This window comes from Flavobacterium sp. Root935 (assembly GCF_001429295.1).
Taxonomy (GTDB): domain Bacteria; phylum Bacteroidota; class Bacteroidia; order Flavobacteriales; family Flavobacteriaceae; genus Flavobacterium.
In genome coordinates this window covers 205,587-263,257 of the sequence record NZ_LMJL01000008.1, presented here as the reverse complement: position 1 = coordinate 263,257, position 57,671 = coordinate 205,587, and the positions used below count along the sequence as shown (strand labels likewise).

Genomic DNA, 57,671 nt, shown 5'->3' with positions numbered 1-57,671 from the left:
AGCAATGTATTTTTGCAGTCTGCGATCAGCCTTTTGTAACGACTTCAATATTTGAAAACCTTATAAACGAACATGATAAAACAGGAAAAGCAATTGTTGCTTCTGCCTATTCCAAAACTTTAGGAACGCCAGTCTTATTCCATAAAAAATACTTTCCTGAATTATTGGAATTGAAAGGACAGGAAGGCGCAAAAAAAATCATTAAAAAGCATGTTGAAGATACGTCTTCCATTATCTTCGAAAAAGGAAATATTGATATTGATACCGAAGAAGATTACGATAAGTTGATTCGGTGATTTAGTTGCAGAGGCTCAAAGGTGCAAAGGTGCAAAGTTTTTTATGGATTGAATAAAAGATTAAAATCTGCTTAATCTGCAAGATCTGCGAGACAAAAAAAATACTTTCTTATGTTTTCGAGTAAAGTTCACGAACCAAAAAAAGCACACGATCAATAACAATATCAATTTCTTCTTCGGTAGTAAATCTTCCCAAACTAAACCGAATCGAACTCAAAGCTTCTTCATCCGATAATCCCATTGCTTTTAAAACATGAGAAGGCTCAGAAGTTACTGCCGAACAAGATGCTCCGTTTGAAACCGAAATAGTACCTAAAGCCATAATCAGTTGTTCTGAATTGACACCTGGAAAACATAAATTTGAAGTATTACAAATGCGATTTTGAGTATTTCCATTTACAAAAGAACCTTCAAATTGAAGTAATCCTGATTCTAATTTATTACGTAATAATTCAATTCTATATTGATCTTCTTCTAATTCATTTACAGCTATTTCACACGCTTTACCTAAACCAATAATTCCAGGGACATTTAGCGTTCCACTTCGTAATTTACGCTGCTGGCCGCCGCCAAGTATCTGTGAAGTTAATTTTAGTTTGGCTTTCGCCGAAATATACAACGCACCAACTCCTTTTGGACCATAAAACTTATGCGCCGATAGTGCTAAAAGATCAATTCCCAAAGATTTAACATCAATCTGGATTTTCCCGATGGCCTGAGTAGCATCACAAAAAAACAGCACATTTTTAGCTTTCAGAATCTTAGAAATTTCAGCAATGTTTTGAATAACACCTGTTTCATTATTAGAAAACATTCCAATGAAAACCAGTGTTTTATCGGTTAGTATTTCTTCTAAAAGTTTAATATCTAGAATGCCGTCAGAACTAGTTTGTAAATACGTTACTGTAAAACCTATATTTTCCCTAAAAGCACAAGTTTCAAGTACGGCTTTGTGTTCAGTAGCAATTGTAACAATGTGTTTTCGATCCTGATCGGCTAGACCTTTTATCGCTAAATTAATTGCTTCTGTTGCTCCAGAAGTAAAAATGATTTCTTCTGCATCTGCATTAATTAAATCAGCAGTCTGCCAGGCAGCATTTTCCACGACTTCTTTAACGGTTAATCCCGCAATATGCTGACTAGTCGAGTTGGCATATAAATCTGTAAAATAAGGAAGCATAGCTTTTAGAACTCGTTCATCAACTCGAGTTGTAGCATTATTATCCAGATAAATATTTTGGTTTTGAAACATAATTTTGACTTAGTGTCGTAAAAATACAATTTTGAAAATTCCTAAAATTAAAAAAATGTATAAATCTATTTTTCTGTTTTTTTAACGCAAAGTTCGCAAAGGTTTAATAAGTAGAGAGGTTTATAAAATACAAAGTTCACAAAGCAGGAATCCATGAAGCTTTGCGGACTTAGCGTTTTTTTAAAACAATCTATATCAAAAAAACTTAGCGTTCTTTGCGGTTAATTTTTATAAGAAACTGTAATTATTCTAAATAAGCTCAATGTTTGAATTTTGTAACTTTTTGTGAATTAAGATTGTTAAATTTGTTAGAATACCTAAAGTGATTTTGCTAATTTAAAGATAGACTGAATGGCTTCAAAAAAAACAAATCCGAATAAAGTAAGTGTGGAAGACTCCAATTCCCGCCGAGACTTTATAAAAAAATCAGGACTTTTTACCGCTCTCGCCTTGACACCGCCTTCATTGGTAATGGCATCCGAGAATAAATGGGACGAAAAAATAGCGGAATATTTGGAGACAGTACCGCTTTCTATCGAAGTAAATGGCAAAAAACACAATCTTAATATCGAACCAAGAACCACTTTGCTAGATTTGTTAAGAGAACAATTGCAGCTTACCGGAACTAAAAAAGGATGCGATCACGGACAATGCGGTGCATGTACGGTTCACGTAAACGGAACCCGAATTTTGTCGTGTTTATCTTTGGCTTCGATGCAGCAAAATGCACAGGTTACTACAATCGAAGGTCTTTCAAACGGAAAAAAACTACATCCGATGCAGGAAGCTTTCATCAAAAATGATGGTTTTCAATGCGGTTACTGTACGCCAGGACAAATTATGTCTGGAATTGCCTGCATCAAAGAAGGCCATGCTAACAGCAGGGAGGAAATCAGAGAATATATGAGTGGTAATATCTGCAGATGCGGTGCTTACCACAATATTGTTGATGCTATAACTGAAGTGAAGGAAGGAGGAAAGGAGATATGAAAAATTTTCAGATCATAAGAGCATTGTCAGCAGCATCTGCTGTTTCAAATATCAAGAAAGAAAAAGAGGCGATGTTTATTGCCGGCGGTACAAACTTGGTTGATTTAATGAAAAAGAATGTAGTGGCTCCAGATAAACTGGTAGATATTACAGCTTTAGATTTAAAACAGATTGAATTTTTAAAAGGAAAAGTTTCCATAGGAGCATTAGCCAAAAACAGTCAGGTTGCGGAAGATGCATCCATTAAAGAAAAACATCCTTTGTTGGCTCAGGCTTTGGCAGCAGGAGCTTCACAACAAATAAGACATATGGCAACAGTAGGCGGTAATATGTTACAGCGTACTCGCTGTTCGTATTTTTACAATACGGATATGCCTTGTAACAAACGTGTTCCTAAAAGCGGCTGCGGCGCTATCGGTGGTGTAAATAGAATGCACGCAATTTTTGGAGCTTCAGAAAGCTGCATTGCCGTTCATCCAAGCGATATGTGCGTGGCGTTGGCAGCATTAGACGCTAATGTTTTGGTAGAAGGTCCAAAAGGGAAAAGACAAATTAAATTCACAGATTTTCATCGTCTGCCGGGAAATACGCCAGAAAAAGACAATACTTTGGAAGATAAAGAATTGATTACTTCAATCGAAATTCCGGATAATAATTTCACTAAAAATGTACATTATCTAAAAGTACGTGACCGAAGCAGTTATGCATTTGCATTAGTTTCTGTTGCTGTGGCTTTAGATCTTAAAAATGATAAAATTAATGATGTCAGACTTGCTATGGGCGGTGTGGCACATAAACCGTGGCGATTAACTGAGGCAGAAGAATTTCTGAAAGGGAAAACAATTTCAGAAGGGATTTTTAAACAGGCAGCAGATTTAGCAATGAGAGGCGCCAGAGGTTACGGCGATAATGATTTTAAATTAACACTCGGAGCCAATGCCATAACAGAAGCACTTACAATAGCAGCATCAAAATAATTAGATTATGAGCAAGACAAGTAATATTAATAGAGTTGACGGATTTGCTAAAGTAACAGGTTCTGCAACATATTCTGCCGAATATAAAACGCCTGGTGTTGTATATGCGTGTTTGGTTGGAAGTACGATCGCAAAAGGAAGAATCAAAAGCATTGATACTAAAAAAGCAGAATGGGCTCCTGGAGTTTTGGCTGTCATTACACATTTAAATGTGGATAAACCTGTTGGATATCAAAAAGCAAAAGACAAACATAATTTCGGTCAGCCGCTTCAGATTTTTAAAGATGATTCGGTTTTGTACTACGATCAGCCGATTGCATTGGTTATTGCCGATACTTTCGAGCGTATGCAGTATGCAGCAAGTTTAATTAAAGCAGATTATCTCAAAGAAGAACATTCGACCGAACTTAAAAAAGCTGCCGACAAAGAGAAAAAAGTTGAAACTGATAAAGGAAATGACTATCATCGCGGTGAGCATGACGGATATAAAAATGGAGAGGTTGTTTTAGAAGCAGAATATACCATCCCAACCGAAGTTCATAACCCGATGGAACTTGCCAATATTATCGCAAAATGGGATGGAAATAAACCTATTTTATATACTAAAAGTCAAGGTGTTGAAGGAACTCGTAAAAGTGTTGCCGGAGTTTTTGGAGTACCAATTGAAGATGTTGAGGTGCATTCTGAATATCTTGGAGGTGCATTTGGAATGGGATTACACACTTGGCCATATGAAATCGCAGCTTTAATTGGAGCAAAAAAACTAAATCGTCCAGTAAAATTAGTTCTGCACCGTGAGCAGATGTTTACCAATGTTGGATTCAGGCCTTATACCATCCAGAAAATGGGCTTAGGCGCAACCAAAGAAGGCAAACTGACTGGCTTAACACACGAAGCCGTTGCAATGACTTCCAGCTATGAGGATTTTATGGAAGGAACCGTAAACATGTCCCGATTTATTTATGATTGTGCGAGTGTTTCTACGCGTTATCGAATTGTGCCTTTGGATACTTGTACACCAATTTGGATGCGAGGTCCAGGCGAGGCAACGGGTTCTTTTGCATTAGAATCTGCTATGGATGAAATGGCGCATAAATTAAATCTGGATCCAATTGAGTTTCGAAAACTGAATTATGCCGAAAAAGATCTGGAACAAAATAAACCGTGGAGCAGTAAATATCTTTTAGAATGTTACGAAGGCGGTATGGAACGTATTGGCTGGAAAAACCGTAAAAACAAACCCGGATCTGTGAAAGAAGGTGAGTGGCTTGTGGGCTACGGAATGGGAACTGGAACTTTTGGAAGTTACAGAAACCCAACAGCTGTAAAAGCTAAATTTTTAGCAGACGGAAATTTGGTGCTTCAATGCAGTGTCAATGATATGGGACCAGGAACGGCAACGATGATGACTGCAATTGGTGCTGAAATTACCGGAGTACCGGCAGAAAATGTTATTATTGAAATGGGAAAAAGCGGACTGCCAAAAGGCCCCACACAGGGAGGTTCTGCAACAACTTCATCTGTAGGTTCTGCAGTTCATGATTCTTGTAATTTATTAATAAGTAAAGTACTTGGATTGGCAAGTGAAAATCCATCTTTAAAAGGAATTCCGATCACAGATTTGACTTTTTCAAATGGTGTGATTTCTTCTAAAAAAGATAGTTCCAAAAAAGTTGATTTAACTTCCTTACTTGCTGCTAATAAATTAGAAGGAATAGAAGTTGAAAACCAGTCGAAAGGTACAGAGGAAGCTAAGAAATACTCTATTTACTCATTTTCAGTGCATTTTGTAAAAGTACTAGTGAATCCGAATTTGGGTAAAATACGATTGGCGCATGTTGTTTCCTGTGCCGATATTGGAACGGTTATCAACCAAAAAACATCGGCTGGGCAAATGTACGGCGGTGCGGTAGGAGGAATCGGAATGGGATTAATGGAAGCTCTCGAAATCGATCATCGTTTCGGAAGGCCAATCAATAATAATTTCGCTGATTATCATGTTCCAGTAAATGCTGATATTGAAAAACAGGAAGTTTTCTTCGTCAATAAAAAAGACCCAATCAGTAATCCAATGGGAACAAAAGGTCTTGGAGAAACCGCTTTGGTAGGAATGGCGCCTGCAATTGCAAATGCTGTTTTTAACGCCACTGGAAAGCGAGTAAGAGATTTACCAATAACGCTCGATAAAATTATAGAAACTGCAAAGGTTTAAAACAAAAAAAGAGACATTGAAAAATGTCTCTTTTTTTTAATATTTATTATTTTTAGATTTTGATGGAAAATCTAAGCTTAAAGTGTTAGTTTTAAAACTTTTCAAGGATTTAATATTATTCTGTGAAATATATTTTTGCAATAAATTTAAGAGAAATTTTTTATGGCAAATTTAGCTGAAGACATCAATGAATATGCTGCTTGGGTAGTGAATGCCTTTAAAGCTGATAATTACAATTTAGATTATTCTATTAATAGTTTAATTGAAATTGATAGATTTTTTCAAAATAATCTTATTAGCAATAAACCAAAACCTAACGGGAGACTAAGTGAAAATTTGGGAAGTATTATTTTTGCTGTCTCCAGTTATGTAGCAAAAACTTTAATACGGAATGTTCCAAATTCTATATTGATTACAGATGACACTGATCCTAAAGGAGAAATAAATTTCTCAGTTAAACTTCCAAATCAAACGGTTTGTTTTCCTGCGCAAAAAACTATGAAGAGAGTAGAAAATGGTTTAGAAGATGGTATTTATCCCTATGGATATTCACTAACAAAAGAGTTTGTTAATGAACCTTTTAATGAATTGTTTTGGCAGATAGGCAATTAGCTAATGTAAAAAAAGAGACATCGTAAAATGTCTCTTTTTTTTATATCTAATAAACGATTAATTATTTAATCGTAATTGGCAATTCAACCGTTGTTTTATCCCATCCTATAACTAAGTTGGCAACAGAACCCTGTGTAGTAAAAGCGATTGATAAAGCTTCGATTACATCAGATACTGGTTTAACAGGAACTGAAACTCTTACAACATCTTTACTTTGGTCATAAGCATAAGCGCCCCATAAATCCAATTCTTTGTTGATAATGATAGTCCATTTATCTTTTTCAGGAATAGCAAATAAGCTGTAAGTTCCTGCTGGAATATTTTTACCGCCAATTGTTACTGCTTTGTAGAATTTTACCTCTGTATTTTCATTAGCACCAACTCTCCAAATCTCTCCAAATTTCACAATATCTCCAAAAATTGTACGTCCTTTTACAGAAGGTCTAGCGTAAATAACTTTGACAACTGGATTTGGATTATCTGTTTTTTTGAATTTTACTGCTTTGTTTGGGAAATAAGAAATGTCAACCGGACTCGCATCAAGTGGAGCAAACTTTACTATGTCTTGAGCTTGAACTGTGAAGGCAGCAAATAAAGTAACTGCCAGTAAACTTAATTTTTTCATAGGATTACAATTTTTAGAATAACTACAAAGTAAGTTAATAATGAAGAAAAATCATATAATTACAGTTTGTTTTTTGTTAATGAATTGATAACAGTTTTTATTTCTGATTGAAATGATATGAATAGTTTTTTCTTATTCGTTTTTCTTTTTGGCGTACCAGTCCTTCATAATGTAAAAAGCTTTCTTTTTATTACCATCGTTTGAAATTAATCCTTTACGATTGTATCCATCCTGAATACCGGGAAGAAGACGTTTTGGAGATCTAAAATCAACTAAAATCCATGGACTTAATCCGCTTAAGTGGGGAATTTTTTCGATCATTTTTAAGTTCTGAATGTATAAATATTCCTGATATTCTTCTGTCCAGCGTTCGTTCTTTTCTCCGTGAAAACCTTGCTTGGCATCTCCTCCAAATTCAGAAACAATAATAGGCTTATTATATTTCGATTTCCATGTTATTTTTTCAGCATCTTCAAGATTACCGCCGTACCAGCCTAAATATTGATTAAAAGCCACAACATCCAATATTTCTCCAATTGGGTCATCAATTGTTTCTTTTTTAGTTAATAAAGCCGCGCTGATTAATCTCGTATTATCTAGTACTCTTGTATGTGCGGCCAAATTTGTGATAAATGTATTTCTCGCATCTGAGATTGGTGTTTCATTCGCCATTGACCAAATTACAATACTTGCTCTGTTTTTATCTCTTGTAATTGCAGCCGTTAACTGATCTTGGGCATTTTGATACGTATTTTTATTAGTAAATTCCACAGTCCAGTAAACCGGAATTTCTTCCCAAACCATTAGACCCATTTTATCAGCTTCTCTGACCATGTTTTCGTTATGCGGATAATGTGCCAGACGAACATAATTACAGCCTAGTTCTTTTGCCCAATTCAATAAACGTAAAGCATCTTCTTCAGAATTAGCACGTCCGCCTTTTGCATTTTCTTCATGAATAGAAATTCCTCTTAAAAAGACTGGTTTTCCATTTAATAAGATTTTGTCTCCTTGGGTTTCAATTGTTCTAAAACCAATTTGATCGTTTAATTTTTTTCCATTAAAGTCAATGGTAACATCATATAATTTCGGATTTTCAGGTGACCAATAAGAGATTTTTTTGGCTGGGATTTCAAAGTTTAAAATTCCGCTGTTATCCGCTTTTCCTTTGTAACTGATTTTTAATTCAGGAATAGAAATCGAAATCTGATTTTTTGACGCATCTAAATTGTTGATCTTGATAAACCCCGAAATAACATTTGCATTCCCTTTTTTCAGCTGAATGTTATAATCTTCTACAAATGAAGATTCTTCTTCAATTAAAGTGACATCGCGAGTAATTCCGCCATAATTCCACCAATCGGTATTTACAGTTGGAACATCTTCTTTATGGCGCGTATTATCCACTTTTATAACTAAATAATTGTCTTTTGGCTGAACAATCGAAGTCACTTCGTAATTAAACGGCGTAAAACCGCCTTCGTGAGTTCCTAGTTTCTTTCCGTTTAAATAAACATCAGCTTTGTAGTTGATGGCGCCCAAATATAAAAACAGACGTTTGTTAGCTGCTAAATTGTAATCGAAAGACTTTTTAAACCAAACATTTCCTTCATAATATTTCAGTTCCGTAACCTGCGAATTCCAATCGCCAGGAATAGTAATAGTTGGCGATTTATCAAAATCATATTCTACCAGCTCCTGTTTGTTTTGAGCATGGTAATTAGTGAAAAATGCGCCTTTTGCTGGTTTTTCCTGTTTGTCGTACTGATCAAGGTGAAAGCTGTAAAATCCCGTTTGATAAGGATCTATAATGTAATTCCAAACGCCGTTTAAAGAAGTCGTATTTCGGTTTGGAACGTTTGAGATTAAATTTTGTGCAAATCCCAGAAAGGAATAGGTAAGGAGTAATGTGGTTAATAGTCTTTTCATTGTATTATAATTTGTTTTGTAATTGTGTTTTGCCACGAAGACGCTAAGGCACGAAGTTTTTTTACTATTTTTTTGTCAGGATGACAACTAGACTAAAAAAAACTTAGAATCTTAGTGCCTTAGCATCTCAGAATCTTTTTACTCAACAGAAATCTTTAAATATTCCCCTTTAAAACTCTGATTCAATGCCGTCATTTCAATCGGATTGCCTGAACCGTCTGGAACAACTTCAATAGAAGCCTTTCCGTTTGCCATTCTTATAGATTCACTTCCCGTTGGCGTTCCTTGATTTTTTAACGTTTTACCGCCTTTCATACATTGAAAATAAACACTTGCTTCATAATCCAGACAGCGTAAATTGTTATTGTCAATTGCAATTGCTGTTACTAAATAATTACCGTTTTTCAGTTTTTCTGAAGATAATTGCAAAGAAGAAGCCGTATCATTTTTATTGAAACGATAATTAACTTTTATGGTATCAGAAACCGTTTTGCCATCTTTATTTTTACCAATAGCAATTAGGATATTTTCTCCTTTTTTAAAATTGACATCCCAAGTTAAACCATTTGCTGGATATAGCGAAAGATTTCTTTGTTTTTCGCCAAGAGATTTTCCGTTATGAAGTAAAGTCACTTTCTCGCAGTTACTAAAAACACTGATCGTTCTCGGAGTATTTTCTGGACCTTGTCTTTCTGTCCACGTATGCGATTCTATGTAAGCAAAAGGTTCTTTTGCCCAATAGCTTTTAAAAACATAATACGCATCTTTTGGAATTCCGTTTCGGTCAGTTAATCCTTTTTGGTTCATGTACGGAATATCATCTTCTGGACGCAATGGCGTTGCAAAATCCTTAAATGCCCATTGAACATTTCCCACAAACGCTGGATCATTCTCGGATATATGCAAATGCCAGTCAAACAAATCAACTATATAATTCTCGCTCCAATCTCCAATTTGCGCAATGTTAGCGATTTTAGTCTGTACAATGGCTTCTTCCCATCCTTCAGCTTTTATTACATTTTCGCCTGTAATTGGATTTTCGCTATGACGGCCAACATGACTGTCTCCGCCATATTCAGCGTGAATGAAATGTTTGTATTCTTTTTTGTAAACATCAATTGCTTTTTGGTAGCTTTTATAACTTCCAGAATACCAGCCCGACCAAATCGAAGGTGAGAAAACATCCACAATATGCGATCCTTCGTAATATTTTCTAATTGCCGTTTTTCTAGTTGGATCCAGTTTATGAGCAATTTCGTTTAGTTCATTTAAAAAAACGTTGGTTTTATCTGCATTATCTCCATCAGGGAAGTCTGGAAGCCAATTGATTTCGTTTCCAAGAGACCAGATAATAATGCTCGGATGATTATAGTTTTGAGTAATGATTTCCTCAAGCATGTTTTTGGTAGTCGTTTTCCAGACATCGTTACCAATTCCGCCACGGCACCAAGGCAGTTCATCCCAAACCAAAAGGCCAAGTTCATCACAAGCTTTATATATTTCAGGATCTTGCGGATAATGTGCTAAGCGAACAAAATTAGCACCCATTTCTTTGATTGATTTCATATCGGCCCAATGCTGTTCGTTGCTCATAGCAGCGCCAACTCCAGCTTGCTCTTCATGACGATGTGTACCGCGAATTAGCAAACGTTTTCCGTTAAGGTAAAACGGACCATGATCTTTAAATTCAAACCATCTAAAACCTACTTTTTCAGGAACACTGTCCTTAATTTGATTTTTTTCTGATAAAACAGCACTTAGTTTATATAAATTAGGTTTTTCGGTATCCCAAAGTTCTGGATTTTTGATATTTTCGAAAGTGACTGTCGAAGTTTTATCGGTAACAGGAATTGTTTTACTTGCCACTTTTTTTCCTTTCGGATTTTTGAGTGTTATGGTTAATGATAAATCTTTTGAATTATCTGGATTTACAAAAGTAGAAACGATTTGCACCGAAGCTTTTTTGGTAGAAACTTCAGGAGTTGTAATTTTTATATTTTCGATATGATTTTTGTATTTCGAAACCAGCCATACATCGCGCGTGATTCCGCCATAAATAAAGAAATCACTCTTTTGAGACGGGATAATTTCGATGTCGTAACTATTATCAACTCGAACAAAAATATCGTTGTTTCCTTCTTTAATAAAGTTGGTAATGTCAATTGAAAAGCCAATATATCCGCCAATGTGCGAACCAGCTTCTTTTCCGTTTACATATACTTTTGTGGTAACATTTGAACCTTCAAAATATAAGGAATAAACACGGTTGTTATCGATTTGCGGAATGTCTAGTTTCTTCTGATACCAGCTGGCATCGCGTCTGTAACCCGGATATAAATCGGTTGCATCTTCGGCGTTCCAGGTATGTGGTAAATTAAGAGAAATCCAGTTTGAAGCTTTTTCGGCTTCGCTGAGGTTTGTTGTATGATTTTCTAAATAAAGCCAGTTGTCATTAATGTTTCTTTTTGTCTGAGCAAAACTGCTCAGACAAATTTGAAACAAAACAAAAAGCGCAAAAATTGAAAAAGTTTTATTCGGTTTATTCATAGTTACAAAGGTTCATAGTTACAAAGGTTTAAAGCTTTTCTGGCTCAAAGATTCAAAGATTCAAAACCTTTGTTACTTTGAACCTTTGAGCCTTTGTACCTTTATTAATGCTTCTAGAAAATAATAATCGGCGTAGATTATTGGTTCATCAATTTCATCGTGTTTAGGCCAGTTTCCTGTACTGTGGTCAAAAAGAAAAGGCGCTTTAATTGTGGTGTCTAAAATGTATTTATCGGTTTGTACCGAAGCCATCATTTTATCAGCGAAAGCCAAATAAGTATCATTTTTAGTATAACCATACAGCTCATATAATGCTGATGCCATTACCATTGCTGCAGAAACATCACGAGCTGCATTTGGAATACTCGGATCTTTAAAATCCCAATACGGAATTCCATCTTCTGGCAGGTTTTTATTTGTCATAAAAAACTTTGCTGTCGCTTCAGCTTGTTTTAAATAGGCAGGATCTTTTGTATATCGATAGGACATCGTAAATCCGTATACTGCCCAAGCTTGCCCACGTGCCCAAACCGAATCGTCATTATAACCTTGAAGCGTAGTTTTCTTTCTCACTTCGCCTGTATTTGGATTATAATCGATAACGTGATAACAAGAGTTATCTGCTCTAAACTGGTTTTTTAAGGTTGTATTGGCATGTTTGATAGCGACATCACGGTATTTATTGTTTCCAGATAATTTTGAAGCTTCAAAAAGCAATTCCAGATTCATCATATTGTCGATGATTACAGGATAATCCCAAATTTCCTTGTTGAAATCCCAAGAACGAATCGAACCCACTTTTGGATTGAACCTTGTACACAAAGTTTCAGCGCCTTTAATAATTACCTCTTCGTATTCTTTTTTGTTTTCCACTTTTAGAGCTTCTCCAAAACTGCAAAACACTTTAAAACCTACGTCATGCGAATTACTGTTGACACTTTCTTTTTTGCTGAAACGAGTCCATTTTTGAGCTTGTTCTTTATATTTTGAATCGCCTGTAAGTCGGTACAATTGCCAAAGATTTCCAGCAAAAAAACCGCTTGTCCAATCTCTCGACGGCACTTTGCGAATTTCAAGAGATTTTACATTCATACTTCTCGGCATCGACATAGAATCTACTGGATAATCGAGCAGCATTTTGTATCGCGTTTCCAATTTTTGTGTACTTGTTGAGGTTGTTTTTGCTTGAGGATTAATTCCGGGCTTGCACGCTGTTACCAACGATGCAAACCCAAGAATTAAAGAAATGAAACTGACATTCTTCATATTAAATATTTTGTAATCGTAATTTTTAGACGCGGATTTGACAGATTCGCTATCGCGAAAACGCGGATTTATACGGATTTTTTTATTACGCCACGAATAATTGTTTCCGCAGATTTTACAGATTGAGCAAATTAAATTAAAAAGCAATTTAATCTGCGTGAAGTAAAAATCAGCCAAATCTGTGAGATCTGCGAGAGAAAAAATCCGTGCAAAATCAGCGTTTTTGCGATAGCAAATCCGTTTCATCTGCGTTTAATTAATACCCAGGATTATTTGGTTTTAAATTCGGATTGATTGCCAATTCTGTTCCAGGCAATGGCCATAAATAATCTCTGTTTGGATCAAAATTTGGATGAGGTTCAAGACCATTCGGACCAAATACTTCAGGACCATTTTTTAGTCTCTTAATATCGTACCATCTAATGTATTCGAATGCCAATTCTAATCTTCTTTCATCAATAACCATTTTTCTGAAATCTGTCTGAGACAATCCAGGTGTTACGTTTGCAGGAAAAGAAACCAGTTTTCCAGCTTTGTTTCTCGCTCTTGCACGAACACGGTTTACATAGCCGTCAGCTTCTGTTGTTCCGGGATTGATTTCGTTTAAAGCTTCAGCAGCCGTTAGTAGAACTTCTGCAAAACGCATTGTAATGTAATTGTGCTGCGAAGTTCTTCCGTTAGCACCTGCTTTTCCTGGAAAGCGGAAATATTTAGCAATGTGCGGACGAGGCGCTTTCTCATTATCGCTTGAAGGATAAACTTGCAGTGAACCGCCTGGACCAGTTTTCTTTCTGATAATCGTATCAAAGCTTACTGCTCTTCTATAATCTCTTTGATCCCAAGTTTGAAATACTTTTAAAGATGGAACGGCAACAGAAAACCCTTGTCCGTAGCTGTAACTGTCATCTTTTAAAGATCCTGTAAAAAATGCTGTATAATCCTGACCGTAGTTTCCAGATGTTAAGTTGTTAAAATCAACTGTAAATAATGGTTCTTTAAGTGAAGCTGTTTTTGTGGCATTGAATAAATCTTGAAAATCAGCATCTAAACCTAAACCAAATTTGGCTTCGTTTGTAATTACATATTTGGCTTCATCATAGGCTTTTTGGTAATTGCCTAAAGTCAGATAAACAGATGCTAAATAACCGGCTGCTGTACCTTTTCCTGGCACTGCTTTTACTTTTGGTTTATCATCCAGCCATTGTTTTGCAAATTCTAAATCGGCAATTATTTTTGGGTAAACATCTGCTTCTTTGGTTTTACTTAAAGAGTTTACCTGCGCCACATCATTTACAACAAAATCAACATACGGAATATCTCCAAAAAGGCGAACCAAATGATAGTACGTAAAAGCTCTTGCAAAATAAGCCTGAGCCACAATTGCATTTACTTTTGCAGGATCGCCAGGTGTTTTCTTAGCGCCTTCAATAGCTTGATTGGCTGCGGTAATTATTACGTACGACTGCGGCCAAAAGTTTGCAACAAGCGCATTAGTATCGTTCATACTCATATCATTTACATCGATACGCGCGGCCTGAGTAGTTCTGTCGCCAATATCTGCCATATCATCGCGAAGCATTAAGGCAATTGTAAATTCTCTTCCCCAATAGTTATTGTGGGCAATATTGGCAAAAGCACCGTTTACAGCGGCTTGTAAATCGTCTGTATTGTTAAAAAAGTTATCTGGACGAATAATTCCTACTGGTTTTTCTTCCAGATCAGAACAACTGAAGAAATTCATTGTTCCTAAGCAAAGAAGAGCTATATATTTTTTCATAGTGGTTTTAGATTAAAATTTCACATTAAATCCTGCTGTAAATGTTCTCACGTTCGGATATCCTCCATAATCCAATCCTAAATTGGTATTACTTCTTGAATTGGTGTCGTTTAAGTAATTTGTTTCAGGATCTGAACCAGGATAATCTGTAATCGTCCAAAGGTTTTGTGCACTGATGTAAAAACGAACTTTACTTAATCCCATTTTCGAAACAATTTTTTCATCTAAACTATATCCTAAAGAGATGTTTTTCAAACGAATGTAACTTCCATCATACACAAATCTAGAAGTGATTCTTTTGGTTCTGGCAGCATTTGCAGGAACATTTGTATTTGTATTTGTTGGTGTCCAAGCATCTAAAACCTCCGTTGTAGCATTGTTATTTCCAGAAGCCAGTTCCATCAAAGTATAGTTTAAGATTTGATTGCCTTGTGAACCTTGAAAGAAAATATTCAAATCCAGATTTTTATAAGTGAAATCATTGTTGAATCCAAAGATGAAATCTGGATTTGGATTTCCGATGATTGTTTTATCTTGAGAATCTAATTTACCGTCGCCATTTACATCTCTGAATTTTTCTCCACCTGCGATAGTTTCAAAATTCCCAGGTAAAACTGGTTCTCCCTGCTGAATTACACCATCATAAATAAATCCGAAGAACGAACCAACAGGCTGGCCAACTCGCAATATTTGAGACTCTGTTGCCAAAAAGTGACCTGGAGCAGAGTTGATCAAAAGATCTTTATTATCAGCTAGTTTTAGTACTTTATTTTTGTTGGAAGAAATATTAAAGTTTGTTGACCAAGTAAAATCGGCACCAATGAAGTTTTTGGTATTAATTCCTAATTCCCATCCTTTATTTTCTAACTCCCCAACGTTTTGCAGCTGCGAAGCAATTCCTGAAATCCCAGGTAATGGTCTGTTAAACAATAGATCTTTAGTAATTGTTTTATAATAATCTGCCGTAATACTGATTCGGTTATCAAATAAACCTAAATCAATTCCGTAATCCTGCTGATAAGAAGTTTCCCATTTCAAATTCGGATTATCCAAAGAAGTTAATTGCACCGCATTTACGATTACGTCACCGCTCACGTCATAAATTTCAGAGAATCGCGATAAAGTAGAGTAGGCGCCAATTGAAGGGTTTCCTGTTGCTCCATAACTCGCTCTTAATTTTAGATTTGAGACCGTTTTGCTATCTTTTAGGAAATTCTCTTTCCCTATGTTCCATCCAATTGCACCCGAAGGGAAGGTTCCGTATTTGTAGTTTTTACTAAAGCTTGAAGAACCGTCTCGTCTGGCTGTAAAAGTTAGTAAATACTTATCGTCATAATCAAAATTCAACCTTCCGAAAGCAGAAATCAATTCCGTTTCAGATAAATTAGAATCTGGTTTTAAAAATACAGTTCCAGCGCCTAAATTTCTATACGAATTGGTATTGGTTAAAAATCCTCTTGAAGCAGCATATGAACTTTCATTTTTATTTTTTTGGTATGAATAGCCGCCAAGAACAGTTAAAATTCCCTTTTCAATAATTTCACGTTTGAAAGTCAGGTAGTTTTCTGTTAAAAAAGAAGAAAATCTGGTGTTGTTTACAGAAGCTTCTCCTTTAATATTTTTTCCAGCAATTAAAGTTGATGGAATAAATCTTCCCGTCTGCGAATTATTATCGGTTAAACCTAAAGTGGTTTTAAAATCAAGATCTTTTGTAATTTGATACTGGGCAAAGAAATTGCTTCTGTTTACAATAGAAACTGTTTCCAGAATATTTTCCATTGCCGTAGCGTACGGATTGTCAATATCATCCCCAATTGGAGCTGTTGTGGTATAAGTTCCGTCAGCATTGTAAATTCCTTTGTCGGGCATAAATCTGTACGCAGCTGCAATTACACCTGCAGCGCCAGTTCCTCCAGCTCCTGTCTGGCTGATAATTCCTTCTTTGTTTTGTTTACTTGTAAAAGTATTTAAGCCAACTTTGAATTTTGGAGATAAATCAGCTTCAAGATTTCCTACGATCGTGTATTTATCAATTCCTGAATTAATTACAACTCCATCTTGGTTGAAATACGTTCCAGACACATAATATCTCACATTGTCAGATCCGCCAGAAAAAGACAATTGTGTATTCGAAATCATTCCATCTCGGTAAATAACATCCTGCCAGTCTGTATTCGCAGGACCTTGTGTGTGCGTTGTAAAACTTTGTCTGTATGCTGCAAACTGATCAGCATTTAATAAATGTAATTTGTTATTTACTGATTGTATCGAAGTAGAATTACTAAATTCAATAACAGGTTTTCCTGGTTTTCCTTTTTTAGTCGTTACCATAATAACCCCGTTTGAACCTCGAGATCCGTAAATTGCAGTAGCCGAAGCATCTTTTAAAACCTCAATAGAAGCAATATCCTGAGGTGCCGGCATCGAAACTCCTGCAAAACCATCAACGACAATAAGTGCATCACCGCTGGCATTAATCGAAGTTCCGCCACGCACCCTGATTTTTACGGGAGCACCAGGTTCACCACCATTATTAGTCATTACAGAAACACCCGCAGCACGGCCTTGCAAAGCTTGTTCTGCATTTAAAAGTGGAAACGCGGTTAATTCTTTTGCAGTTACAGAAGATACAGAACCAGTGATGTCGCTCTTTTTACGCGTTCCGTAACCTACTACGATTACTTCGTCAAGGGCTTTTGTATCCGGTTTTAAACTTACGTTGATTACGGTTTTGTTTCCAACTGGAATTTCTACAGTTTGAAATCCGACAAAATTGAAAACTAAAACAGCATTTTTTTCTGAAACAATAACAGTATAATTCCCGTCCATATCTGCAGATGCGCCTACAGATGAATTTTTAATATAGACATTCGCCCCAGGAAGTCCGAGAAAATCTTCGCTCGAAGTAACTTTTCCAGTTACTTTTCTTTCCTGCGCATTCATCATGAAATTTACCAGTAAAAAAGATACCAGTAAACACCATTTAAACGGTTTGTTTTTTTGGTTTGTAAACATTCATTTTTTGGTTTTAAGGTTAATAAGTTAGATAAAGTAGAAAAGCAATAAACTCATTCCAATTATCACGATGACAAACAGAATCTGTAGTAATAAGAAGTTTGTTTTTTTGATTTTCATATGGCAAATGTAGAAGCCAAAAAAGAAATAGAAATACAAAAAAGGGTATCTAAAAATACAGATACCCTTTTTTAAGCCTTTAAAAATGCGGATTGTTTAAGTAAGGTGTGAAAATGTGGGAATGTGAAATGTGAGAATGTGAAATGTGAAAAGTGAAAAGTGAAATGTTAGATGTAAAAAGAAAAGTAAGAAGTAAAAGATGTCACATTTAGCAATTCAAATTTTCACATCTAACATTTCACTTTTCACATTTCACACTTTACATCTCACACTTTTTATAAAATTTGTCTGCGTATTGCGACGGCGTTTCTCCGTATTTTTTTTGAAAGCATTTGCTGAAGTATTTCGGATTGTTAAAACCGACTTTATAGCTCACTTCTGAAACATTTAGTTTGTTTTGTTCTAATAATTGAGCGGCGCGTTTTAATCTGATTTCGTGAATAAATTCGTTTGGTGTGCAATTGGTCCAAGCTTTGATTTTTAGAAATAACATGGTACGGCTGACACCTAATTCTGAACAGAAGAACGGAATGTCAAATTGTTCGTTTGAAATGTTTTCTTCTACAATCTTGAATGCTTTTTTCAATAATTCTTCATCCAAAGAAGAAACTGTGATTTCTGATGGAATAAAACTGTCTTCGCTTGAAAATTTGATTTTTAAACGTTCAGTAGTGTTTAAAATGTTTTTAACGCGAAGTCTGAATTCCATTAAATTGAATGGTTTGCTGATATAATCATCGGCACCGCTTTCCAATCCTTCAAATTTATAAACCAATGAAGATCTCGAAGTCAATAAAATAACAGGAATATGACTGGTTTTAAGGTTTTCTTTTATTTTCGAACAAAGTTCTGTTCCAACCATTTCTGGCATAATAACATCACTGATAATCAAATTTGGAACAAATTTTAGTGCTTTTTCAAAAGCAATTTTTCCGTTTTCGGCCTCAATTATATTATAATCTTTTTTGAGCAGGTTTTTCATGAACTTTCTCAAAACCTTGTGATCTTCAACAATTAAAATCGTTTGTTTTTCGTCGTTTACAATTAAATCTTCGATGTCTTCGTTTTCGATTACTTCCGATGGTTCTAATTGTGCGGTATATTGTGCAATATCATCACTAATTTTAAAATCGGGAATAATTTCGCTGTCTAAAAGATGGTTTCGCCCAAGCGGAAGTGTAACCTTAAAAATAACACCGCCTGTTGGTTTGTTCTTAACATCAATGTTTCCTTTGTGCAGTTTTACAATGTTTTTTACAATCGAAAGTCCAATTCCAGTTCCTTTATTGTAGTTTTTTTGAACTTGATTGTGCATCGGAATTTCAAAAAACAAATCAAAAATTTTATCGATGTGTTCTTCCGAAATACCAACTCCAGAATCTTCAACAGCAATAAAAAGATTTTCTTGATCGTGATTTATTTTAATGTTGATTGAACCGCCTTTTGGTGTGTATCGAAACGCATTGGAAATCAAATTATAAAAAACACGTTCGAGTTTGTATCGGTCAAAATAAACCAGAATTTCTTCATCATCAGTTTCAAAAGTATACTCGTAACCGCCGTCTTTGGCATATTCTATAAACGATAAAAAGATTTCCCTGGTGAATTTTACAATGTTTCCGTTTGCAGATTCCAGCGTTGCCTGATCGTTTTCGAGTTTTCTAAAATCCATTAATCTGTTAATTAAGCTTAGCAAATGATTCGCGCTACCTTCAATTACTAAAAGCTTTTTATACATTTCGTTCGTTCCGTTATAGTCAGCCAGAATTTGCTGTAACGGACCTAAAATCAATGTTAAAGGTGTTCTGAATTCATGCGAGATATTGGTAAAGAAATCCAGTTTAGCACGGTTGTTTTCTTCCACACGTTTACTTTCCAGATATTCCAATTCGAGTTTTTGTTTCAATCTGGCTTTCGATTTCATAATCCAGATCAAACCGTATAATCCTAACCCAATTATGATTCCGTACAACAAAAATGCCCAAATACTGCGCCAAGGAGCCGGATTTACAATTACGGTAAGTGTCGTTGGAGTTTTGTTCCAAATGCCGTCGTTATTGGCACCGCGGACTTCAAAAGTGTAAGTTCCTGGATTTTGAATAGCAAAATTGGCTTCTGAATTTTTTGTAGTGGTCCAGTTGTTTTCCAAACCCGTTAAGCGATAGCTGTATTGATTGTTTTTGGATCTAATGTAATTTGGAATTGCAAAGTTTATAGAGAAATTGGCTTTGTCATAATCTAATGTAATAGTCTGCGTAAAACCAATGCTTTTCTCTAAAATTTCGGCTGAATCGCCTGGATTTATGGTTTCATTTTTAATTTTTAAATCAGTAATTAAAACCTGCGGCGCATATTGATTTAAGGAAATTTTCGATGCATCAAAATAAGTCGCACCAGACGGGCTTCCAAAATAAAATTGATTTGAACTTAATTTTAAAGCCGAATTGTCATTGAATTCATTACTTGCTAATCCATCTTTTTGATCGTAAATGACAATGTTTTTTTGATTTGTATTGTATTTGATAATTCCCTGATTGGTGCTGATCCATAGGTTTTTATCATCATCTTCTAAAATAGAATGTATAGAAGTTATTATAGTATTTCCAATTCTGAGATTGATGCGGTTGAATTTTTTTCCATCAAAATAATGAAGTCCTTTTGCTTTTGTTCCGACCCAGATTTTGTTTTGAGAATCCTGAAACAAAGTCAAAATATCATCGCCTGATAAAGAGGAATGATCGTAAAAGAAATGCTGAATTGCATATTGCTTCGGATTAAAATTTCGTAAAGGAATGCGGTTCAGTCCGTTTTGAGTTCCAACCCAAAGAAAATTATGTTTGTCGACTAAAATAGTTCGGATAATATTATTGGTCAGAAAAACAGATTTTGTATTGTCGTTTCCAATTAGCTGGAAAGTTTTATCTGTTGTATTATAGCGAATTAATCCCTTTCCAAAAGTTCCAATCCATAAAATACTGCCTTCTGTTTTAAGAGAATATACACCGGTTTCTTTCAGTAAATCCGTTAAATCAGAAGCAATTCGATTGTCTTGAATTCTTTTCGTAATCGTATTGTAGGCAGATAATCCTTTAGAAAAAGTACCAATCCATAAAATACGATCGTCAGAAAGACACATCGATTTGATGTCATTTTTATTTGTCTGCCCAGTTTTGCTGTTGATGTAGCTTGTGGTTTCTGTACTTTTATTATAAATCGTAATGCCGCCGCCTTCTGTTCCAAAATAAATGTTCTGGTTTTTATCTGCAATAATCGAACTTACGACATCAAAACTCATCGGAATCTTTTTTGAATTTTGATTGTAATTAGAAAAATTGACATTGGAAACGTCCCAAAGATTCACGCCTTTGTAATAACAGCCAATCCAAATAGAACCTTTTTTGTCTTTAAAAAGTGACTTAACTTTGTCGATTCCGTTACTGTTATTGCTGTTGTTTATTTTCTGCAGACTTTTATCCAAACCTAAAATATAGATTCCGTCATAAGCTCCAATCCATAAAGAACCTTGATTGTCAATTACTAAAGATCGAATGTCTGTATTAATTTCTCTGAACTTTTCATTGTCCAAAAAAGAAACATAAGATTTCTGTTTTTGATCGAATTTTAAAAGACCTTTATTTTTTGTTCCAACCCATAAATTACCATTTTTATCTTCTATAACCGACTGCACATTCAATAAATCAAAATTATTCAGCGGATAATTTTTAAACTGAAATTTACCGTTTTTTCGACTAATTAAGTGACATAAACCTTTTGTGGTTCCAATCCAGATTTCGCCTTTTTTGGTTTTTAGAATGCTTAGAATATTATTGCTTGGAAGGGTAGAAGCATCATCATCTGAATGGAAAACCGAAGTAAATAATCCAGATTTTTTATTATAAATCGTTAATCCTTTTGAAGTTCCGAACCACATTTCACTTCCAATTTCCTTAATGCTCCAAACGGCGTTATTACTTATGGTGTGATTGGCTTTGGTATGCAGATATCTTGTAAATTTATTCAAAACAGGATTATAACAGTTCAAGCCATTGTAAGTTCCCACCCAAATTTTACCAGAGTTATCTTCTTCAATTGCCAGAATATCATTGTTGCTGATAGAAGATTTATCATTAGTATCATTTCTAAAAATAGTAAATCTGCTGCCGTCATATTTATTCAATCCGTCTCGTGTACCAAACCACATCTGCCCAAATTTATCCTGATGGATGGCAATGACAGAACTCTGCGAAAGCCCGTCGGTCGTAGAGATGTTTTTAAGACGGTATTTATTTTGGGAAAACAAATTTCCGCTGATAAATACGATAAACAAGAGAGCTATTTTGAATTTCATAGCGCGTAGTTTTATATTGTGAATTGAATTCTCGCAAAGTCGCAGAGTCGCAAAGTTTTCTTTTTTAAGTTTTTTTAAATTTTCTCTTTGCGTCTTAGCGACTTTGCGAGATTAAATAAGAACTTTACTTCAATCGCTTTTTTAATTGATAATCGTACAAAGACGGAATTTTTTCTATTTCCGTATTCAAAAACTCAATATAAGGATCAACATCGTATTTGATTTCAAATTTAGTATTTCCATGAACGCCAATGATTCTGGCGAAAGCACCGTCTTTCATTCCGTATAATAAAACAGGTTTAGTCTGATCTGGGTTTGAAACTTGAACATTTAAGTTCCAAAAAGTACTGAAAGGTCCGTGCGAAGGTTTCCAGTAATCAGCACCGCCGCCGCCAAATAGGTAATAGCTGTTATTTTTATCAGCAGTAATATGAACCGTAATATTATCAAACAAATTTTGATGATTTGCTCCTGAATGCTGGTCTAAAAGAGCGTCTTCAAAAATCTCACAATTTTGATACACATTTTTAGTAGAAAAGGTATTGAAGCTCAACGGGTGAACTGCTTTATTGTAGATTTTTAAGTTCTTGACTAAAACATTATGAACGCCTCCTAAAGTTACGGTATAATGCGATAAATGAGGACCATCGGTAATGATATCCTGAACGGTTACATTAGAAACTTCTTCGGCTAGAATACCGCTGTCGGCATTGGTAATTTTGACGTCTTTTACCCAGCTGTTAAAAAGGCGCGTTAAGAAAATTGCATTATTTCCGGGTTCAACGTGATGCGCCACTCTCGGAATATCTGGAAAAGTAAACCGAAGATGTTCTATTCCGACTTCATTTAAATGTTTCCATTCAACGAGTTGTGCTTGGTAACTTGGCTTTATTGAAATAGTTAAAGGTGTTTTTAAGGTAATTTTAGAACCAGATATTTTAGCGATTTCAACTTGCTGTCTTACAATTGGAAGTTTTGGAAATTTCCAATGATGCGAACCAGGCTTGACTTTTGCCCCTTGATATAAATCTTTTATAATTTCGCCGTTTTCGCCATCCTTATTAAACAACTGCAATTCGGCAATATCGCCGACTTTTAAATTTTTTACTTCGGAAATATTAATGACAAATTCACCCATTTTTCCAGAACTGACTTTTGCTAACACATTAGGTTCGGGTTCATATTTATCCAAATAAGATTTCACACGTTCATTGGGAATCTGTGTCCAGATAAATCCTCCCGACCATGCATATTGCGAAAAAGGCAAGTCAATATTATTTTCGGGTTCGCGTTGTCTTTTATCAAAAGAGGTTAGGTATTCTCTAAGTTCCGCAAGAGATTCAGGATCTTTAAGATACATCATTGGTCTTGGGCAGTAGATTTCAGTTCCGTTTTCACCAGAACCTGCACCGCGAAGTACAAAATTGCTTCTTTCGATGTAGAGAATATCGCTTAGAATAATTCGGCCTGCAGGTAATTGTAAAATTACATTTCCATCGACTGCGTTTGCTGCTTTTAAAGCTTTGAGGAATGCTTTTGAGTCGTCTAGATTGTCATTTACTTTTACGCCAAAATCAGCGGCGTTAATAATTTTTCCTTCGGTTTCTGGAAGTTTGCTTTCTCCAAAATGATAACCTGCATAGCTAAAATCTGGCAGGTAATTGGTTTTATGAGATAGAATTTTTGGTAATTCCTGCGCCATTGTAATATTTACAACAAGGCTGCAAAAGATAGTTATGGCTGGACGAATCATGGTTTTTGTGGTTGTGTGGTTAGTTAGTTTTTTTGTTTGCCACGAATGCGCTAAGATGCGAAGTTTTTTGTTTCACACAGATTTTAAAAAGATTTGAGCAGATTTAAGCAGTTAATTTATTCAAAAATAATCTTCTTAAATCTGCCAAATCTGCGTGAAAAAATCTCCTTAATTCTTTTAATCTGTGGCTTAGAATAAATCGCAACCCAGCGCCTTTGTGGCAAGCAAATTATAAAGATCGTTTGATCCCCAATTCAAGTCCTCGCAATTCTGCCAAGCCTCTTAAACGGCCAATCGCAGAATAACCCGGATTTGTTTTTTTCTTTAAATCGTCCAGCATTTGGTGACCGTGATCTGGACGCATTGGTAATTTGCTGTTATTTCTTTTTTCGACTTCTAGAATTGCTTTTACCACTTCGTACATATCAACATCACCTTCAAGGTGATTGGCTTCGTAGAAACTTCCTTCTTCATCTCTCTGCGTACTTCTTAAGTGAATAAAATTCATTTTATCGCCATGACGTCTTACAATTCCAGGTAAATCATTATCGGCTCTAACGCCATAAGAACCTGTACACATGGTAAATCCGTTTGATGGAGAAGGTGCTGCATTCATTAATTCCACTAAATCTTCTTCCGTACTTACCACTCTAGGCAAACCTAAAATAGGGTAGGGAGGATCGTCTGGGTGAATAGCCATTAAGACACCTTTACTTTCGGCAACTGGAATAATCTGCTGTAAAAAGTAAAATAAATTATCTTTTAAAGCCTGTCGGTCAATATGATTGTAAGCGCTTAAAGTAAATAAGAAATCTTCAACCGTATAAGCTTCTTCGGCACCTGGAAGTCCAGCTAGAATATTACGTTGTAATTTTACTTTATCTTCATCTGTCATGGCTTCAAAATAGCTTTTTGCTTTTTGAATTTGAGTTTCAGAATATTCTTTTTCTGCGCCTGGTCTTTTTAAAATAAACAATTCAAAAGCAGCAAAAGCATTAATGTCAAAACGAAGCGCTTTAGAACCGTCTTCAACCGTATAAGATAAATCGGTTCTTGACCAGTCTAAAACGGGCATGAAATTATAACAGACACATGTGATGCCGCATAAAGCCAGATTTCGAATGCTTTCTTTATAATTTTCAATGTATTGAAGGTAATTTCCAGTTTGTTTTTTAATGTCTTCATGAACCGGAATACTCTCCACAACCGACCAAGTTAAACCAGAAGCCCCTTTTTTAGGATCACCGTTTTCGTGTTCAATTTCAACTTTTCGTTTAATGATTTCGTCGATGCTCCAAACTTCTCCATTTGGAATATGATGTAATGCGGTTACAATTCCAGTTGCTCCAGTTTGTGCAATATCTTGTAAAGAAACAGGGTCATTTGGTCCGAACCATCTTAATGTTTGTTCCATGTTTGATTTTTTTTGTTTTGATTACTGCAAGGTTTCCAAAACCTTGTAGGTATGTTTTTTGTTTATAGAGATGTTAATTTAAACCCACAAGGTTTTAGAAACCTTGCAGGACGTGAGAAATCTTAAATGCTTGTAGCAGCAAAACCTCCGTCGACTTTTAAGATTGTTCCAGTTACGAATTTTGACATATCGCTGCATAGGAACAACAAAGCACCGTCAATATCTTCTGGAGTTCCAAATCTTCCCATTGGCGTGTGATCGATAATTTTTTCGCCGCGCGGAGTCAGTTTTCCTTCTGGAGTTAATAATAAAGCGCGGTTTTGTTCGCCAATAAAGAACCCAGGAGAAATAGCGTTTACACGAATTCCTTCGCCATATTTTTGAGCCAGTTCAACTGCCATCCATTGTGTGAAGTTATCAATTGCCGCTTTTGATGCCGAATAACCTACAACTCTAGTTAAAGGTCTTTGTGCCGATGCTGACGAAATATTAATGATATTTCCTGATTTCTGCTTAGCAAAAAGCGCCGCAAAAACCTGAGATGGAAGCATAGTTCCAATAATATTCAAATCGACAACCTTTTGCAAATCATCTGTTTTCATATCATAAACAGCTTGGTCGGGCTGAATTGTCGCACCCGGCATATTTCCTCCTGCAGCGTTAATTAGAATATCCAGACGACCGTATTTTTCTACGATAAAATCTTTTGCCTTTTCTAATTCTTCTTTGTTTAGAACATTCGCCTGAATGGCAAATGCCTGGCCGCCATTTGCTTCTATGTTTTGTACCGTTTTCTCCGCTTTTTCCAGCGATTGAGAAACGATTCCAACAACAACACCTTGTTTAGCCAGAACGTTTGCAAAGTTGCTTCCTAATACTCCAGCACCACCTGTTATAAGTGCAATTTTACCTTTTAGATTGAATATTGAATCCATTATTTAGTTATTTAAAAAATCAATAGTTTAAATTCCAAATTTCAATTTGAAAGATAAAGTATGATAAATATTTAGTTTAATTTTTAAGTTCTTAATTGGAATTTGGTATTTCAAAAATTGGAATTTTAAATTTAACCTCTTATTGCTCCAATCAGTTCTAATACTCTTTTAGTCTCATTTTCGATTGTATCGTAAGCTTCGTATTCCATAACATTTTTACTGATTAATTTACTTCCCATTCCCACAGCAGAAACACCAGCATTAAACCAAGTTTCAATACTTTGACGAGTAGTGTCAACGCCTCCAGTCGGCATAAAAATTAAGTTTGGAAAAACATCTTTGATAGCACTCATAAAGTCTGGCCCTAAAATATTTCCAGGGAAAAGTTTGATGAATTGAACTCCGGCATTTTCAGCAGCAATAATTTCAGTTGGAGTCATGCAGCCAGGCGCGTATAAAACCTCTTTACCAATTAAAAATGAAGCTACTTCAGGAACAAAACCCGGACTTATAAAAAAATCAGCTCCAGCCAAGAAATAAGTTTCTGCCTGTTCTAAGTTTTTAATAGTACCAATTCCTAAAAGCATTCCAGGCATTTCGGCGTTTCTAATTTCAATTAATTTCTTAAAATTAGAAAGAGCTTCAGGGCCTCTGCTGGTATATTCCACGGCTCTAACTCCCACGTTGTAAAGTGTTTTTAAAACAGCAATACTTTTATTTTCGTCAGCATTAAAATATAAAGGAAGCATTCCTTGTTTTAGAATCACATCAATAGAATTCTGAATAGTACTCATGGCTTATATTTTTACTTTAATTACAATTTTTTTCAATTCACCTTCTCCAATCATTGCGGTGTGTACATCTTCAGGAAATAATATGGCAAATTGTTTTTCCTGCAATTGAAAGAAAGTGTCTGGGGCATCATGAAAAAATCGAACATCTCTTTCGTCGCTGTAATCGCCATTTGGGTTTACGCATTTTTCTCTGGGTTTCCAAGCAAAAGTTTCTGGTCCTTTTATTGAAATCTGAATGTCTATGTTTTTGTCGTGGCATTCAAAACCTTTAACGGCTTCTTCTTTCGTATTTCCTTGTCCGACAATTACAATTAGTTTTAAACCTTCGCCAATTTCAAAAGCCCCCTCTTCCAAATTGTCAATATCATTTTGATTTACATAATCGAATGCTTTTTTAAAATTGGGATGCAGACCGTAATATTTTGTTGCGTTGTGTAGTGAATCTACTATCATTTGGTTAGAAATTATTTAGTTTTTAATCGTCTATTTTAGTTGATTAACAGAAAAAAGAATTGTTTTTTTAATGTTATGTGTATATTTGCGTGTGCGTACACGGTATTTTACAAATGTATGTAAAATGAAGTGTAAAACAACTTATTTTTAATAAAATAAATTAAATTTACTGCACTGCTTTTATTTTTTTAACTTAAAAAGAATCAATATCATAACAATTAAGAAAATTGCGGAATTAGCGAATGTTTCGCCGGGAACAGTCGACAGAATTATACACAAGCGCGGACAAGTCGCGCAGGAAACTGTGGATAAGGTTAATGTTATAATTGAAGAATTTGGTTATAAGCGAAATATACTGGCAAGTAACCTGGCGTTAAATAAAAAATTTCATTTTGCAGTTTTTCTTCCAAAGTCTGAAACCTTGGAGTATTGGAAAAGTCAGGTTGAGGGAATTGAAAAAGCGGCTTTAGAGTTTAGCAAATTTGGAATTGTGTTGGATTATTTTTTCTACGATTACAATCTGATCTCATTTCAAGAAACTGTTCAAAAAGTTATGCAGTTTGATTGTGACGGTTTATTATTTGCCCCTATATTTTATGAAGATTCTGTTCAGTTTTTAAAAGAATATCAAAGGAAAAATATTCCAGTTGTAATGATTGATTCTAATATTTCTGAAGGAAATGAACATGCGTACGTAGGGCAAGATGCTTTTCAAAGCGGTTATTTAGCGGGAAGATTAATCAGTTTTGCAGTAAAAAATGAGAGACAAGTTTTGATTTTTAAAATTACGAGAGAAATTGAAAGTACTTCGGTATACTTACAGCGTATCGATGGCTTTTATTCTTATTTTAAAGATCATAACGAACTGACGAATTTTAAATTTTCAGAAGTCACCTTAAAAGATTCCAAAATAGATCAGTTGAATTTGGAAATGTTCTCTGGCGTAAGCAGCATTTTTGTGCCAAATTCCAGAGCGTATATTGTCGCTGGATTTTTAGAAAAAAATAATATAAAAGGTGTCCGTATTATTGGTTTTGATTTGTTGAAAGAAAATATCGAATATTTAAACAAAGGAATAATCGATTTTTTAATCAATCAAAGACCAGAAGACCAAGGTTATATGGGGATTAATTATTTGTATAAAAAACTAGTTCTTCAGGAAGATGTTGAACGTACACATTATATTCCGTTAGAAATTATTTTGAAAGAGAATTATTTTCCTGTTAGGAAATGATTTAAATACGCGTGATACGCTATTTTGTTATTTCGACGGAGGAGAAATCTTCACAAGCGACTCTACAAAGTTTGGTGACTTTCTTTGGGGAGCTTCTTACGGAGATTTCTCCTCCGTCGAAATGACAAAAATGAGAATAAAATCTATTTTTTAACCTTCACCATCAAAGGATTATTAATCTTCTCAGCAAAAGCACTCAAATAAGTTTCCCATTCTTGTTTAGTTTGAAACGGACTTCCTTTTTTCCATCCAAAACCAGCATAATAAATTGCTTTATTATTTTTTACAGAGATATTTCCATAAAGATTGCTTAAATCTTTTTCATCGGTAACATGATTATCAAAGCTAATTAAAGAACCTTTTGGCGCTACTAAACCCATTCCAATTTCAGAATCATCAATAGGCTCCCAGTAACTCAGCCAGCCTTTTTCTAAGTTTGTTCCTGTAGTTCCTTTTTTATCATGAAGTGTCAAACCAGCAGCAATAGTTTTAGTTCCAGTAACATTGATTTCGAAGCGAGAAAGCTGGCTTCCATAATCCAAACTGATCAATTTAGATTCGGTTATTCTATTGCCTTTCGCATCCCAATCAGCATAGGTTAAAACAAAGCTCGTTCGAATCGGACCATTTGTAATAGTTTTCCAACTGATGAAATTTTTAGAAAAATAATATTTACCATCCACATTTACAGCAATTCCGCCAATACCTCGGCTGGGACCAACCTGAAAATTATCTAGACCTTCTCCAGTATCTTTATGATACGTTCCAGTTCCGTTTGTGGTTTTTTCATACCATTTATTAATAATTGGATATTCTACTCTTTTTAGCCAGGCATCGATTCCGCTGGTTAATGTTCCGCCTGGAATATTTTCTTCCACCATTTTTTGAGCCACAGGACCGTAAGTTCTAAAAGCGACTTTGTTGTTTTCCCAAGCGTAATCATCTGTTCTTTCTGGAACAAATCGTGAATAACAGCTAACGACTTTGGACGCAGAAGGATTTGTACCGACTAAAATCTCAAAATCTTGCTTTGAAGAAGCTTTTATTTTGGGCTGAAACAAAAGAACATCCATAATTCCGTCGCCGTCATTGTCTACAGTCTGGGTTTCTAGAAATGAATTGCTGCTAATTTCTTTTACAGCATAATTTTCAAGTTTAGCATCTGCTTTTAATCCCAGCGTTTTTTTAGTTAATTCAACTGTTTCAAATTCTCGGTTTACAGGCAAATTATTGATAATTGTAATTGTTTTGTTTTGAGATTGAACTGTACAGTTCGCTGCCAGAATTGCGGTAAGTAAAAGATATTTTTTCATTTTGTATGCTGCTTTTTTATTTCATAAAAATACAAATCAAAAAGCAAACAGAAATACACTATTGGAGTAAATATGTACAAATTATTGATAGTGAGAGTAAGTCGCAAGAAAGTTAATAATTTAAACTTATCTTTAAATATTAAAATAAAGATAAAATGAAACAAAGCGCCGGCATATTAGCCTATAAATTCATTGATAAAACAGTATTCTTCTTTCTAGTTCATCCAGGCGGACCATTTTGGAAAAACAAAGATTTAGAATCTTGGTCGATTCCCAAAGGAGAGTTTACAGATGACGAAGATCCGCTTGATGCTGCAATTCGTGAATTTAAAGAAGAAACGGGTTTCGAGGTCGATGGCGATTTCATAAAACTAGAATATGTAAAATTGAAATCTGGTAAAGTTGTTCATGCTTGGGCGGTTGAATTTGAATTTGATGAAACGCTGCTAAAAAGCAATGATTTTGAAATGGAATGGCCTCCAAAATCTGGAAAACTAGCAAATTTCCCTGAAGTCGACAGAGGAGAGTGGTTTCAAACGCACGATGCCTTAAAAAAAATAAATCCTGCTCAAGCCGATTTTATCGTTCAAATGATTTCTAAAATTTCGGCTTCACTTTAATTTCTTTGTTTTCTTAATGAGATAATTTTTGTAATTTACATTCTTATCATCTGAATCATTTATCAGATTAATTAAAATGAAATAAGAATATGGATGTGAAGTGTATTATTTTCGACTGCGATGGAGTTTTGGTAGATACAGAAAAAATTGGGAATGGGATACTGCTTGAAATGGCAGCTGAGTATGGTTTTGAAATGGAAATTGAAGATGCATACCGAAATTTTAACGGTCGAAATTTAAAAGATTGTTTTCTTCATATCGAAGATGCTATCGGAGCAAAACTGCCGGAATCTTTTGAAGCAGAATATCGCGAAAAAAGTTTCAAAGCTTTTAAAACACAAGTAAAGCCCATGGAAGGCGTAGTGTCATTTATAGAAAAATTGAATATTGCCTATTGTGTGGCGTCAAGCGGACCTGTTGAAAAAATCAGATTAAATCTTGAGGCATCTGGTTTATTGGATAAGTTTGAAAATAAGATTTACAGTTCCTATCAAATTAACAGCTGGAAACCAGATCCTGGAATATTTTTGTATGCCGCAAATGAAATGGGTTTTGAGGTAAGTGACTGTATAGTTCTGGAAGACAGTAAAGCAGGAGTGAAAGCTGGAATAGATGGCGGATTTAGAGTATTTGGACTTGCCAATGGTTATAACAACTCAGATTTGGAAGAAGAAGGTGCAATGCTTTTTTATACTTATGAGGAACTGAGTGATATTCTTGGAGTTTGATTTGTTTCAGGTTTCAGGTTTCAGGTTCTGAGGACTTCGACTTCGCTCAGCCTGACAGTAAATAGGTTTTAGATGTTATCCTGAGCGAAGTCGGAGGAAACGTCAAGTATAATCTTAAATCTAATTCAAATTTAGATTTTTTCTAATTTCCATATTCTTAAAAACAAATGTAATTTGTTACATTAAAATTAAATTTCATATATTTGAGTTTGTACATTCGTTTTTTTAATGCGTTTTTTATGGTGAATTTGTAATGCTTCATTAGAAAAATCGGATGATTTAGCTAGAAAAAGACTTTTCCCAAAGAGTCATTCTTTAGAATGTGATTTCCCAAAAGTCACATGCAATTAACCTACAGACAGACAAAATGACGAAATTTATAATTAGAATTTTAGTTCTATCACTATTACTCGTTTCTTCAATCGAAGCCCAGATTAAAAAGATTGGTGTTCCTTTTATAACCAATTATAATCCGAAAACATATAAAGCAGCTTCCGAAAACGGAGATGTCGTACAAGATTCTAAAGGGATGATGTTTTTTGCGAACCACTTTGGAATCATGCAGTTCGACGGTGTACGATGGAGTATTGTTACACAGCCTGAAAACAGAAGTATGGTTCGTTCGCTGGCAATCGATAAAAACGATAAAATTTATGTTGGAGCACAAGGCGACTATGGTTTTACAACGCAATTGCCTAATGGCCAATATCGATACACTTCGCTGGTTAAATTACTTCCTGTTTCAGCTCGAAATTTTGGCGATGTACTTCACACTACTATTCAAAATGGGAATGTAATCTTTTTCTCTTACGAAGGAATATTTATTTATAAGAATAATAAAATCAAGGTTTTAAAATCAAATTCTAGTTTTGATGATTTTTTTGAAGTCAATAAAGAGATTTATGTTTTAGATAATGAAAGAGGATTATTGAAATTAAAAAACGACTCATTAATTGCAATTTCAAATGCTCAGAAATTTGCCGGCATGAAGATTAGAAAGATCTTTAAAACAAAAAAAGAACTTTTATTATGCACACAAAAGAATGGACTTTTTATCTATTCTGATAATCAGATAAAACCTTTTGTAACGGAAGTTGATTATTTATTAAAGCAAAATCAAATCTCTACTGGAATTCAGCTTTCAGATGGATATTTCGGAATTGGAACCCGCCAAACAGGATTGATAGTTATAGATGGTTCAGGAAATTTGATTCAGCATATCAACAAACAAATAGGTTTGCAAAATGATTATGTAACAAATCTTAAAACTGATAAGGAGGGAAATTTATGGGTTACGCTTAAAGAAGGTATTTCGATGATTCAAATTTCTTCGCCTTTGTCTAAGATTTTGGATAAATCAAATTCAGAAACCAAAATATACTGCAGTCAAATTTATCAAAACAAGTTATACATCGCTACAGATAACGGTTTATTCTCGCTCGATTGGGAAGCTTATAAAAACGGAAAACGTGAAAATGCCAACTTTCAGCATATTTCTGGCATGTCTGAAAATGTTTGGAATATTGGCGTTTTTGGAAATTCTCTTTTGGCTTTTGAAAAAAACGGAATATATGAAGTGTCTGGTAATTCGGCAAAAATACTAGCAAAAGTAGACGGCGCTTGGAAAGGGATTTTAGTTCCAAACCATCCAGATTTACTGCTTGCAGGTGGTTACAGCGGTTTGTATCTTCTAAAAAAAATAAATAATTCTTGGGTGTATCAGCATAAAATAAAAGGTTTTCAGGAAAGCAGCCGTATAATTGAAACGGACAAGAACGGCAATTTCTGGATTGCTCACGGTTACAAAGGAATTTTTAAACTTCAATTTAATACCGCATTCGACTCTGTTTCTAATGTGCAGTTTTATAATCAAGAAGATGGTTTTCCGTCGAGTTTATTTTTGAATACTTTTAAAATTGATAATCAGATCTTTTTTGGAACTACGAAAGGGGTTTACAAACAAAATACATCTTCAAACAAAATGATTCCAGATGCAATATTTAAAAAATATCTGGGAATGGAAAATCATATTCGGTTATTAAAAGAGGATAATCAGAATAATATTTGGTACGTTTCTGGAGAAAATACTGGGAAAATGACCAAAAAAGCAAATGGCAGTTTTGATGTTGAAGAACTTCCGTTTAGAAAACTTAGATATTTATATGTTCCAGGTTTCGAAAATATTCAGCCAACAACAAAGGGCGATGTCTTTTTTGGAACACAAGATGGATTAATTCATTACAATTCAGTCAAAAACAAGAAATACCAAACCAAATACAAAGCTGTAATTTCAGAAGTTAAATGTATTTTTCCAAAAGACAGTCTGCTGTTTTCAAGTCGTTACGATGTGCTTCCGAATAAAACGAAATCTGCGGAAAAAGAAATTTCAAGAGTTTTATCGTATTCCAATAATGCTGTTCATTTTTCTTTTTCTTCCCTTTTTTATGATGAAGCCGATGCTACAAAATATGAATACTGGCTGGAAGGTTTTGAACCAAAATGGTCGGAATACAGTCTTCAAACCGAAAAGGAATATACCAATTTACCTGAAAATGAATATGTGTTTCATGTAAGGGCAAAAAATATTTATGATGTTGTAAGCGAAGAAGCTGTCTTTCGCTTTGAAATTTTACCGCCTTGGTACAGAACGATTTGGGCTTATATTTTATATTTAATTCTCTTTGGTGTTTTGATTTATACGATTATCAAATACCAAAAAAATCTTGCTGAACGTGACCGCCAGCAATTGATTTTGAATCAGGAAAAAGAATTACTGCAGAACCGCGCAGAACTTAATGAACAAAAATTGGCATTAGAACAAGAAAATATGGTAATAATGCGGGAGAATCTTGAAACAACGATTAATCTCAAAAATGCTAAAGTAGCTTCAAACACTGTCAATCTTATTCATTTAAATGAAATTCTACTTTCTATAAAAGAACTCATCGGACAAATGGATAAGAAAAATGATCCTAATGTCAACTTCAGTTTATTAACCAAAATAAATAAATTGATCGATCATGAATTGCAGGGCGATAAACATTGGAATGAGTTTGAGGAAATTTTCAATCAGCTGCACGATAATTTTATGCAGAGACTCAAAACAAGTTATCCTGAATTGACGCCGCGCGATATGCGATTGTGTGCGTATTTGCGAATGAATTTCAATACGAAGGAAATTGCACCGCTTTTAGGAATTTCTGTAAGAGGTGTGGAAGATACCAGATATCGCATTAGAAAAAAACTACAGCTTCCATCAGATACAAACATTACCGAATTTATTCTCAATTTTTAATTTTTCTCATTTAAGTGAAATTTTAAGTGATTTTATGCTTTTCATCGATGATTTGTACATTTCTTCGATAGTACCGTAGTCAAACCGTACTCTAAAATGTAAGTCTTGCCTGATTTTTTAGTTAATATTGCGTTGTTATTGTCGGAAAATACAAACTATTTTTTTTAAATGGCATTTATTGAAGAAATAACATTTACTAACTAAAAACCTATTTAAAATGAAGCAAAATGACTTTTTTTTCGGCCGACCACCGAAAAGCAATTCTTATTTATTAAAACAATTTTGTGTTGCAGTTTTATTTCTACTGCTGCCATTTCTGAAAGCCCAAGCTCAATGTAATACGCTTGTTTGGTCTGATGAATTTAATGGCACGACAGTCGATTTAACCAAATGGCAAAGCATCTCAGGAAACGGCTGTCCATCGCTCTGCGGATTTGGAAATGCCGAAGCACAGCGTTACGAACCGAATCAGGCAACAATTGTAAAAGAAGGAACGAATAGTTACTTGAACATTGAGGCTAAATATCAGCCAACGTCACAGTTTCCAGATCAGCCTTATGCTTCTTCTAAATTAACAACAGAAGGGAAGTACGCTTTAAAATACGGAAGAGTTGAAGCTAGAATGAAGTTATCTAATGGCCAGGGAGCGTGGCCTGCTTTTTGGATGCTTCCCGTAAATGGAAATTGGCCGTATACTGGTGAAATTGATATTATGGAAGCCAAACACAGAAATCCGCAATCTGTAGATGGCACTATTCATTATGATGGAAACGGATATCATTTTACAGGAAGGAGCTATAGTTCTCCAACAGATTTATCTTCTGATTTTCATGTTTATGCGGTAGAATGGGGACCAAACTTTATAAAATGGTTTGTTGATGATGTATTATTTCATACAGCAACTCCAAATACAACAGTTAATGGCGGATGGCCTTTTAATGATAATCAGTTTTATATTATTTTAAATCTGGCTGTTGGTAGTGCCGGAACTCCATATACTAGTGTAAATGGAGCTGGGGTACCGCCGCTTCCTGCTGATTTTCCAGCAAAATTGCAGGTAGATTACGTTCGTGTTTATGACGGAAGTTATAAATATGGAGTTGCAGGAGACGCAAAAGTATATCAAAATGAAAGCAGCAAAACTTATTCTATAAACGCTATAACTGGTGCCTCTTATAACTGGACGGTTCCTGCAGGTGCGACGATTACTGCGGGACAGGGAACAAATGCTGTTACGGTAAATTGGGGAACTACAGGCGGAGATGTTTCGGTAACAGCGACCACTTCCGGCTGTATGGCAAATACATATAAGCTAGCAGTTGTAACAGAACCGGTAATTCCTGTAGAGAAAATTCAGGAAGATTTTCAATCCAACAGAAATATTGTTTACGGCAACAAAACTGGAGTTTTGACAGAAGCGGTTGCTAATCCTTCTGCAACAGGAATTAATCCTTCGGCTTTGGTAGGAAAATATGTCCGTAATTCATCTGAATTGTACGATGTTTTCAATATTAAAAATGTAGTCATCAGTAATGCTAATGATTATGTGTACGGAAGAAAAAGAATTTCTTTTGACATTTATACTTCGGCTCCGGTTGGAACTAAAATTTCGATGCAGCTTGAAAATAGTTTGGTAACCACAGCCACTAATTATCCGTCCGGAAGACACAGCGGTTATAAAGCGACTACTACAGTTCAAAACAAATGGGAAACTATTGAATTTGAGTTTGAAAAAATAATAGATCCAAACACAAGTGCTTTGACAATCAATAATATTGCTTTCCTTTTTGAATCGAATTCAAATTCTGGAGCGACCTATTATTTTGATAATTTATTGACAAAAGCAGCACCAGAAAAACCAATTATTGCTACAGATGTTCTGCAAAACTACGACGGCATCAATAAAATTATTAAAGGAACGACAACGGGAACGTATTCTGTTGTGGCAAATCCGGGATCAAATTCTGTTAATTCATCTGCAAATGTGGCGAGGTATGTTCGAAATGCTTCAGAACAGTATGATGTGCTTTTCTTTAATACACAAACTTCGATCGAAGATGCTGGTTTATTTAAAAGTCAGACTAATAAAATTATGATAGATGTCTATACAACGGCGCCAATTGGAACGGTTGTAAGTATGAATTTTGAAAATAGTGCAACATCGCTTCCAGCCAATTATCCAACGGGAAGAAATAGCAGTTACGTAGCCATTACAACCAAACAAAATCAATGGGAAACACTGACTTTCTATTACAATTCAAGTCCGGATGCTGGAACTTCGAATCTGGCTGTGAATCAAATGGTTTTATTGTTTAATTCAGGTTCTTATACAAACGATACGTATTATTTTGATAATATCAGAATTGGTTCAACCAAACTACCTGATACTTTTACACCAGGAGTTGTTTACGAAGATTATCAAAATACCCATAACATTACTTTTAGAGACGCTATCGGAACGTATACACCAAATATAGCAAATCCGAATGCATCGGGAATTAATACTTCTTCGAATGTTGGAAAATACGTTCGTAAGTCCACTGAAATGTATGACAATTTCTCTTTCAATACTACTTTAAACAATATTGGAGATTTTAAAGCAGGCACTAAAAAATTCGCCATGGATGTTTACACATCTGCGCCGGTTGGCTCTATAATTTCTTGGCAGGCAGAAAGCAGTGCTTCGGTTCCTGCAAATTATCCTGTTGGCAGACACAGTATTTATCAAGGCGTTGTCAAACAAACCAATACATGGCACACCATTACTTTTACATATGTAAGTACGCCCGATGCTTCGACTTTAGATAGTGAAGTAAACCGCTTTGTATTTTTATTTGAACCGGGAACGAATTCTGGAAATACCTATTATTTTGATAATATCAGAGCTTTAAATTTAGTTTCTACAGAAACACCAGCAGGATTGCCTTCACCTTGGATTAGCACAGATTTAGGAGCTGTTACCCCTGCGGGAGAAGCATCACATTCTAACGGAACTTTTACAATTAAAGGTTCAGGAAATGATATTTGGGAAACAATAGATCAATTTCAATTTGTAAATCAGTCTATTACAGGAGATGCTGAAATTATTGCTAAAGTAAATTCGTTAACGAATACCAATACGTATGCAAAAGCTGGAGTAATGTTCCGTGAAACGCTTACGACGACTTCTAAACATGCCATGACAGACGTAAGTACTGCAGCTGGTATAGAATTTTTATCTAGAGAAGCAACTTCTGGAGTAACAACAGCCCAAGTTGTGGCAGGAACAGCCCCAAAATGGATTCGTATCGTAAGATCTGGAAACACATTCACTTCTTATTCATCTGATAATGGAACGACATGGACACAAGTTGGAACTCCCAAAACCATAGTAATGGCCAATACGATTTATGTGGGAATGGCAGTTACATCTCACGCGAATGGAACTTTAGCAACAGGGGTTTTCAGCGATGTTATAGTTCGTACTATTACATCAAACCCAAATGTCAATTTAGCTTTAGGCAAAACAGCAACTGCGTCTACCGAAGAAAATACAACACTTTCAGCAAATAAAGCAACTGACGGAGACGGCACAGCATCAAGATGGGCAAGTTCTTTTGCCAATGCAACAGAATGGATTTACGTCGATTTAGGAAGTAATTATACGCTTAATAGAGTAGTGTTAAAATGGGAAGCAGCTTACGCGACTCAATATAAAGTACAGCTTTCTACAGATAATGTTTTTACAGAAAATGAAACAATCAGTACACAAACGGCAAGCGATGGCGGAACGGATGATTTAGCGGTAAGCGGAACGGGAAGATATCTTCGCATTTTATGTACAGCAAAAGCTTTGGCTCCTTACGGATATTCATTGTATGAAATTGAAGCTTACGGATCTTCGTCAACAGCTAGAATGGCTTTGAATGTTGCTGAAGAACCTTTGGCTGAAGAACCTGTTTTTGCAGTGTATCCAAATCCGACCACAAATTATGTTCAAGTTTCATCTCCTGAAAACCTAGACAATAAAGTCATTACGATTTATGATAATTCTGGGACTTTAATTTTGCAAAACAAGCCTCAAGGAAATGAAAGCGTAATTGACGTGAGCAAACTTCGCAGAGGAATCTATATTCTGAACTTCAAATCAGATCAAAAAAGCTGGAGTAAGAAGTTAATTAAGAAATAATTTTTAAATCCGTTGGGTGCAATTCAAGGAGGGCATACCAGTTGTACCTGACGGATTTAGTTAGTCATTTATTTGAAAATGACTTTGGTTTTAGAATCTATTTATTAACCCCAAAACTATTTAGATATGAATAAAATTAGACTTCAAAAATTTTCTTTTTTGATTACACTTTTTTTAGTGTTTTCAAGCCTAATGCATGCTCAAGGGCCTGTACCATTTACGATTAGTAATAATTCGACGTTTGCCGACAGCGATTTATATGTTGCCATTGTAGGAATCGATTATACTACAGGAAATCACGTTTGGGTAAATGCCAAAACAAGTCAGGTTTTACCAATGAGTGCTTCTTACAACACAGTTACAGGACCCACTTATGGCGGAAATACAGGACCAGGACAAAACTCCAAATATGCGGCTTGTTTTACTAAGCTGAGTGAAATTCCAAATAAGACCTTCACGTTACCATTAATTGCAGGATGCAGGGTTTTTATTTCTAAAGGTTCACAGTTGTATTTTTACTTTTTTGGTGCTAACGGAGCTCCGTCAGGATATGCTTCGCCAAATCCGCAGAATGCTACAGATCCAAATCAGGGCATTTTGTATGAAATGATCGAATTGACCAATAATCAATATGGTTTCTTCGGAAATCCAACAAGAGTAGATTCATACAAATATCCAATGGGATTGGAGTTGTTTGGTGCTAACGGTTATCAAAAGAAAGTGGGAGACTTGAAAAAGCACGCTGATATTGTTGCTGCTTTTAAAGCGAATGTTCCAGCAGAATTTCAAGGCTGTGTCAATGATGCAACTGGAGAAATTACAGCGCCGTCTAAAACTGCAGCTTATGCCGAAGGATCAGGGCCATACGCAAACTATTTAAAATCATATATCGACGCAATTTGGAATAAATACAAAAATGAAGATTTGATTTTTTATGCAGGAGATGCGGGAGTTTTTAAAGGAAGAGTTATTGGAGAACAATTAGAAATGGTTGGGCAATCTGGCGCTTTTGTTGGAAGAACAGGACGTGTACAAAACCGACCAACAACGCAGGAAGCCCTTGAAGGAAAAGGCGTTTTGGACAGAAGATTGGTGGACGGAGATTTAGATCTTGTAATTCAGGCGCAATTAACAGCTGCGATTAATCGACATGTGGTAAATACAACAACGACAAATCCTGGACAGCAGAATTGGTACGATGCATCGAAATATTATCAAGTAAATCCAACCAATCATTATTCTAAATTCTGGCATTTACCGGGAATTAATATCGATAATTTGGCTTATGGGTTTGCGTATGATGATGTTGCCGATCAGTCGCCATCGCTTCATTCGCCACAGCCAACAAAAGTTATCGCAACATTTGGAGGTTATTACGGACTTACTACGCCTTCAGTTCCAGCTACAACAGATGTAATAACAGTTTACAAAGATTGCAATTACACTGGTTTCTCTGGCGGATTGACAATTGGTGATTACAATCTAGCTCGTTTAAATTCTTTAGGTGTTTTAAATGATGATATTTCTTCGCTAAAAATCACTCAAGGTTATCAGGCAATTTTATATCAAGATGATAATTTTGGAGGTGCCTCAACCGTAATTAATTCTGACAATACTTGTTTGAATGCCACTTGGAATGATAAAGTAAGTTCGATTAGAGTTATTGCAAACGGAACAACGACTTTAGGAAACCAAACTTTCTTTCTTCAAAACAGAAATAGCGGTTTGTACATGGACGTTTGGAATTCCAGCATGTCAAACGGAGCAGGAATCAATCAAGGGGCTTTGAATTCTGGTAACAATCAGAAATTTACTTTCACGCATTTAGGAGACGGAATGTACAAAATCATTGCCAACCATAGTGGAATGTCAATGGATATCAATAATTTCAATAAAGCCAATGGCGCAAGAGTGGAGCAATATCCATACAATGCAACGACAAACCAGCAGTTTATTTTGGTTTCAACTGGTGATGGCTATTATAAAATTGTTGCCCGTCATAGCGGAAGAATTGTTGAGGTGGCAGGAGCAAGTACAGCTTCTGGAGCAATTGTGCAGCAATGGGATAATAACAACCAGACTTGCGGGCAATGGAAATTAGTTCCAGCAACCAGTTCTCAAACTTCAGTTTTGATTCAAGCAGAAGATTATTCAGCGATGAGCGGTATTCAGGTTGAAGCAACAACAGATACTGGAGGAGGTTCAAATGTTGGTTATACAGAAACTGGCGACTGGTTAGCATATAATAGCATTAATTTTCCAACAACAGGTTCTTACTTAATTGAATACAGAGTAGCGAGCGGCGTTACAGGCGGTAAATTATCATCTGATTTAAATGCAGGAGCTATTGTTTTAGGAACTGTCGATATTCCAAATACTGGAGGATGGCAGAACTGGCAGACCGTTTCTCAAACCGTAAATGTAAATGCAGGTACTTACAATTTCGGAATCTACATTCAGAATACAGGAATGAATATCAACTGGATTAAAATTACAAAAACAGCGGGAGGAACAGCACGAATGGCTTCAGTTGAAACAATTGAAGAACCAGCCGAAACAATTTTAAATGTTTATCCAAGTCCAGTTGAAAGCACACTTTATGTAACAACAGATCTTTCTGGAGGAAGCGTAAAAATTGTAGATTCTCAAACAGGATCTACTGTAGCGTCTCAAAAAATCAACAACAATAGTTTTGATGTTTCACATCTCAGAAAAGGAATCTATTTTATAGTTTTCGAAAAAGAGGGCAAACAAACGATCAAACGTTTCATAAAAAAATAGTTTTAAAAAGTGATCTCAGGCTTTAGATTTAGATAATAAATTAGGTAGTGTTAGTTCTACGAAATTAGATTTTAAATCAAATCTAAAATCTAAAGTCTGAAATCTAAAAATAAAAAAATGCAACTCAAATAACCGTCCCATGTTTACGAGTTTATTAATCTATTAAAACAATTATTATGAAAAACAATTACAAAAGAATGCTGCAGAAATGCATGATTATTTTAGTCTTGGGCGCTTTTAACTTAGCGACAGCTCAGAAAAAAGTCATTGCTTACATTCCGAACTGGATTGATTTGAACGCTTTTTCAAGCACTGTTCAATACAGTAAATTAACGCACATTAATATTGCTTTTGAAAATCCTGATGCCAACGGATATTTGAGTTTTAATTCAGGAAGTAATGCCATAATAAATGCGGCACATGCCCAAAATGTAAAAGTGTTTGTTTCGCTTGGAGGAGGTTCAGTTTCAGAAGGAGGCCCTATTCGTGATAATTACTTCAATTTGATTACACCAGCCAACAGAACGGCTTTTATTCAAAAAATCTATGATTATGTGGTAGCTCATAATTTTGATGGAGTAGATGTTGATTTGGAAGGCCCAGCAATTAATGGAGATTACGGCGGATTTGTTATTGCTCTTGCCAATAAACTGCATGCCAATGGTAAATTGATTTCGGCGGCGCTTTCAGAAGGATATGGAGGTGCCAATGTACCTTCATCTACTTTTGCAGCTTACGACTGGATTAATATCATGGCTTATGATGCAACAGGGCCTTGGGCACCAAATAGTCCGGGACAGCATTCGCCTTACAGCATGGCAGTAAATCAGTTTAATTACTGGACAGGAAGAGGATTGCCTGCAAGTAAAGCCATCATCGGACTTCCTTTTTACGGCTACGGTTTTGGTGCTTCTGCCAATCAAGGAATTTCGTATGCTAATATTGTAGCTCAATATCCGGGGGCTGAAAATCTAGATCAGGTAGGAAACACTATTTATTACAACGGAATTCCAACAATCAAACAAAAAACGACTTTTGCGATTCAAAATGCGGGGGGAGTTATGATTTGGGAATTGTCTCAGGATGCAACAGGAACTAAATCTTTACTGACAGCAATTAACCAGGTAATTTCGGGAAGCAATCCTCCCGCAACAGGAACTTTAATTCAAGCCGAAAATTACAATACAATGAGTGGTGTTCAAACCGAAGCAACAACCGATACAGGCGGTGGATTAAATGTAGGATATTGCGATACAGGCGACTGGATGGCTTATTATAATATTAATTTCCCAACTTCTGGTTCTTATCAAATAGAATATCGTGTTTCAAGTGCTGTTACAGGCGGAAGATTATCCTCTGATTTAAATGCAGGAACTATTCAGCTTGGTGCTATAAATGTGCCAAATACAGGAGGATGGCAAAACTGGCAGACAATTACTCAAACTGTAAACGTAAATGCTGGAACGTACAATTTCGGGATATATGTTCAAAACACAGGGTTTAATATAAACTGGTTTAGAATTACAAAATCGGGTTCAACCGCAAAATCTGCTTCTGTAAACTCAGAACAATCAATTGCAAGTTTGGAGATTTATCCGAATCCGACTGAAAGTCAGCTTTTCTTCAGCACAGAGGTTTCCGGTGGAAATGTAAATGTCATCAATACAGAAGGTGGTGCAACTGTTTTTTCTCAAACCGTAAACAATAACAGCATTGATGTTTCGACTTTAAAAACAGGAATTTATCTAATTTCGGTAGAGAAAAACGGAATCAAAACGGTAAGACGTTTTATTAAAAAATAACCCTAACCCATTTGCCATAATGGTTTTAGATACATTAAATTTTAGGTTTTAATGTGATGAAAAGGCTGTCATTTTTTGTGACGGCCTTTTTTTGTTTTAACCGCAAAGAACGCAAAGGTTACGCAAAGAACGCTAAGTTTTTTTTTAAGCTAAATTTATAAAATGAAAAGTTCGCAAAGCTAATCCCATAATGCTTTGCGAACTTTAATTTATAAAATTATACTCAAAATCCTTTGTGAACTTTGTGAACTTTGTGAACTTTGCGTAACCTTTGCGTTCTTTGCGGTAAAAAAAACGTCTCTTACAATAAATTACTTCACACTCTTAATTTCGCCATTTTTCAAATCAACTGTAAAATGATCTGCTGGAACTTCGTGCATAAATTTATTGACGATGATCAGGAATAACTTCATTTGTTTTTGTAGTGGAGTGTCTTTTGAAAGATCAGCTTTAGAACCTTCTAAAAATAAATTGGATAAGACTTTGTATTCTTTTGCTCTTTGAATTCCAACATCGGCTAGAGCCAATTCATCGGCACTTCTGAAACGATAAAAATCTACTAAAAGATCATAACCTGTCCAATTGAAGTTTTCTTTTTTGAGATTATTTTGAGTTAGGATTTTTTCTGATTTAGTTTCAGCTTCTTTCCATTTTGTTTGAAACTGTTCTTTATTTTTTAGTATAAAATCAAAATCTTTATCAGATTGCATATTGGCCAAAATCAGTAAATCTTTTGCAGAAACATTCAAAATGAAATCTTTAAAAACAGAAGGCCAATCGTCTTTTAAGAATCGAAGGCGAACTAATTCTTTTAAATGAAAATCGGTAAAATCATGATAGTTTTTTGTTTTTAAAATATCAATATTCCAAATGTCTTGGACGTTCTGGCTTTTTAAAAACTGATATTCCATTTCATATAAATCAAAAAGTTCGTTGTACCTCGGAACATTATCAATAGTAATGGTTTGAATATCGACAAGATTATCTTTTTTGAAAGTCAATAATTTATAGGCGGGAATATATGCGGCAAGCGATGGTGTTTGAATATTAACCAGAGTATTTCCTTTTGCAGAAGTCCGAACTCCCGTATCGTTGATGTGCATATGGCCTCCAAAATGAATCTTCAACCCTGCATCTGCAAAAACTTGAGCTACTTCTTCAACTGGAACACGATTTAACTGCCATTTGTTTGGACCAAGCAACTCTTTTATTTCCGCAGAAGCGTCATCATTAAAATCAATCATTGGGAAATGACTGAAAGCTATTAAAGTTTTCCTTTGTTTCTTGGCTTCAGCCGAAATAGTTTCAACCCATTTTATTAGATGTTTTTTATTGGAAAGCACATTGTTATAACCCGTACTGGCTTCGTTGTAATTTTTAGAATCTTTTTCAGTAGAAGCATTTTTTTTAGGTATATAAACATTTCCGTCAATAGCCATTAGCCAAAGTCCGTCAATAGGTTCTACAACATAACTAACATCTGGAACTTCGTAACCTGGAGCTACCTCATACACACGGTTTGCCAGTTTAGCACTTTCCGCTGCTTTTTCAAACGAGTAATTTTCACTAGTATAATTAGAAAAAGGCGTTGCCCAGAATTTGTATTTTTTATTTGGATGAAAACCAAAATTCTGAAGCTGTTCGGTGATTCCTAAATAACCCATTTTAGCAATGTCGGCGGTAACAACTACTGGCTGTTCGGTGTTTAAATTTGGCTTATAAAGGCCTTCTTTGCTAAAAATGGGCTGACTTTTGCCTTCTTTTCCTAAGAAATCTTCTTTTCCAGATTCTTGCGCAAACGGCCCGACTGGATCATGATTTCCTGTGGTGATGAAGAATTCTATTCCGTATTTTTTGGTGTATTGTTTTAATATTAAGGCTAATCCGCGAACGTGAATCGGCTGGCCATCATCTGTATAATCCCCTGGAAGTGCAACATATTTGATTTTTCGTTTGGCGATATCTTCTAATGCTGCTATAAATGCAAAATAATTTTCATTGAAAATTCTAGTGGAATGAAGCTGAGACGACATGGTTCGCACTAAAACATACTGTCCCGTTTTCGGATTCAAAACTCCTTTATAATCGGAATCTGAAAAGCTGCCAAATAAATCTTGTAAATGCACATCGGATAAAAATGCGATTTGTGTTCCGTTGAGGTTTTTTACTTTTTGTGCTGATGCAGTATTGTTGAAGAAAACAACAAAGAACAGTATATGTAAAAATGTATATCTTGAATTCATAATTGTTTTTAACTTTTGAGTTTTTTTAACCGCAAAGACCGCTAAGGTTTTTCGCAAAGGGCGCAAAGTTTCTAAAATAAACAAGATCGCAAAGCTTTGTGAACTTCGCGTTTATAACGTAATCTTAAAAAGAACTTGCGCTCTTTGCGGTTAAAATTATTATTGTTTCAAGTTTCAAGTTTCTCGGTCCAGCAATAACTTGAAACTTGAAACCTGAAACAAAAAAACTATTTTCCAGTCACAGGATTATTTCGAACATAACTTCCATCATCATACTTAATCTGATACGGTGAATTAAAGAAAGTGCTAGGCAGATAATAATCGGTTGTGATGATTTGTGCGCCTGATCTTTTTGCGGCTTCAAAATGAGAATAATCGTTGGCGCGTGCTTCTTTGGTATCAGAATCGGCACGGGTTCTTATGATGTAGCCTTTTTTTACTAAATCTTCAATTTGTGGATCTTCAGAATTATTTCTAAATAAAGTTGCAGCTTCTGGTTTTCCTGGTTCGGCGTTAATGAAAACGGCGCGTCCCTTAAGGGACGGATGATTTAATGCGTACAAATCTCTTTTTGCGCCGTTGTTATCTAATAGAAATAGAAATCGTCCTTTGGCTTCTTTTAAAGTGGGCCAGTTGTTGTTTAAAACTGCTTCTTCGAGCGTCTTGTATTTTCCTCTTACCATATCTGGTGTAATCAGTTTGTCTTTTCCTAATTCTTTTCTGATTACTTTATCCATTTCATCAAAAACAGCTGCAGTAAAATCTTCTGGTTTGGTTCCGAAGAAATTAGCATCGCCGTCTTTTGGTTCTAAAGTGATAAAAACGGGAACATGATTCGGATTAGCATCAGACCATTTTTTTAATTCTTGAAGACAGATTTTGAAAGTGTAGCAAGAAGTTCTAAAATCGATATCTGGCATATGGAAAACTTTAAAACCAGGTTTTTTCATTAATCCTTTTGGATCGTAGGCTTCTTCAGATTTTACAGCATCTAAGCCTTTCGGATGTGCATATTTTCCGCCTTTAGCGTCAGCAAAAATATCAATTTCAAGATTGCGTAAACCTTTGTTTAATTGATCTGTAATACTAATATGAGTGTATTGTAAGCCTTTTAAGGAACGCGAAGTGTCTTTGGCCTGAATAAGATTGTATAAATCAGTTTCAATAGCATGACGATAGCTGTTATGCGAACCGATAACTTGAAGCTGATTAATTTTAAGATTTTCGTTTTGAGCCTGAACGCTGTAATTTACAGCACCGGCAAGAAATAAAGTGAACAAAATTTGTTTCATGATTCTAAAATGGAATTGATACTATTTGATTGGGACGCATCAAAAGAAAATTACATTTTTAAAAAGACTAAGTTAAAGGTAGTCTTTGATTTGTTTGTTAGTTAAAGAAAAAGAAATCGCAAAATCATTAGTACTTCGTCCTTAAAAAAGTAGTATTTATACATCAAAAGTTTTCATTTCTTAATTTAAAGATAACCTTGACGCAAAAAACATTGGCTTTTGATTTTATTATTTTACGATACAAATCAGTCTGTAATTGCCTTATGAATAATCCTGAAATTTTTGAAAAAACGTATAACGAATACTGGAAAAAACTCAATGCGTTTTCCTATACGATGACTCAGGACAAAGACTTGGCACAGAACATTGTTCAAGATGTTTTTGTCGATTTATGGGAGCGCAAAGAAGAGTTGAATATTAATGCAATCGAACCTTTTTTATTTCGTGCCGTAAAAAATCAGGTTTTTAAGCATTACCAAAACAATCGCTTTGACAAGACTATTTTAGAAGAAAAATTTGAAGACTACATTATTGACAATTTTTCGTCTATAGATCCAGAAGTTATGGATCTGCTTTATTCTTTATTAGATAAACTTCCTGAGAAAAGAAAAGAAGTTTTATTGATGTATAAATTTCAGGATATGACAATCGATCAGATTGCAGAGGAACTTGGAATTTCTAAACAAACGGTAAAAAACCAAATTTCATCTGCCGTAAAACAACTTCGTGAAGGCTTGAAAGATCTAGCTTGGCTGGCTCCATTTATTATTTTTAATCAAAAATTTTAAAATAACTTTCGCTTGATGTTTTCATAATATTTGGCGATAGTACGATTTCGAGATTCTGGTACTTATTCATAACAATAAGTATTTATGATAAAAAGAATCAAACATAGTTTAGAATACCTGCTTGATAAAAGTTCAAGAAGTAAAACTTCAGCAGCTGAAGAAAATCTGCTAAATGATTTTGCTTTTAATGAATATCAAAATTCAAAATGGGATAATGGTTTAATGGGAAATCCAGAAGACGCTTCTCAAAATATTTACTACGGAATTCAACTTAGAATAGGAAAGAAGAAAACCTTCAATCCTTATTTAAAATATATAGCTGCTGCCAGCATTCTTTTTCTAGTTGGTTTAGGATTTTTATTTAGACCAAATGTTTTAGACCAAAAACAAATCACATTTAAAACGTCATCGATTCCCCAGTCTATCCAATTAAGTGACGGTTCGAAAATTTATCTGGCAGCAAACTCATCATTTCAGTATCCTGAAAAATTTGAAGGCGACCAAAGAACGGTTTCTTTATTAAAAGGAAATGCCTTTTTTGAAATTGCTAAAGACAAACAGCATCCTTTTGTTATTTATTCTGGTGAAATAAAAACCAGAGTTGTCGGGACTTCATTCCATATTCAATTATCGAAATTGAATTGTAAGGTTATTGTCGTGACCGGAAAAGTAAATGTTTCTGGAAAAGGGCAAAGTGTCGATTTGGTTCCGAATGAAGAAGCTTTATTTGAATCGGAAAAACTAATCAAACATTCGGCAGATAAAGCCTTTTTAGTCAATTGGTACAATGAAGATGTAACACTTGATCAAACTACGCTAAAACAAGTTATTACAATTTTACAATATAAATACGGAGTTTCATTTCAGTACAATAATGAACACGTATTAGCAACGCCGTTAACGGTATTCATCAAGAAGGACGCAACATTAGAGAATGTTTTGGAACAAATAAATTATATCACAAACCTAAAATTCAAAGTTTATGGCGAAATAGTAAAAGTGGATTAAAAACAAAAAAGCAGTTGCGGGAACAACTGCCATTAATAAATTAAGCATCGTAAAAACAATTACTTAAATCATGTATTTTAAACCTTCTTATTTAAATCTAAAGAGTTTTGTCTTTTTAGTTCTGGCTTTACTGGCTTTTCAAAGCGGTTATAGTAGAACAAATTTATTAGAAAAGCCAAATGTAAAAAATAAAATAGAAAAAGCGACTCTTGTTTCTATTTTTTCAAAATTAACGCAGCAGACTGATTATAAATTCAGTTACGGGCAAGCTGTAATAGCAGATAATACTGCGTATGCGGTAAATTACAGCGGAGAATCTATTACAGAAATTTTGAATGATCTTTCTAAAAAAGCCAATTTTAATTACAACATTAACGGAAAATTAGTTTTAATACAGAAAAAAGCTGCGCCAAAAACGGTAAATACAAAAGCGGTTGATAGAATTAAAGTTAAAGGAAAAATCGTAGACGAGAACAAAGTGCCAATTCCAGGTGCAACTGTAATCGAAACAAGTACTTCTAACTCTACTGTAACTGATTTTGACGGAGTATTTGAACTTTCTGTTGGAGAAGGAAAAACTATAGATGTGTCTTACGTTGGTTACAAAACCAAAACGGTTACAGCACAAACTGGTTTTATGACTATTCAGTTAGAACCAACTACTGCAGAATTAAATGAGGTTTTAATTGTAGGGTACGGTAAACAATCTAAAAAAGACGTTACTGGAGCAGTTACACAATTGGAAGCTTCAAACTTTAAGCAAGGTGTAAGCATTTCTCCAGATAATTTAATTCAAGGAAAAGTTGCTGGTGTTCGTGTGGTTAGTACAAGCGGTGAGCCAGGAGCTGGAGTAAATGTAACAATTAGAGGTGTTGGATCTATTAGAAGTGGAAGTACGCCTTTGTTTGTTGTTGACGGAATTCCATTGTCTAATGATGATGTGAGCCCATCTGGAACGAATGTTGGTTTTGGTAGTTCTCAAGCTAAAAATCCATTAAACTTTTTGAATAATAGCGATATCGAATCTATTACAGTTTTAAAAGATGCATCTGCATCTGCCATTTACGGAGCAAGAGGATCTAATGGAGTTGTTTTAGTAACGACTAAAAAAGGAGCAAAAGGAGATGGAACTTTAACTTTTGATTCGTCTTTAGGAATTTCTACTGTAGCCAACAAATTAGATGTTTTGAGTGCTGATGAATACAGAAACGCTATTAAAGACAAAGCTTTTGATCACGGAGGTAATACAGACTGGCAGGATGTTATTTTTAGACAAGCTGTTACAAAAAGTAATTCGCTGGCATTTTCTAAACAAACAGAGTCTGGAAATTACTATGCATCTGTATCGCAATTAGATCAAGAAGGTATTATTAGAAACAGCGATTTTAAACGTCTGACAGGAAGAATTAATGCTGCTGAGTCGTTTTTGGATAAAAAACGTTTAAAATTAAAATTTAATCTTACTGCCAGCGAAACTAAAGACGATGGCGTTCCTACAAGTGATGACGGAGGCTCTAATGGACAATTGCTGGTTCACACATTAATGGCAAATCCAACGAGATCAGTTTTTGATGCAAATGGTAATTATACCAATTTTAATATGAATGCGCACTACAATCCAGCGTATTTATTAAGTATTTATACCGATCAAACGCGTACTTTGAGAGTGTTAGGGAATTTTGAAACTTCTTTAAGAATCATTGACGGATTAGAATATAAATTAAACCTTGGTATCGACCGCTCAATGTCAGAGAGAAATACTACTATTTTTCCAAACTTAACAGACTTAAATCCAAAAGGAAAATATGTTCAGAATAATCTAGATTCTAAAAACTCTTTGGTTGAACATTATTTGACTTACAATCTCAATTTAGATAAACATAAAATTGAAGCTTTAGGTGGATTTTCATATCAAAAATTTGAAAGATCTGGAACAGCTTTCAGTATTGACGGAATTTCGAATCAAGGTGAAGGTGTACCTCCTTCAATTAATCCTGGCTTTAAAGGCACACAATCTGGAACGACTGGTTATGCTCAGGAAAATGAATTACAGTCTTATTTTGGAAGATTAAACTATAGTTTCGACAACAGATATCTTTTAACAGCTTCTATGAGAGGAGACGGATCTACTCGTTTTGGTAAAAATAATAAATACGGTTATTTTCCATCTTTTGCCTTAGGCTGGAATATTGCTAATGAAAGTTTCTTCAAAGATTCGACATCATTAAACAATTTAAAACTAAGAGCAAGCTGGGGACAAACAGGAAATCAAGAAGTTGAAAATAAAATTACACAGGCGAGTTATTCTTTATCTGGAGCTGACGGATATTATTTATACGATGATTTAAATTTAGTTAATGGAGTTTCTGTTAACAGAACACCAAATCCTGATTTAAAATGGGAAGTTGTAACGCAATATAACTTAGGTTTAGATTTCAATTTATGGAACGATAAGTTTTACGGAACATTAGATTATTTCAACAAAACCACTACTGATGCGATTTTGAATGTACCATCACAAGCTTTAAGTCCAACGACTACAATCTGGACTAATATTGACGGTAAAATTATCAATAAAGGTTTTGAAATTATGTTAGGTTCTAAGATAGTAAATACTAAAGATTTTACTTGGAATGTTGACATGAACGGTGCGACGTTGAATAATAAAATTCAAGATCTGCCAGTTTCAGAAATCTTAACAGGAACAATTTCAGGACCTGGACAATCTGGTGTAAATGCAAATATCTATAAAAGTGGTTACGCAGCAGGATCTTTCTACTTGTTAGAACATACTGGTTTTGATGCTAATGGAGCTAATATTTTTAAAGATCAAAACGGAGACGGTAAAATTGATAACAGTGATAGAATTATTATTGAAGGTGCGCTTCCAACTTTCTATTACGGATTAAACAGTGATATGAGATATAAAAACTTTACATTCTCATTCTCTATCATCGGACAAACTGGAGGTTATTTATTAAATAATACAGGTTTGAATGCTTTAAATATAAACAACTTAGCATCAGATCGTAACGTAGCAACAGGGTATTACGAGTCAGGCGCGAACCCTACAAACTCACCAATTTTGTCAACGCTTTTCTTAGAAAAGTCTGATTTCATTAGATTGAATACCGCTCGTATTGGATACAATTTTGACTTAAAAGGATTGAACTGGATCAACGGCTTAACACTATATGTAACAGGTCAGAACTTAATTACGATTACAAATTATACAGGTTACGATCCGTTAATCAACAGCCCAAAATCAAACGGAGGAAACCAATCTATTGGTATCGATTACGCAAGTTATCCAACTTCAAGAACATTCAGTTTTGGAGCAACTTTAAAACTATAATTTATTATGAAGACAAATACTATTTTTAATATTAAAACATTAGCATTATTTTCTTTTATCTGGCTTTTTGCAAGCTGTACAAATCTTGACGAAGTGGTTTTAGATGAGGTTTTAGGAGAAGATGCTTCAAACCCTGCAGGGGCGCTTGCTGCTGCTTATGACCGATTGGGAGACGGAACTTTTGTAGATCACGGTGGAATTTTTTCGCTGCAAGAATACACTACAGACGAGGCAATTTTGCCAACTAGAGGAAGTGACTGGGGAGATGGCGGAAAATGGAGAGACATGCACGAATTTACATGGAAGTCTGATAATGCAATCGTGGTTGATAACTGGAACAAACTTACTAATGGAATTACTCGTTCTTTAACAGCAATTCAGTCAATTGAAGAAAGTTCAATTTCAGAGAAAAAATTGTTTTTAGCAGAAGCTAAAGGACTTTTAGCGTATTATTTATATACAACATTAGATTTGTACGGACAAGCGCCATACAGAGATCCAATGAATCCGAATGCGCCTTTACAGATTTTAAAAGCTGATACACAAATCGATATTTTAATTGCCGATGTTGAGGCTTTAATTCCAGATTTGGCAAGTATGGGAGAGCAGCGAACACACCACGGAAGATTTACAAAAGAAGCTGCTTATGGTTTGTTAAGTACAATGTATTTGAATCGTGCTGTTTTTAAAGATCGTTACAATACAGCTTCAAATTTTAATTTTAATGAAGCTGCAGCAACTGGTACAGGAACAGATATGGATCGTGTAATTTACTATACCTCATTATTGATCAATTCTGGAAAATACAGTTTAGAAAGCGATTATTTCAAAAACTTTGCAAGAGATAATGAAAATGGGAAAGAGCTTATTTTTGCGATTTCTCAAAAGATAGATTACATCCGTAACGGTTCAAACAGTTTCGCTTATGTATGTATGGAACGTAACCAAAGAACTTCTGCAGCAAACAGAGGAACAAATGCGGCTTGCACAACTCCAGAGTTTTTTGCAACATGGGATGGAAACCACGATGATCCGAGATTTCAGCAAAAATACCAATATGGAGATGGTACATGGTTTATGAACGATGGTACAGATGTAAGTGTTCCAGCAACTGATATCGTACCAAAAAGTGCTAATTTACCTTGGTTCCACTTTAACAGAGGTATTCAATACGGACCACAATACGGACCAATATTGCTAGCTTCAGGATCTTTGGAAATGACAGGAAACCGTATCAAAGTTTCTCCATTATATATGGAAAAAAGCACAACAACAAGAATGGATTTTACACCTTCTTTGACTTTTAAAAATCCTGCACAATCTGTTTTTGCTCAAAACGAAATCAATCAAGGGGCTCGTATTTTCAAATACGAATTTGATCCTGAAGGAGGAAACGGAAATAGTAATGTTGATATTCCATTATTTCGTTTAGGAGGAATCTACATTATGAGAGCCGAAGCTTATTTTAGAAAAGGAAGCACAGGATTGGCAATGGATGATCTTAATAAATTGCGTACAAGCAGAAAAAGAGAATCTTTATACGGAGGTGTAACTGGAAAACCATTAACATCAATAGATCAAACTATTTTATATAAAGAAATTGGATTTGAATTGTACTGGGAATTGCAAAGAAGACCACAAATGATCCGTTTTGGAAAATTTGATTTAGCGGGAACTGCAAAACCTGCTTCAGAACCATTTAGAAGAATATTTCCAATTCCGCAGTCAACAATAGATGTGACTAAAGAATTCAAACAAAACCAAGGATACAATTAAGTTTGTGTGTTAGTTTATTTTTTATTTTTTTTCAAAAAGCCTGTTTCGAAAGAGATAGGCTTTTTTTTTAAGGTTCTAAGGTTCTAAGGTGCTAAGGTTCTAAGGTTGTAAGTTGCAAAGGTTCACAGGTTTTGTATTGGATATGTATTCTGTAGAGACGCACCGCAGTGCGTCTACACAACGAATATCCATTTAATTTTAAAAACTGATTTTCAATTTAATCTATGGATGCAGCCAAATGAAAAAACTTAAAATCTTAGCCTCTCAGCACCTCAGAACCTTCAAAATATATAATAATCAAATGAAAAAATATAAGGTTTAACTATCATTGAATCAGTATATTTGAGGTGGAATTTGGTATTTTGGATACAACCGTCTTATAAAATATCAAGAAATAAAAACTCAAATTAATAACTCAAAAAAAGTGTAAAAATCATGATACATCAAATTGACACTACCGATAACATAGTTGCATTTAGAGCATTAGCAGAAGTAACCAAAGAAGATTTTTTAACAGCAGTAGTGCCTGCGGTTGAACATTTAGTGAAACAAACCAACGAAATTAATTTTTTATTGGTCCTCGATACAGATATTAAAAACTTTACTGCTGGAGCGTGGCTGGAAGACGCACTCTTAGGATTAAAACATCTAGGAAAATGGAATAGAGCAGCAATCATTACAGATACTGAAGAAATTATTTCGTTCACAAACGGATTTAGTTATATTGTTCCAGGAGAATTTAAAGGTTTTAAAAAAGTAGATTTTAATAAAGCCTTAAATTGGGTTGAAGGAAATATCGAGGTAAAATAAGATCCCATAACACATCCTTTGAATAGTAATACTGTAAAATTTCTACTCAAAATGGAAAATAAATAGTTCTCAATAGAGAAGATTATAAAAAGAAAGCCTATAAAATTAATTATAGGCTTTTTAGATTTTATCACAAATGATGATTAATGATTGTATTCGATACCGCTGCTTGTTTTAGCGTCGATTTTTTCTTTAGTAACTTCACTATACTTTTTATAACAAGCCGAAGCTAAAATTGGCAGTGCAATACTTCCAACAACAGCACTAGCTTTTGGATGTCCTGTTTTTTTCAAAACTGCAGAAGCCAAAAGTGCACCAACTCCTGCGCATACCATTTGTTTAACCGAAAGATTAATTGATTTATTCTGTGGGGTAATTCCGTGTAATAATGGATCTATGAAATTTAAATTCTCCATGACAATAATTTGTTTAGTTATACTTATTTTTTTAATTTTTATTCTTTTTCAGAGTCAGTTTCACTTTCGATTTTTTCGATTTCAACTTTTTCTTTTTTGATCGCCTGACGGAGCAATGCAAAAAGACTCATATAGACATTTGCTGTAAAAACCAGAGAAAACCCTGCCAAAATATAGCCTCGCCAATCATTTAACAAAAGTTTATAATCACAAAGAATTAAAAATGCAATTGTGACATAATGGCTAAAACAATATTCACACGTAAAGAGGTAGAAAAATTTCCTCGATACTAACAATCGGTCATTTTTAGAACGTCTGACACACCATTCATGTGGTTCTCTAAATATCTCTTCGTGCGTTACAGTCCAGCTTATACAGGCAATTGGAATTGCTAAAATAAATAGCCAGACAATTTGTGTTACTATAGTCATAAACAATTGTTTTGAAGCTATGATAAATGGTTATTCTCTAGGATGGTTTTCTGGATAATGTTCAGCATCAAAATCATCTAGTTCTTCATCATTGTCTAAGTCATCATCTTTCTCCAAATCATTGTCTAAATCTAGATCTGGATCATACTCATCATTCAAGTCGTCTTCCGTATCGTCATTTGTAATGGCATCATCTTCATTAATAATACGTTCTTGATTTGGAATGTTCTCAGATCTTACATTTGTATTCTTTTCAAAATCTTGTTCTGGATGAGATAGATCTTCTACAAATTCTTCTTGATATTGATACGGATCTTCATCCCTTGCGTAATTGTCATTATCAATTAGCGTATTTTGCTCAATGATGTCAGGATCACTTTCACCAAATTCGCGTTCATCGTGTTTTTTCAGCTCTTGTTTATATTCATCTTCAACTGAATAAGTTCCGTCTACAAGAGTATTTTGATCTATATAATCAGGGTCGAATTGACCATAATCATGGTTGTGTTGCTTTTCCATAATACTATTTTTTTATTTTTTTGTCGTAATACTTTTAAACTTAAAAAGTAGGGTTTTACAAATTTAACAAGCAGATAACTAAAAGCCTTTACAAGAAAATTATTTATAGTTGCATAATTAACAGTTACTTATAATATAAGAAGTGTAAGAAATTATGTAAGATAACCATGTTACTTACATTCTAATTTTGATATGAAATAGTAATTAAAAATTAAATAATTATGGCATCTCATAAAGTGACCGCTTGCTGTCAAGCTCTAATAGAAAAAAACTTGACCATATCATTTGCAGAAAGTGCTTCTGCTGGAAAAATGTGTTATGAATTTTCGACAGTTTTTAATTCAGGGAAAATCTTGATAGGAGGGATAGTAAGTTACCATTCTTCTATGAAAGAAGATTTACTGCATATTCCTTGGGGAACAATAGAAAAATACAGCGCAGAATCTGCCGAGGTGACTAAATTGATGGCACAGAATTTTTGTCGTTATATTAGCTCAGATATCTGTGTTGCCCTCACTGGTCTTACAACTCCAGGCGGAAGCGAAAGTGAAGAAAAACCAGTAGGAACCATTTTTATACATATTATTATTGCAGAAAAAGAAATTGCCAGACATTTTGAGTTTGAAGGAAATCCTGAAAGTATAATCAATCAAGCAATCGATGCAGTTGCAGAATTGATTTTGGAGGAGATTTGAAAAGTAACCAACAATAATTTACAAAAGTCGCAAGTTATCTTGCGGCTTTTCTGTGTTTTTTAAGATTTAGCTTAAAATGATATTTTAATGACTTCTATGAGATATATCGATTTTTAGCATTTTGGAAATTTGTACAAAAGGAACATTAATCGGTAGAAATCATATGGCAAATACATATACACAAATACACATACAATTTGTTTTTGCAGTAAAATTTAGAAAAGGATTAATTGGAAAAGAATGGAAAGACAGATTGCATCAATACATAACTGGTATTGTACAATCAAATCAACATAAAATGCTTTATATAAATAGTATGCCAGATCACATTCATATATTTATAGGGATGCGACCAACACAATCTATTTCATCTCTTATTCAAAATTTAAAAACAGAAACCTGCAAATGGATTAAAGAGGAAAAACTGTCTCCAAATTTTGCATGGCAAGAGGGTTATGGTGCTTTTTCTTATTCAAGAAGTCATGTGCTGAATGTAATTCGTTATATCCAAAACCAAGAAGAGCATCATAAAAAAGAATCTTTTTTAGAAGAATATCAAAAATTACTCAAAGCATTTGAAATTGAATACGATAACCAATATATTTTTAAAGAGCCAATTCTCTAAATTCCAATCGTCCCTACGGGACGACACAAAAAAACAAACATTTTTTCTACCAATGAAATGTTCCTAACGGAACATGGTTTGGATTTTTATGTTGTTTTATAAGTAAGTAAATAGAGTATAAAATTCATTGAATTTAAAAAAAATAAAAGAGTCATAAATGTTCCGTTAGGAACATCTCATCGGTAGAAAAAAAAATAAATGTATTGATTTTACGTTCTGTAGGAACGTTTGATTGTCGCAATCGCATAATTTTAAAGAGCCAATTCTTTAAATTCCAAACGTCCCTACGGGACGACACTAGATACATAATTTTTTCTACCGATGAGATGTTCCTAACGGAACATGGTTTGGATTTTTATGTTATTTTATAAGTAAGTAATAGAGTAGAAAATTCATTGAATTTTAGAAAAATAAAAGAGTCATAAATGTTCCGTTAGGAACATCTCATCGGTAGAAA

38 protein-coding genes (1 of these 38 only partly in view) are annotated in these 57,671 nt (G+C 34.8%); 19 read left to right on the top strand and 19 right to left on the bottom strand.

Annotated elements, in window-relative coordinates; genetic code table 11:
• Positions 1-296 carry the 3' end of an NTP transferase domain-containing protein gene (locus ASE40_RS06530; RefSeq protein WP_241774330.1) on the top strand. 307 nt of this gene lie to the left of the window's left edge, so the window shows 296 of its 603 coding nt (coding positions 308-603); the start codon falls outside the window, past its left edge; the stop codon is at positions 294-296.
• A gap of 109 nt (positions 297-405) precedes the next feature.
• Here ASE40_RS06530 and ASE40_RS06525 read toward each other — a convergent pair whose 3' ends face one another.
• Positions 406-1,548, bottom strand: coding sequence for a cysteine desulfurase family protein (locus ASE40_RS06525; RefSeq protein ID WP_057116159.1), 1,143 nt, complete (start codon positions 1,546-1,548; stop codon positions 406-408).
• Positions 1,549-1,899: 351 nt separating this feature from the next.
• On the opposite strand from ASE40_RS06525, the gene ASE40_RS06520 reads away from it, so the two are divergent.
• The 4 genes from ASE40_RS06520 to ASE40_RS06505 all read left to right on the top strand — a co-directional run bounded on the left by ASE40_RS06520 (position 1,900) and on the right by ASE40_RS06505 (position 6,339).
• Positions 1,900-2,538, top strand: coding sequence for a 2Fe-2S iron-sulfur cluster-binding protein (locus ASE40_RS06520; RefSeq protein ID WP_057116158.1), 639 nt, complete (start codon positions 1,900-1,902; stop codon positions 2,536-2,538).
• Positions 2,535-3,515, top strand: coding sequence for an FAD binding domain-containing protein (locus tag ASE40_RS06515; protein WP_057116157.1), 981 nt, complete (start codon positions 2,535-2,537; stop codon positions 3,513-3,515). Before ASE40_RS06520 ends, ASE40_RS06515 begins: the two co-directional genes overlap by 4 nt.
• Before the next feature lie 7 nt (positions 3,516-3,522).
• Entirely contained in the window at positions 3,523-5,727 is a 2,205-nt protein-coding gene (locus ASE40_RS06510) for a xanthine dehydrogenase family protein molybdopterin-binding subunit (protein WP_057116156.1), read from the top strand.
• Between the two features lie 162 nt (positions 5,728-5,889).
• On the top strand, positions 5,890-6,339 hold the full coding sequence (locus ASE40_RS06505; protein ID WP_057116155.1) for a hypothetical protein: 450 nt from the start codon (positions 5,890-5,892) through the stop codon (positions 6,337-6,339).
• 61 nt (positions 6,340-6,400) lie between these two features.
• On the opposite strand, the gene ASE40_RS06500 is transcribed toward ASE40_RS06505, so the two are convergent.
• The 12 genes from ASE40_RS06500 to ASE40_RS06445 form a co-directional block, all read right to left on the bottom strand.
• Positions 6,401-6,964 (bottom strand): DUF2911 domain-containing protein, encoded by a 564-nt coding sequence (locus ASE40_RS06500; RefSeq protein ID WP_057116154.1) that lies wholly within the window; start codon positions 6,962-6,964, stop codon positions 6,401-6,403.
• A 132-nt stretch (positions 6,965-7,096) separates the two neighbouring features.
• Entirely contained in the window at positions 7,097-8,893 is a 1,797-nt protein-coding gene (locus tag ASE40_RS06495) for a glycoside hydrolase family 2 protein (RefSeq protein WP_057116980.1), read from the bottom strand.
• Positions 8,894-9,031: 138 nt separating this feature from the next.
• A complete protein-coding gene (locus ASE40_RS06490) occupies positions 9,032-11,440 on the bottom strand; it encodes a glycoside hydrolase family 2 protein (protein ID WP_057116153.1) in 2,409 nt (802 codons plus the stop codon).
• Between the two features lie 72 nt (positions 11,441-11,512).
• Positions 11,513-12,706, bottom strand: a complete 1,194-nt coding sequence (locus ASE40_RS06485; RefSeq protein ID WP_057116979.1) for a glycoside hydrolase family 88 protein — start codon at positions 12,704-12,706, stop codon at positions 11,513-11,515.
• 256 nt (positions 12,707-12,962) lie between these two features.
• The gene (locus ASE40_RS06480; RefSeq protein WP_057116152.1) at positions 12,963-14,483 is read right to left on the bottom strand and encodes a RagB/SusD family nutrient uptake outer membrane protein; all 1,521 of its coding nucleotides are present in this window, start codon (positions 14,481-14,483) and stop codon (positions 12,963-12,965) included.
• Between the two features lie 12 nt (positions 14,484-14,495).
• Complete coding sequence (locus tag ASE40_RS06475; protein ID WP_057116151.1) at positions 14,496-17,498, bottom strand: SusC/RagA family TonB-linked outer membrane protein; 3,003 nt, start codon at positions 17,496-17,498, stop codon at positions 14,496-14,498.
• 379 nt (positions 17,499-17,877) lie between these two features.
• Positions 17,878-21,966 (bottom strand): two-component regulator propeller domain-containing protein, encoded by a 4,089-nt coding sequence (locus tag ASE40_RS06470; RefSeq protein ID WP_057116150.1) that lies wholly within the window; start codon positions 21,964-21,966, stop codon positions 17,878-17,880.
• A gap of 124 nt (positions 21,967-22,090) precedes the next feature.
• A complete protein-coding gene (locus tag ASE40_RS06465) occupies positions 22,091-23,719 on the bottom strand; it encodes a DUF4955 domain-containing protein (RefSeq protein WP_057116149.1) in 1,629 nt (542 codons plus the stop codon).
• 229 nt (positions 23,720-23,948) lie between these two features.
• Positions 23,949-25,133: a mannonate dehydratase gene (gene uxuA, locus ASE40_RS06460; protein WP_057116148.1), complete on the bottom strand. Its 1,185-nt coding sequence runs from the start codon at positions 25,131-25,133 to the stop codon at positions 23,949-23,951.
• A gap of 122 nt (positions 25,134-25,255) precedes the next feature.
• The gene (locus ASE40_RS06455; protein ID WP_057116147.1) at positions 25,256-26,068 is read right to left on the bottom strand and encodes an SDR family oxidoreductase; all 813 of its coding nucleotides are present in this window, start codon (positions 26,066-26,068) and stop codon (positions 25,256-25,258) included.
• 131 nt (positions 26,069-26,199) lie between these two features.
• Positions 26,200-26,862, bottom strand: a complete 663-nt coding sequence (locus ASE40_RS06450) for a bifunctional 4-hydroxy-2-oxoglutarate aldolase/2-dehydro-3-deoxy-phosphogluconate aldolase (protein WP_057116146.1) — start codon at positions 26,860-26,862, stop codon at positions 26,200-26,202.
• A gap of 3 nt (positions 26,863-26,865) precedes the next feature.
• Positions 26,866-27,315 carry a YhcH/YjgK/YiaL family protein gene (locus tag ASE40_RS06445; protein ID WP_057116145.1) on the bottom strand — a complete coding sequence of 150 codons (450 nt, stop codon included), beginning with the start codon at positions 27,313-27,315 and terminating at the stop codon, positions 26,866-26,868.
• Positions 27,316-27,484: 169 nt separating this feature from the next.
• Here ASE40_RS06445 and ASE40_RS06440 point away from each other — a divergent pair, with 169 nt between their 5' ends.
• Positions 27,485-28,549, top strand: coding sequence for a substrate-binding domain-containing protein (locus ASE40_RS06440; RefSeq protein WP_317039088.1), 1,065 nt, complete (start codon positions 27,485-27,487; stop codon positions 28,547-28,549).
• Positions 28,550-28,692: 143 nt separating this feature from the next.
• On the opposite strand, the gene ASE40_RS06435 is transcribed toward ASE40_RS06440, so the two are convergent.
• Positions 28,693-29,862 carry a DUF4861 family protein gene (locus ASE40_RS06435; RefSeq protein ID WP_057116143.1) on the bottom strand — a complete coding sequence of 390 codons (1,170 nt, stop codon included), beginning with the start codon at positions 29,860-29,862 and terminating at the stop codon, positions 28,693-28,695.
• A gap of 155 nt (positions 29,863-30,017) precedes the next feature.
• Here ASE40_RS06435 and ASE40_RS06430 point away from each other — a divergent pair, with 155 nt between their 5' ends.
• The 6 genes from ASE40_RS06430 to ASE40_RS06405 all read left to right on the top strand — a co-directional run bounded on the left by ASE40_RS06430 (position 30,018) and on the right by ASE40_RS06405 (position 43,256).
• Positions 30,018-30,482, top strand: a complete 465-nt coding sequence (locus ASE40_RS06430) for an NUDIX hydrolase (protein WP_057116142.1) — start codon at positions 30,018-30,020, stop codon at positions 30,480-30,482.
• An 89-nt stretch (positions 30,483-30,571) separates the two neighbouring features.
• A complete protein-coding gene (locus ASE40_RS06425; RefSeq protein WP_057116141.1) occupies positions 30,572-31,210 on the top strand; it encodes an HAD family hydrolase in 639 nt (212 codons plus the stop codon).
• 367 nt (positions 31,211-31,577) lie between these two features.
• Positions 31,578-34,505, top strand: a complete 2,928-nt coding sequence (locus tag ASE40_RS06420; protein ID WP_057116140.1) for a triple tyrosine motif-containing protein — start codon at positions 31,578-31,580, stop codon at positions 34,503-34,505.
• A gap of 217 nt (positions 34,506-34,722) precedes the next feature.
• On the top strand, positions 34,723-38,673 hold the full coding sequence (locus tag ASE40_RS06415; RefSeq protein WP_057116139.1) for a family 16 glycosylhydrolase: 3,951 nt from the start codon (positions 34,723-34,725) through the stop codon (positions 38,671-38,673).
• A gap of 126 nt (positions 38,674-38,799) precedes the next feature.
• Positions 38,800-41,454: a beta-1,3-glucanase family protein gene (locus tag ASE40_RS06410; RefSeq protein WP_057116138.1), complete on the top strand. Its 2,655-nt coding sequence runs from the start codon at positions 38,800-38,802 to the stop codon at positions 41,452-41,454.
• A gap of 176 nt (positions 41,455-41,630) precedes the next feature.
• Positions 41,631-43,256 (top strand): glycosyl hydrolase family 18 protein, encoded by a 1,626-nt coding sequence (locus ASE40_RS06405; RefSeq protein ID WP_057116137.1) that lies wholly within the window; start codon positions 41,631-41,633, stop codon positions 43,254-43,256.
• Positions 43,257-43,567: 311 nt separating this feature from the next.
• Here the strand turns inward: ASE40_RS06405 and ASE40_RS06400 are convergent, their stop codons facing one another.
• Together ASE40_RS06400 and ASE40_RS06395 are read right to left on the bottom strand one after the other, a co-directional pair.
• On the bottom strand, positions 43,568-45,499 hold the full coding sequence (locus ASE40_RS06400; protein WP_057116978.1) for a metallophosphoesterase family protein: 1,932 nt from the start codon (positions 45,497-45,499) through the stop codon (positions 43,568-43,570).
• A 227-nt stretch (positions 45,500-45,726) separates the two neighbouring features.
• Positions 45,727-46,791 carry a phosphatidylinositol-specific phospholipase C1-like protein gene (locus ASE40_RS06395; protein ID WP_057116136.1) on the bottom strand — a complete coding sequence of 355 codons (1,065 nt, stop codon included), beginning with the start codon at positions 46,789-46,791 and terminating at the stop codon, positions 45,727-45,729.
• A 263-nt stretch (positions 46,792-47,054) separates the two neighbouring features.
• Between ASE40_RS06395 and ASE40_RS06390 the strand changes: the two genes are divergently transcribed.
• The 5 genes from ASE40_RS06390 to ASE40_RS06370 all read left to right on the top strand — a co-directional run bounded on the left by ASE40_RS06390 (position 47,055) and on the right by ASE40_RS06370 (position 54,528).
• Positions 47,055-47,579 (top strand): RNA polymerase sigma-70 factor, encoded by a 525-nt coding sequence (locus ASE40_RS06390; RefSeq protein WP_057116135.1) that lies wholly within the window; start codon positions 47,055-47,057, stop codon positions 47,577-47,579.
• Positions 47,580-47,663: 84 nt separating this feature from the next.
• On the top strand, positions 47,664-48,587 hold the full coding sequence (locus ASE40_RS06385; protein WP_057116134.1) for a FecR family protein: 924 nt from the start codon (positions 47,664-47,666) through the stop codon (positions 48,585-48,587).
• Between the two features lie 70 nt (positions 48,588-48,657).
• On the top strand, positions 48,658-51,942 hold the full coding sequence (locus ASE40_RS06380) for a SusC/RagA family TonB-linked outer membrane protein (RefSeq protein WP_057116133.1): 3,285 nt from the start codon (positions 48,658-48,660) through the stop codon (positions 51,940-51,942).
• Between the two features lie 6 nt (positions 51,943-51,948).
• Positions 51,949-53,718: a RagB/SusD family nutrient uptake outer membrane protein gene (locus ASE40_RS06375; protein WP_057116132.1), complete on the top strand. Its 1,770-nt coding sequence runs from the start codon at positions 51,949-51,951 to the stop codon at positions 53,716-53,718.
• Between the two features lie 435 nt (positions 53,719-54,153).
• Entirely contained in the window at positions 54,154-54,528 is a 375-nt protein-coding gene (locus ASE40_RS06370) for an STAS/SEC14 domain-containing protein (RefSeq protein WP_057116131.1), read from the top strand.
• A 143-nt stretch (positions 54,529-54,671) separates the two neighbouring features.
• On the opposite strand, the gene ASE40_RS06365 is transcribed toward ASE40_RS06370, so the two are convergent.
• Genes ASE40_RS06365 through ASE40_RS06355 form a run of 3 tightly spaced genes read right to left on the bottom strand, consistent with a single transcriptional unit; the run spans position 54,672 to position 55,894 of the window.
• The gene (locus ASE40_RS06365; protein WP_057116130.1) at positions 54,672-54,944 is read right to left on the bottom strand and encodes a PrgI family protein; all 273 of its coding nucleotides are present in this window, start codon (positions 54,942-54,944) and stop codon (positions 54,672-54,674) included.
• A gap of 38 nt (positions 54,945-54,982) precedes the next feature.
• Positions 54,983-55,375 (bottom strand): hypothetical protein, encoded by a 393-nt coding sequence (locus ASE40_RS06360; RefSeq protein WP_057116129.1) that lies wholly within the window; start codon positions 55,373-55,375, stop codon positions 54,983-54,985.
• 30 nt (positions 55,376-55,405) lie between these two features.
• Positions 55,406-55,894, bottom strand: a complete 489-nt coding sequence (locus ASE40_RS06355) for a hypothetical protein (protein ID WP_057116128.1) — start codon at positions 55,892-55,894, stop codon at positions 55,406-55,408.
• A gap of 221 nt (positions 55,895-56,115) precedes the next feature.
• On the opposite strand from ASE40_RS06355, the gene ASE40_RS06350 reads away from it, so the two are divergent.
• Both ASE40_RS06350 and tnpA read left to right on the top strand, forming a co-directional pair.
• Positions 56,116-56,589 (top strand): CinA family protein, encoded by a 474-nt coding sequence (locus ASE40_RS06350; protein WP_057116127.1) that lies wholly within the window; start codon positions 56,116-56,118, stop codon positions 56,587-56,589.
• Positions 56,590-56,752: 163 nt separating this feature from the next.
• Positions 56,753-57,214 (top strand): IS200/IS605 family transposase, encoded by a 462-nt coding sequence (gene tnpA, locus ASE40_RS06345; RefSeq protein ID WP_057116126.1) that lies wholly within the window; start codon positions 56,753-56,755, stop codon positions 57,212-57,214.
• Positions 57,215-57,671 lie beyond the last annotated feature (457 nt).

What these genes read in the sequence shown, in the direction of transcription:
- ASE40_RS06385 (WP_057116134.1), top strand. Translation starts at nt 47,664, where the DNA reads ATGATAAAAAGAATCAAACATAGTTTAGAATACCTGCTTGATAAAAGT.
- ASE40_RS06415 (WP_057116139.1), top strand. Translation starts at nt 34,723, where the DNA reads ATGAAGCAAAATGACTTTTTTTTCGGCCGACCACCGAAAAGCAATTCT.
- ASE40_RS06490 (WP_057116153.1), bottom strand. Translation starts at nt 11,440, where the DNA reads ATGAATAAACCGAATAAAACTTTTTCAATTTTTGCGCTTTTTGTTTTG.
- ASE40_RS06435 (WP_057116143.1), bottom strand. Translation starts at nt 29,862, where the DNA reads ATGAAAAAATATCTTTTACTTACCGCAATTCTGGCAGCGAACTGTACA.
- ASE40_RS06485 (WP_057116979.1), bottom strand. Translation starts at nt 12,706, where the DNA reads ATGAAGAATGTCAGTTTCATTTCTTTAATTCTTGGGTTTGCATCGTTG.
- ASE40_RS06370 (WP_057116131.1), top strand. Translation starts at nt 54,154, where the DNA reads ATGATACATCAAATTGACACTACCGATAACATAGTTGCATTTAGAGCA.
- ASE40_RS06395 (WP_057116136.1), bottom strand. Translation starts at nt 46,791, where the DNA reads ATGAAACAAATTTTGTTCACTTTATTTCTTGCCGGTGCTGTAAATTAC.
- tnpA (WP_057116126.1), top strand. Translation starts at nt 56,753, where the DNA reads ATGGCAAATACATATACACAAATACACATACAATTTGTTTTTGCAGTA.
- ASE40_RS06450 (WP_057116146.1), bottom strand. Translation starts at nt 26,862, where the DNA reads ATGAGTACTATTCAGAATTCTATTGATGTGATTCTAAAACAAGGAATG.
- ASE40_RS06365 (WP_057116130.1), bottom strand. Translation starts at nt 54,944, where the DNA reads ATGGAGAATTTAAATTTCATAGATCCATTATTACACGGAATTACCCCA.
- ASE40_RS06420 (WP_057116140.1), top strand. Translation starts at nt 31,578, where the DNA reads ATGACGAAATTTATAATTAGAATTTTAGTTCTATCACTATTACTCGTT.
- ASE40_RS06475 (WP_057116151.1), bottom strand. Translation starts at nt 17,498, where the DNA reads ATGTTTACAAACCAAAAAAACAAACCGTTTAAATGGTGTTTACTGGTA.
- ASE40_RS06470 (WP_057116150.1), bottom strand. Translation starts at nt 21,966, where the DNA reads ATGAAATTCAAAATAGCTCTCTTGTTTATCGTATTTATCAGCGGAAAT.
- ASE40_RS06360 (WP_057116129.1), bottom strand. Translation starts at nt 55,375, where the DNA reads ATGACTATAGTAACACAAATTGTCTGGCTATTTATTTTAGCAATTCCA.
- ASE40_RS06505 (WP_057116155.1), top strand. Translation starts at nt 5,890, where the DNA reads ATGGCAAATTTAGCTGAAGACATCAATGAATATGCTGCTTGGGTAGTG.
- ASE40_RS06445 (WP_057116145.1), bottom strand. Translation starts at nt 27,315, where the DNA reads ATGATAGTAGATTCACTACACAACGCAACAAAATATTACGGTCTGCAT.
- ASE40_RS06425 (WP_057116141.1), top strand. Translation starts at nt 30,572, where the DNA reads ATGGATGTGAAGTGTATTATTTTCGACTGCGATGGAGTTTTGGTAGAT.
- ASE40_RS06455 (WP_057116147.1), bottom strand. Translation starts at nt 26,068, where the DNA reads ATGGATTCAATATTCAATCTAAAAGGTAAAATTGCACTTATAACAGGT.
- uxuA (WP_057116148.1), bottom strand. Translation starts at nt 25,133, where the DNA reads ATGGAACAAACATTAAGATGGTTCGGACCAAATGACCCTGTTTCTTTA.
- ASE40_RS06495 (WP_057116980.1), bottom strand. Translation starts at nt 8,893, where the DNA reads ATGAAAAGACTATTAACCACATTACTCCTTACCTATTCCTTTCTGGGA.
- ASE40_RS06390 (WP_057116135.1), top strand. Translation starts at nt 47,055, where the DNA reads ATGAATAATCCTGAAATTTTTGAAAAAACGTATAACGAATACTGGAAA.
- ASE40_RS06500 (WP_057116154.1), bottom strand. Translation starts at nt 6,964, where the DNA reads ATGAAAAAATTAAGTTTACTGGCAGTTACTTTATTTGCTGCCTTCACA.
- ASE40_RS06375 (WP_057116132.1), top strand. Translation starts at nt 51,949, where the DNA reads ATGAAGACAAATACTATTTTTAATATTAAAACATTAGCATTATTTTCT.
- ASE40_RS06430 (WP_057116142.1), top strand. Translation starts at nt 30,018, where the DNA reads ATGAAACAAAGCGCCGGCATATTAGCCTATAAATTCATTGATAAAACA.
- ASE40_RS06355 (WP_057116128.1), bottom strand. Translation starts at nt 55,894, where the DNA reads ATGGAAAAGCAACACAACCATGATTATGGTCAATTCGACCCTGATTAT.
- ASE40_RS06400 (WP_057116978.1), bottom strand. Translation starts at nt 45,499, where the DNA reads ATGAATTCAAGATATACATTTTTACATATACTGTTCTTTGTTGTTTTC.
- ASE40_RS06350 (WP_057116127.1), top strand. Translation starts at nt 56,116, where the DNA reads ATGGCATCTCATAAAGTGACCGCTTGCTGTCAAGCTCTAATAGAAAAA.
- ASE40_RS06405 (WP_057116137.1), top strand. Translation starts at nt 41,631, where the DNA reads ATGAAAAACAATTACAAAAGAATGCTGCAGAAATGCATGATTATTTTA.
- ASE40_RS06525 (WP_057116159.1), bottom strand. Translation starts at nt 1,548, where the DNA reads ATGTTTCAAAACCAAAATATTTATCTGGATAATAATGCTACAACTCGA.
- ASE40_RS06515 (WP_057116157.1), top strand. Translation starts at nt 2,535, where the DNA reads ATGAAAAATTTTCAGATCATAAGAGCATTGTCAGCAGCATCTGCTGTT.
- ASE40_RS06465 (WP_057116149.1), bottom strand. Translation starts at nt 23,719, where the DNA reads ATGATTCGTCCAGCCATAACTATCTTTTGCAGCCTTGTTGTAAATATT.
- ASE40_RS06510 (WP_057116156.1), top strand. Translation starts at nt 3,523, where the DNA reads ATGAGCAAGACAAGTAATATTAATAGAGTTGACGGATTTGCTAAAGTA.
- ASE40_RS06380 (WP_057116133.1), top strand. Translation starts at nt 48,658, where the DNA reads ATGTATTTTAAACCTTCTTATTTAAATCTAAAGAGTTTTGTCTTTTTA.
- ASE40_RS06410 (WP_057116138.1), top strand. Translation starts at nt 38,800, where the DNA reads ATGAATAAAATTAGACTTCAAAAATTTTCTTTTTTGATTACACTTTTT.
- ASE40_RS06520 (WP_057116158.1), top strand. Translation starts at nt 1,900, where the DNA reads ATGGCTTCAAAAAAAACAAATCCGAATAAAGTAAGTGTGGAAGACTCC.
- ASE40_RS06480 (WP_057116152.1), bottom strand. Translation starts at nt 14,483, where the DNA reads ATGAAAAAATATATAGCTCTTCTTTGCTTAGGAACAATGAATTTCTTC.